The 57,671-nt window shown below is 33.9% G+C and carries 41 protein-coding genes and 1 pseudogene (1 of these 42 running past the window's edge); 26 read left to right on the top strand and 16 right to left on the bottom strand.

The genetic code is table 11. The features are described 5' to 3' along the window. The first annotated feature begins 113 nt into the window (after positions 1-113). Both AB671_RS13645 and AB671_RS13650 read left to right on the top strand, forming a co-directional pair. Positions 114-431 carry a T9SS type A sorting domain-containing protein gene (locus AB671_RS13645; RefSeq protein ID WP_066677928.1) on the top strand — a complete coding sequence of 106 codons (318 nt, stop codon included), beginning with the start codon at positions 114-116 and terminating at the stop codon, positions 429-431. A gap of 175 nt (positions 432-606) precedes the next feature. Beyond that, positions 607-2,466: a T9SS type A sorting domain-containing protein gene (locus AB671_RS13650; protein ID WP_066677926.1), complete on the top strand. Its 1,860-nt coding sequence runs from the start codon at positions 607-609 to the stop codon at positions 2,464-2,466. A 273-nt stretch (positions 2,467-2,739) separates the two neighbouring features. Here AB671_RS13650 and AB671_RS13655 read toward each other — a convergent pair whose 3' ends face one another. Continuing rightward, positions 2,740-3,294: a hypothetical protein gene (locus AB671_RS13655; protein ID WP_066677924.1), complete on the bottom strand. Its 555-nt coding sequence runs from the start codon at positions 3,292-3,294 to the stop codon at positions 2,740-2,742. A gap of 183 nt (positions 3,295-3,477) precedes the next feature. Here AB671_RS13655 and AB671_RS13660 point away from each other — a divergent pair, with 183 nt between their 5' ends. Both AB671_RS13660 and AB671_RS13665 read left to right on the top strand, forming a co-directional pair. Continuing rightward, positions 3,478-4,530 (top strand): resolvase, encoded by a 1,053-nt coding sequence (locus AB671_RS13660; protein ID WP_228390927.1) that lies wholly within the window; start codon positions 3,478-3,480, stop codon positions 4,528-4,530. Between the two features lie 119 nt (positions 4,531-4,649). Then, entirely contained in the window at positions 4,650-5,222 is a 573-nt protein-coding gene (locus AB671_RS13665) for a hypothetical protein (protein ID WP_066677920.1), read from the top strand. 84 nt (positions 5,223-5,306) lie between these two features. On the opposite strand, the gene AB671_RS13670 is transcribed toward AB671_RS13665, so the two are convergent. Then, positions 5,307-5,939 carry a response regulator gene (locus AB671_RS13670; RefSeq protein WP_066677919.1) on the bottom strand — a complete coding sequence of 211 codons (633 nt, stop codon included), beginning with the start codon at positions 5,937-5,939 and terminating at the stop codon, positions 5,307-5,309. A 2-nt stretch (positions 5,940-5,941) separates the two neighbouring features. After that, positions 5,942-8,152, bottom strand: a complete 2,211-nt coding sequence (locus AB671_RS13675) for a sensor histidine kinase (protein ID WP_082987315.1) — start codon at positions 8,150-8,152, stop codon at positions 5,942-5,944. A gap of 659 nt (positions 8,153-8,811) precedes the next feature. Here AB671_RS13675 and AB671_RS13680 point away from each other — a divergent pair. Next, positions 8,812-11,784 carry a response regulator gene (locus tag AB671_RS13680; protein ID WP_066677917.1) on the top strand — a complete coding sequence of 991 codons (2,973 nt, stop codon included), beginning with the start codon at positions 8,812-8,814 and terminating at the stop codon, positions 11,782-11,784. A gap of 390 nt (positions 11,785-12,174) precedes the next feature. Here AB671_RS13680 and AB671_RS13685 read toward each other — a convergent pair whose 3' ends face one another. The 7 genes from AB671_RS13685 to AB671_RS13715 form a co-directional block, all read right to left on the bottom strand. After that, on the bottom strand, positions 12,175-13,311 hold the full coding sequence (locus AB671_RS13685) for a DUF4236 domain-containing protein (RefSeq protein ID WP_066677914.1): 1,137 nt from the start codon (positions 13,309-13,311) through the stop codon (positions 12,175-12,177). 327 nt (positions 13,312-13,638) lie between these two features. Next, the gene (locus AB671_RS13690; protein ID WP_066677913.1) at positions 13,639-14,760 is read right to left on the bottom strand and encodes an NAD(P)/FAD-dependent oxidoreductase; all 1,122 of its coding nucleotides are present in this window, start codon (positions 14,758-14,760) and stop codon (positions 13,639-13,641) included. 2 nt (positions 14,761-14,762) lie between these two features. After that, on the bottom strand, positions 14,763-17,882 hold the full coding sequence (locus AB671_RS13695; RefSeq protein ID WP_066677911.1) for a LodA/GoxA family CTQ-dependent oxidase: 3,120 nt from the start codon (positions 17,880-17,882) through the stop codon (positions 14,763-14,765). Positions 17,883-18,043: 161 nt separating this feature from the next. Continuing rightward, the gene (locus AB671_RS13700) at positions 18,044-19,582 is read right to left on the bottom strand and encodes a hypothetical protein (protein WP_066677908.1); all 1,539 of its coding nucleotides are present in this window, start codon (positions 19,580-19,582) and stop codon (positions 18,044-18,046) included. Between the two features lie 156 nt (positions 19,583-19,738). Then, positions 19,739-20,590, bottom strand: coding sequence for a cupin domain-containing protein (locus AB671_RS13705; protein ID WP_066677907.1), 852 nt, complete (start codon positions 20,588-20,590; stop codon positions 19,739-19,741). Positions 20,591-20,592: 2 nt separating this feature from the next. Then, positions 20,593-22,563 (bottom strand): hypothetical protein, encoded by a 1,971-nt coding sequence (locus AB671_RS13710; RefSeq protein ID WP_066677906.1) that lies wholly within the window; start codon positions 22,561-22,563, stop codon positions 20,593-20,595. Positions 22,564-23,205: 642 nt separating this feature from the next. Beyond that, positions 23,206-23,898, bottom strand: a complete 693-nt coding sequence (locus tag AB671_RS13715) for an HAD family hydrolase (RefSeq protein ID WP_066677904.1) — start codon at positions 23,896-23,898, stop codon at positions 23,206-23,208. A gap of 382 nt (positions 23,899-24,280) precedes the next feature. On the opposite strand from AB671_RS13715, the gene AB671_RS13720 reads away from it, so the two are divergent. Further along, a complete protein-coding gene (locus AB671_RS13720; RefSeq protein ID WP_066677902.1) occupies positions 24,281-25,093 on the top strand; it encodes a helix-turn-helix domain-containing protein in 813 nt (270 codons plus the stop codon). A 135-nt stretch (positions 25,094-25,228) separates the two neighbouring features. Further along, on the top strand, positions 25,229-26,371 hold the full coding sequence (locus tag AB671_RS13725; protein WP_066677900.1) for a serine hydrolase domain-containing protein: 1,143 nt from the start codon (positions 25,229-25,231) through the stop codon (positions 26,369-26,371). 285 nt (positions 26,372-26,656) lie between these two features. Here AB671_RS13725 and AB671_RS13730 read toward each other — a convergent pair whose 3' ends face one another. After that, on the bottom strand, positions 26,657-27,226 hold the full coding sequence (locus AB671_RS13730) for a Crp/Fnr family transcriptional regulator (RefSeq protein WP_066677898.1): 570 nt from the start codon (positions 27,224-27,226) through the stop codon (positions 26,657-26,659). 229 nt (positions 27,227-27,455) lie between these two features. Here AB671_RS13730 and AB671_RS22795 point away from each other — a divergent pair. Continuing rightward, positions 27,456-28,154 (top strand): annotated as a pseudogene (locus AB671_RS22795) (alpha/beta hydrolase). A gap of 112 nt (positions 28,155-28,266) precedes the next feature. Beyond that, positions 28,267-28,677, top strand: a complete 411-nt coding sequence (locus AB671_RS13740) for a RidA family protein (protein WP_066677943.1) — start codon at positions 28,267-28,269, stop codon at positions 28,675-28,677. Positions 28,678-29,505: 828 nt separating this feature from the next. On the opposite strand, the gene AB671_RS13755 is transcribed toward AB671_RS13740, so the two are convergent. Together AB671_RS13755 and AB671_RS13760 are read right to left on the bottom strand one after the other, a co-directional pair. Beyond that, positions 29,506-30,102 (bottom strand): hypothetical protein, encoded by a 597-nt coding sequence (locus AB671_RS13755; protein WP_066677892.1) that lies wholly within the window; start codon positions 30,100-30,102, stop codon positions 29,506-29,508. Positions 30,103-30,199: 97 nt separating this feature from the next. Further along, complete coding sequence (locus tag AB671_RS13760; RefSeq protein ID WP_066677890.1) at positions 30,200-30,769, bottom strand: helix-turn-helix domain-containing protein; 570 nt, start codon at positions 30,767-30,769, stop codon at positions 30,200-30,202. A 110-nt stretch (positions 30,770-30,879) separates the two neighbouring features. Here AB671_RS13760 and AB671_RS13765 point away from each other — a divergent pair, with 110 nt between their 5' ends. The 6 genes from AB671_RS13765 to AB671_RS13790 all read left to right on the top strand — a co-directional run bounded on the left by AB671_RS13765 (position 30,880) and on the right by AB671_RS13790 (position 38,713). Beyond that, positions 30,880-31,551, top strand: a complete 672-nt coding sequence (locus AB671_RS13765; protein WP_066677888.1) for an HAD hydrolase-like protein — start codon at positions 30,880-30,882, stop codon at positions 31,549-31,551. An 11-nt stretch (positions 31,552-31,562) separates the two neighbouring features. Further along, positions 31,563-34,364 (top strand): TonB-dependent receptor, encoded by a 2,802-nt coding sequence (locus AB671_RS13770; RefSeq protein ID WP_066677887.1) that lies wholly within the window; start codon positions 31,563-31,565, stop codon positions 34,362-34,364. Between the two features lie 62 nt (positions 34,365-34,426). Next, positions 34,427-35,935: an alkaline phosphatase D family protein gene (locus AB671_RS13775; RefSeq protein ID WP_066677885.1), complete on the top strand. Its 1,509-nt coding sequence runs from the start codon at positions 34,427-34,429 to the stop codon at positions 35,933-35,935. Further along, a complete protein-coding gene (locus AB671_RS13780) occupies positions 35,928-37,013 on the top strand; it encodes a zinc-binding dehydrogenase (protein WP_066677882.1) in 1,086 nt (361 codons plus the stop codon). Before AB671_RS13775 ends, AB671_RS13780 begins: the two co-directional genes overlap by 8 nt. Further along, complete coding sequence (locus AB671_RS13785) at positions 37,013-38,239, top strand: MFS transporter (RefSeq protein WP_228390926.1); 1,227 nt, start codon at positions 37,013-37,015, stop codon at positions 38,237-38,239. Before AB671_RS13780 ends, AB671_RS13785 begins: the two co-directional genes overlap by 1 nt. A gap of 114 nt (positions 38,240-38,353) precedes the next feature. Beyond that, positions 38,354-38,713 carry a PKD domain-containing protein gene (locus AB671_RS13790; RefSeq protein WP_066677880.1) on the top strand — a complete coding sequence of 120 codons (360 nt, stop codon included), beginning with the start codon at positions 38,354-38,356 and terminating at the stop codon, positions 38,711-38,713. Between the two features lie 195 nt (positions 38,714-38,908). On the opposite strand, the gene AB671_RS13795 is transcribed toward AB671_RS13790, so the two are convergent. After that, the gene (locus AB671_RS13795) at positions 38,909-40,285 is read right to left on the bottom strand and encodes a sensor histidine kinase (RefSeq protein WP_066677879.1); all 1,377 of its coding nucleotides are present in this window, start codon (positions 40,283-40,285) and stop codon (positions 38,909-38,911) included. Beyond that, positions 40,282-40,971: a response regulator transcription factor gene (locus AB671_RS13800; RefSeq protein WP_066677877.1), complete on the bottom strand. Its 690-nt coding sequence runs from the start codon at positions 40,969-40,971 to the stop codon at positions 40,282-40,284. Before AB671_RS13800 ends, AB671_RS13795 begins: the two co-directional genes overlap by 4 nt. A 244-nt stretch (positions 40,972-41,215) precedes the next feature. Here AB671_RS13800 and AB671_RS13805 point away from each other — a divergent pair, with 244 nt between their 5' ends. Genes AB671_RS13805 through AB671_RS13815 form a run of 3 tightly spaced genes read left to right on the top strand, consistent with a single transcriptional unit; the run spans position 41,216 to position 43,480 of the window. After that, the gene (locus AB671_RS13805; protein ID WP_066677875.1) at positions 41,216-42,544 is read left to right on the top strand and encodes a hypothetical protein; all 1,329 of its coding nucleotides are present in this window, start codon (positions 41,216-41,218) and stop codon (positions 42,542-42,544) included. Positions 42,545-42,555: 11 nt separating this feature from the next. Further along, a complete protein-coding gene (locus AB671_RS13810; RefSeq protein ID WP_066677872.1) occupies positions 42,556-42,975 on the top strand; it encodes a Dabb family protein in 420 nt (139 codons plus the stop codon). A 16-nt stretch (positions 42,976-42,991) separates the two neighbouring features. Continuing rightward, positions 42,992-43,480: a hypothetical protein gene (locus tag AB671_RS13815; protein ID WP_066677871.1), complete on the top strand. Its 489-nt coding sequence runs from the start codon at positions 42,992-42,994 to the stop codon at positions 43,478-43,480. Between the two features lie 170 nt (positions 43,481-43,650). Here the strand turns inward: AB671_RS13815 and AB671_RS13820 are convergent, their stop codons facing one another. Continuing rightward, positions 43,651-44,271, bottom strand: a complete 621-nt coding sequence (locus AB671_RS13820) for an RNA polymerase sigma factor (RefSeq protein WP_066677869.1) — start codon at positions 44,269-44,271, stop codon at positions 43,651-43,653. Positions 44,272-44,552: 281 nt separating this feature from the next. Between AB671_RS13820 and AB671_RS13825 the strand changes: the two genes are divergently transcribed. From AB671_RS13825 to AB671_RS13860, 8 genes are all read left to right on the top strand, one after another. Further along, on the top strand, positions 44,553-45,497 hold the full coding sequence (locus AB671_RS13825; RefSeq protein WP_066677867.1) for a FecR family protein: 945 nt from the start codon (positions 44,553-44,555) through the stop codon (positions 45,495-45,497). A gap of 45 nt (positions 45,498-45,542) precedes the next feature. Continuing rightward, a complete protein-coding gene (locus AB671_RS13830) occupies positions 45,543-48,836 on the top strand; it encodes a TonB-dependent receptor (protein ID WP_066677864.1) in 3,294 nt (1,097 codons plus the stop codon). Positions 48,837-49,141: 305 nt separating this feature from the next. Further along, complete coding sequence (locus AB671_RS13835; RefSeq protein WP_066677862.1) at positions 49,142-50,416, top strand: hypothetical protein; 1,275 nt, start codon at positions 49,142-49,144, stop codon at positions 50,414-50,416. Between the two features lie 76 nt (positions 50,417-50,492). Continuing rightward, entirely contained in the window at positions 50,493-51,509 is a 1,017-nt protein-coding gene (locus AB671_RS13840; RefSeq protein WP_066677861.1) for a T9SS type A sorting domain-containing protein, read from the top strand. A gap of 263 nt (positions 51,510-51,772) precedes the next feature. After that, positions 51,773-52,522: a hypothetical protein gene (locus AB671_RS13845; RefSeq protein ID WP_066677859.1), complete on the top strand. Its 750-nt coding sequence runs from the start codon at positions 51,773-51,775 to the stop codon at positions 52,520-52,522. Between the two features lie 58 nt (positions 52,523-52,580). Next, positions 52,581-53,921, top strand: a complete 1,341-nt coding sequence (locus tag AB671_RS13850) for a S41 family peptidase (protein ID WP_082987318.1) — start codon at positions 52,581-52,583, stop codon at positions 53,919-53,921. Positions 53,922-54,232: 311 nt separating this feature from the next. Continuing rightward, positions 54,233-56,734, top strand: a complete 2,502-nt coding sequence (locus AB671_RS13855; protein ID WP_066677857.1) for a PIG-L family deacetylase — start codon at positions 54,233-54,235, stop codon at positions 56,732-56,734. A gap of 100 nt (positions 56,735-56,834) precedes the next feature. After that, a protein-coding gene (locus tag AB671_RS13860) for a sodium:solute symporter (RefSeq protein WP_066677856.1) crosses the window boundary here: on the top strand, positions 56,835-57,671 show its 5' end (the start). 855 nt of this gene lie beyond the right edge of the window; the window shows 837 of its 1,692 coding nt (coding positions 1-837); its start codon is at positions 56,835-56,837; its stop codon lies beyond the right edge, outside the window.

The following is a 57,671-nucleotide window of genomic DNA, read 5'->3' on the forward strand; positions in this document are numbered from 1 at the left end:
TTACCAAACAATAGAAGAATTTAACAATCAAAACAAAATTTATCAAAATGTAGCTTAACTTATACTGGAATTTTTGTTTGCATATCCATACCGCAAATGTTAACGGATGTAAGATGATAGTTAAAATTGTTTTTGATGACGGTGTTTACAGCAAGTCAACACCAGCTTATGTACAAACAGAAAGCGAACTTAAAATGATTCCCAACCCTGAAAAAGATGAAGTAAGAATTTCTTACGATACAGGAAATGCAAAAGTTGAAGCAACAAATCTTTACATTGATGATCAGGGAGGACGCCTTCGCCATCAGGAAAAATTGAAGGGCTCAAAAGTTGAGACTAAGTTGAATGTCAGTCAATGGTTACAAGGTATGTATCTTGTTTCTATAAGTGCTACAGCAGATTCTTTACAGGGTAAATTGCTGAAAAAATAATCTTATTTTTAATTTTCAGACAACCCCAGACTGGGGTTGTCTGTCTTTTATAATAGATGAAAGTTTAAAGAATATCAGAATTATACGAACGAATTACAAATATTTAAAAGAATAATTATTGAATAAAAATCTACTATTAAATATCTATATTTAGTGAACCAAATTAATTTTTTTTATGAAAAAGAACTTTTATTTATTGGCAATGATAGGACTTTCTATGTGTTGTCAAGCTCAAAATTATCAATGGCAATGGGCTAAGACAGGGGGTGCTATTAATGGAAGCAGTAATATTGGCTTTAACCAAATCGATGATGAGCATATCTTGGATATTGTTGTTGACAATCAAAACAACAGTTATTATCTGACATCAATCTATGATGATACCCCCTTATTAAATGGACAATCAGTTACTAATTATGGTGGAAAAGATCTTTTAATTTTTTCTACTGACTGCCTGGGAAATGTTCGATGGACCAGAACTATCGGTTCGAGTACAAACACCGGACTCAGTCAAAAATTAACATTGGATAATTCCGGGGGAATCTATATGTCAATAAATATTCCTAACAATGCAACTCCGGGAAGTGGGAGCTTACCGCCTCGATTTGGAGATAATAATATAGCACCAACGATTACCAACGATCCCTTTCAGCCGCAGGCAGGATTAAGAACAGGTTATCTTTTAAAGTACAATACCTCTGATGGGAATTTAGTTTGGAGACGTGATTTTCAGGGGGATGTAACTGCCTTTAATGCGGATATGGATATGAGCCCCCCTGTTATTGACTCTCAGGGAAATTTACATCTGATTCTAGGATTTTGGAGCGGAACCCATTTAGGAGGACTCATTACAGTGCCGGGTTCTTTTAACAGCTATACTAATTATCAATATTATCTTGTGAAATATGATACTGCAGGAAATGTCGTTGGTACGCCTGCATTATTGCCTATCACCGGGTCTACCACATTTTTAGCAGGATACTTGAACTTTATGTATGATGAATCCAGCAGCCTTTATTATCTTGCCGGATCAAGAAATTTACCGGGAGGAGGTAATAGAACATTGTCTTACAACAACGTTCCAATCAGTCAAAATGCATTTGTTTTTTCTTTTAATTCTACAAACTTTACAGAAATATGGAGAAAGGAAATTAATAATGGAACTCCAAATTCGGCAGGTGATTATATTTTTGGATTAAAAAAAGATATTGTTACTAACGATATTTATATTTCAGGAAGATTTTTTAAAGGTAATAATACACCTAATCTTTCAAGTTTTGGCAATTACTCTTTTACTACGCCTTTAACAGGGCAAATTAGCTTTGCTATGAAATTGAACAATTTAGGAAATGTTATTTGGTGTACAAATCCTGTTTCTCTTTCAGATGGCAGTTCAGATGCATTTATAGTCAATGCGAGAATGCCTATTGCATTGAAGGGAAGTGAGGTATTATTCGCTAAAGGAAGTATTCAAGAAGTTTGGGGAACATTTCCAATGGTAAGACCGGCCAATGACAGGACTGATCCGCTTGTTGTAAGATTTAATAAAGATACAGGAGTCGTTAACGGTACTTATGAAGTACAGGGAAGCTATGGACAGGAAGATCACTTTACTGCTATCGCTGTAGATAGTGATAATAATATTATGCTTGGTGGTTTTATCAACCAACAGCTCTTTATTTCTTCTAGTGATAATGTTGCAACCATAAGCAATGCAGCAGGAAGCAATAAAACAGATTTCTTTTTTACTAAACTAGCCACTTCAGCAACCTGTACAGGCCTATCGGTAGAAGAGACCGCAGCAGAAGCTGAACTAAAATTCTATCCAAATCCTGTAAGTGATGTTCTTAACATTAAAAGTAAAAGTGCACTGCAGAGTTTTGAAGTATACTCTTCAACAGGACAGACCGTTCAAAGAGGAAGCCTAAGAGGTAACACCGCTCAGGTGAATATGAGCTCTCTTGTATCAGGAGTTTATTATGTGAAAGTAAAAACAGAGAAGGCTGCAATTACAGAGAAGGTAATAAAGAAATAAATTCTTTAGATAAAAATCCGCAAAGAATTATTTTTTTTTGCGGATTTTTATCATTTTGCAATAAAATAGAGCTTAAAGTATTAGGATATCGGTAGTTTTTCACTTTAACTTTTCCAGCTTTGACTATTATGATCAGTGGTTTTTAAATTTCGCTGAAGGAAAAGAAATGCAGGGAAGTGCCACAAAATACAACGAACCTGAATTCAGTATTCAAGACGAATTTCACTTCCTTCTAAAAAAAGAATAATTTAGATACAGTTACTATTTCTTTTCTTAGCCATCAAAATCGCCACAATCATGCTCTTTAAAAAGAGGAAGGGCTTGTTTTGTGGTAAAGTATTTTGATATCCTTTTGTTTTTTAAATTAAGTTTATTCCCTTCTATAACCAGTTCATAGACAGGTGATTTGTCTATTTTTGTCAAGGTGAATGTACGTTCTTCGGTTTTTATGACAGATTTGTTTAATTCAATAGATAATGTAAAATTATGTATCTCAAATGTGTCTTTTTCATCGCAAACATTGGTCCATATTATTTTATCTTTTGTGATAGATAAATTAGCCAAATCGCACGAGTAGCAATTACCTGAAAATTCTATACCATATTTATCATAGCCGCTCGGACTTTTAACATCAAGCAAATCAATTGGAACCAAGGCTTTTATATCTTCCCTGATCTCTATATTTTTTTCCTCGTTTATTTTTGCATCTGCTTTTTTTAAGTCTGTTTTTACTATTTGATTTTCTTGCACTGTTATTTTTTTGTCTGCTTTGGAACAAGAAGCAAATAAGCTTAATATAAGGGCAAGACTGATGATTTGAATCTTCATATACTAAAAATTTATCTTTTGTAAAATTATTTAAAATAATACTTTCAGAATATCCCTGTTTTCAGCCAATTTTCTCATATATCTAATTGTTTTTTTTGTCATTAATTTCAATACAAATACCTTCGTTCTAAGATAATGTTTAACCACAATAGTAGACGAATGATAAATTGCAACCGAATTTTGATGACTGTTTCACTGGCTGTTTTTATAAGTTGTCATCCAGATGGTAAAAAAGCAGAAATCGCCCAAACCGAAAAGCAGATTAAAAAAAAACTGGCAACATTCGCCGATTTCAAAAAAATAAAAGGAGTTGATAATGTACAGGATGTGCCGTTTCAACTATTTACAAAATTGGATTCTGTACGGTTTTTTGTAGCTCCCAACAAAGATGCTGCTTTTATGAAAATACCTTATGGCAAGCTCGATAATTATTATGGTTTTGAGGAGTTTGATGACTTTTACTCGATACATTACAGCATAGAAAATAATATTTCGAACAGCATTGAAGCTTTTGTTTTGAAATCTGAGTTTACAGCTTCCTTTGATTTGACTTTAAAGGGTGTAGATCTCTATGAGATCAGAAGCAGTACGTATATGGACAAGCCTGATTTTAAGGATAAATCTTTTGCTAAATATGGAACTGTGGAAGAAGTAGGGTCAGATGAATATCAAGCTGCTTTCCCATCAAAAATAGACGAGGTTTTCACGAAAAATCCGGATGTGAAACTGAAAGGTAACAATTGGATATCTAGCGAAAACGGACAAGAGCAAAAAATCCAGCAGTATGAAAATCTGGAAACTGAAGATGGGCTGCTGTCTTACCGATATATCGGACATTCCAACTTTTTGGGTTTAGAAATCTTCAGGGAAGAAAGTATAGATGCCAACAATTCTTATTATGTTTTTTATAATCCTAAAGAAGGGTTTTCGATGGATCTATTAACTTCCGGTTATCCTCACATTGTTCCCTCGATTAACAGGGTTTCTTCTGTCAGCAATAATAATGATGTGGGCTCAGATCTTTTGGTAGCTCAATATCTGCCTGAATCTAAAAAGCAGATAAATCAATTGTATGTCAACTTCACAGGTTTCAAGTTTGGAGATGAGCGAAAAGCCTTTTGGATAAATCATGATACGCTGTATGCAGAAGTGTATCCCACAAACTCAGCACCGGCAAATGGTAAAAAACAAAAACCTTCTTACATCAAGATTCAGCTGAGATCCAACATTTTTTAATTATTTGTTCCAAATGCTATGATGTTGCCATAAAAAATGAGAAAAAACCACTGGAATCAGCCAGTGTTTACAGGGCAAAAGTGTGGTAGCTTTGACGAAATTATTTAAAGATTCAAAAAATGAAAAAAATCAGTTTATCGGTCTTTTTTTCCTTGCTGAGCATCATCACATTTGCACAATCATTAAAAGTGGTTATCAGGCAAGATGGAAAAATAGTCGAGCGAAAAGAAAATATTTATCAACTGAAAAAAGCGCCTTTTCAGTTTGAATTTGAAGCAACAAATTTGGAAGGCTTTTCATTAGGCGTAACGACCGATGGAGGACTGTATGAAGAAGCTGTAGATTTCTCAAACAAAGAACTGTCTTGGTTTGAAAACACAGGAATGGCAGAAGAACTATACAACAAAGAAAAAGAGTTGTTGGTTATGGATCATTCGCCATCCTACTGGTATTACATAGATAAAAACGACCACAGGTTTGACAGAGACCCCAAAGGAGCACTCAATAAATGGATTGCTACTCGTACTATCAAACAACTATATGATGTGATGGCAGCAGAAGCTGTTGATTTTAAAAATATCGAGGGCAATGCATCTATTTTTATACTGATGTATATGCCAGTTTACAATGATGATTACAAAGTAATATCCAAGAAAAATCTTTTTGATGCCGAACTGATGTTCAAAGATTAATCGAAACACAAATACTTAATTATATTCAAAAAAAATCCTGCTTTATTATAAAGTAGGATTTTTGATTTGATGATGTAACTCCTTTCAATGCCCCATGATCAATCCATACTCAATGGCCAATTTGATGGCGGAGCTTAGATTGGAGGTTTGAAATTTTTCGATGAGATTTTTTCGATGACTTTCTACCGTGTGCGGACTGATAAATAACTTTTCTGCAATCAGGTTGGTCGTTAAACCATTTCCTGCCTCTACTAAAACTTCTTTTTCTCTTCGAGTCAATTTCGGTACCTGATGTAAACCTTCGGATGATTTTTTCTCAAAAGCAGCTTTGGTCTGCCTGCATGAAAATGTTTTTCCAGAATAGACTGCCACAATACCTTCGATAATTTCTGAGACCGACGCATTTTTCTGAATATAGCCAGAAGCACCTTCTGCCAATGTGCTGTTGATAACAGGTAATTCATTATGAACACTCAGCATAATGATTTGAAGATGATTATACTTTTTCTTTAAAGGCTTTATAAGTTCGATGGTATTGGTCTCTGCCAAATTGATGTCAAGCAACAATATATCAACCAATTGTTTTCTAAGACCAATATTCGTCTCAGAAACATTCTTGAAACAACCTACTATTTCTATTCTTTCATTATTTTCCAAAATATTCCTGAGCCCTTCCAATAGTAATGGATGGTCGTCTGTAATAGCTACTTTTATCATGTTTAATAGACGGGTATTTGAAGTTCTACGCTGGTGCCGATATTCAGCTCGGATCTGATGCTCATCGTTCCTTTTAAAAATTGAATTCTCGATTCGATATTATAAAAACCAGCCGTTTTTTTTGTATTTAAATTATGATGGTCAAAACCTTTGCCATTGTCTTCTACAGTAAGATTTAAAAGATTTTCTTCCTCACTTAGCTGGATAATGATTTCGGAAGCATCGGCATGTTTTATAGCATTGTTTACCAGTTCCTGAATAATTCTGTAGATTAATAATTGCTTTTCCTGAGATAAAGAATTGTTATAATTGATAAACTCTGTATGGATATTCAATGTAGCGTTGGACATTCGGTTCGCAAACTCTTTAACGGTTACAGCTAAACTATATTTGGTTAATAAATCGGGCATCAAGTTATGAGCAATACGTCTGAGCTCTTCTACGGCACTATCGATCTGATTGATGGATTTTAAAATTCCTTCCTCAATCATTTCGCCCTGATATAGATTGATATGAGAGAGCTGAAGTTTTGTTCCGCTAAGCAAACCACCCAAACCGTCATGCAAATCACGAGCTAAGCGAGTCCGCTCTTGCTCTTGCCCTTCCAGCAATGCTGTAAGTGTATTTATTTTAGAATTTTGTTTTTCTTTTTCTATCGCCAGTGTATGTAGTTTATCCCGCTGCTTCATTGATCTTGCACGATGCTTGTACACATAAAGCAATAAAACAATCAGGATAATTGAAATGAAAATAAAAGTAATATAGTAGGAGTTCAGCTTTTCTTTATAGGTCAAAAGCTTTTTGAAGCTATCGATATTCTTATTTTTTTGCTGCGTTTCTAATTTTGACAATCGAAGTTGTTGCTCTTTCTTTTCTGATTGCAGTTCGGAAAACTTCAATCGCTCACGCTGGTTTTCTTCGACCAATTTCAAGTTGCTATAAATCTGCTCACGTTGTTTTCGCAAAATATCCATCAATCTGATTTGCTGTGCTTTTTTATCGCTTTCCAGTTGCAGTTTGATGTATTTTTGTTGCTGCCTTTCATTTTCAAATTGTGATTCAAGTCTTTTTGTAATATTCAGTTTTTCCTGGTCATACACACTTTTATACTTATCCAGATAGCTTTTGTAATAGACCAGAGATTCCTCATAGTTACCCTGATCTTCGCTGATTTGAGATAGAGATTCCAGAATCGACAGCTCTATATTCTGGTCTTTGACAGTGCTTTTTCCGATTTCCATAGATGCCTTTAATAAATAGGATTTGGCAACATCATATTGCTTCTTTTGCAAAGCAAGCTCTGCCAGAATTCCGAATGAAGATGCTATATGGATGGCATTACCCATTTCCAGACTTACAGCATTGGCGAGCTCGGCATATTTTTTTGCCTTATCGGGGTTAAAACCTGTGTAGAGATTGGCTAAATTGATTGCGGCATAAGAAAGATTACTTTTGTTTATGATTGCCTCTTTATTCTTATTAAAGGTTAAAATCGCCTGTAAATAATATTGCTCTACTTTATTTCTCAGCGGAATATCTGAATTATTTTGCACATATTTTTGCTCGTACATGTAGCCCATCCTCATGTATGCGTCGAAGGTCACATTAGGGTCATTTTGTTTGGATGCCAACAAAAGAAACTGCTTACTATATTTTTCTTCCAATTGATACTCGCTCATATTAGCATAAATAGCAGCCAGCTCTTTTACTACATTAGCAAATCTTAAGTAAAGTGTAGAGGTGGTGGGCGAATTTTCGTAATAATCGATTGCTTTCAAAAAAGCGGCTACGGCTTGAGTCGTTTTGTTGTTGCGAATCGATATCCAACCTTCTGCATAGTTTAGATAGCCTTTGGATTCGTTATCATTCGTTTTCAAACTATATTTTTTTGCCAATGAAAGACTTTTTGACGCCTCGATATTTTTGTTATCAAGACGGTAGTTTATGGCTTGTACGGCATACAATATGGCAGCAAATTTTCCATCGTTTTGCTTTGTTGCAATAGGAATATTGATTTCTAAAATTTGATAAGATCTCGCTTTTTCGTTGTTTAAAAATAAAGCGTTGGCATATCTTGGCGCTAACCTGAGCTGCTCAGTTGTTTTGTTTGATGCATTGTTGTATTCTTTTTGTAATCTGTCCAAAGCAGTCTGAGCTTGCGCAAAAAGCGAACAGATAATGAGAAAAAAAGTATATAAAAATCGGTATGTCAAATTTTTAATTTTTTATAGTAAGATATAATGATTTGACTAAAATAAGCATTAATTAATTTTTAAAATCAACTTTTAGTGCAAAATATTCATGCAGCTAAAATTAGAGATTTCACTACATTGATTCATCTGTCATTCCATTGAACTTTATAATAAAATTTTGTAGGAAGGTTTATTGAATATTCATTTATTTGCCATAAAAATTATTAAGAATAGCTTATTATAAGGCAAAGTTATTCTTCTTAATACCGCTGAAAAATTGAAAAAATATTTGATAAATTGTATTGTAATATTAAACTGGATATGCAAATAAAAATTCCAGTATTAGTTAAGCAGCATTTTGGTAAATTTTGTTTTGATTGTTAAATTCTTCTATTGTTTGGTAATTTAATACAACAATACTCATTCTCTGCCAGTTTATATACTTTTTTATCCCGCAACCAATTAAAGCAAGATACAAATTTACTGCTTCAAGGTTTGAATGAAAATAATGTTGATTCATCAGATAAAAGATTTTTTATCATAGACGATTATTTTTGATGATATCCTATGATATATTTAAGAACCAGGAGTGATAATTTTAAAAAACAGTTATATTTGCTGAAAATACTCAATACGATAAAATTCGTTTTTTTTAGTTTACAGTTTATAATAATCCACTCATGCCCACAAAAATCATTAGAAATTTTCAAATAGGAATTATACTTTCACTGATGTTGCTTATCACAAGTTCAATAGCATCTTATGTCAGCATTCAGAAACAGATGAAAAACCGGGAGAGCTTTATGAGAAGCAAGGAATCTATAATTTTTGTAAAAGATATCTTAAATTCTCTTCTGGATGCGGAGACTGGCCACCGGGGATACCAGCTTACCACTCAGGAAAGTTTTCTTGAACCTTTTAATACAAGTAAACTTAAATATAAATTGCTTGTCTCTAAAGCCGATAAACTTAATATTACAGAAAAAAATCAGACAAACATACTTCAAAATTTGTTGCATACATCAGATGCTATGATGGAAGAACTTGTTTTGCTCATAGAGAAACATAGGAAAGGAAATTTAATTACTCCACAGGAACTTTTACAGAATAAGGCAGGGATGGATACCTGTCGCAGCTTGGTTCAGGATTTTGTAAAGAATGAGGAAGTTAAGCTAGCCATTACCAATACAGATTTGAATAGGTCTTCTATGTGGTCTGTATTATTCATTGTTTTTTCCGCTACAGCAGCCATTAGTGTGACCGCTTTCATTTACGTACAAATGAGATCTGACATTAAACGTCGGGATGAGTTGGAAAAGGATTTGTCTTATGCAAAGCAGTTGCTTGAGGATACTAGTGAGGTCGCACAGGTAGGTGGATGGGAAGTTAATATGAAATCTGGTGAGCTGTTTTGGTCTCAGACTACAAGAGAAATTCACAAAGTAAATAGCAATTTCCGACCAAATTTTGAAAATGCCATCGGATTTTTCGAGGGAAAAAATGAGGAAAGAGTTAGATACTTGTTCGACAGGGCGGTAAAAGAAGGAACGGGCTTTGATGAGGAGCTTCAGCTTTTACGCAGTGATGGTATTACTGTATGGGTTAGGTTGAAGGGGATTCCCGAATTTGAAGAAGATGTCTGCCAGAGAATTTTTGGAATCATTCAGGATATTGATTCTTACAAAAAGATGTTACTGGAAATTACAAAGAAGGAAGCGATGATGCAGTCGTTTGTTAAAGATGTTCCTGTTCCTTTGGCCATGCTTGATAAAGACCTTAATTATATTGCTGTAAGCAGTAGCTGGAAGCAGGAATTTGGAATACATGATATAGATTTGATCGGGCATACCCTCTTTTCTACTGCCTATCCTAAGATTCAAGAAAACGGAATGGATATTTATCAGAATGCATTATCAGGAATTACCTATGTGAATAAAGATTTTATATTGGAAATGAAAGGCAGGAAAGATATTCAACATTATAATCTCAAAGTTGGACCATGGTATTTAGATGAAAATCAGGTAGGAGGGGTCATTATATCAATACAGAATATCAGTGATGAGGTGAGGGTAAATGAAGAGCTTAAAAATGCGAAAGAGGCAGCTGACATGGCCAGCAGGGCAAAATCTGAATTTCTCGCTAATATGAGCCATGAAATCAGGACGCCATTGAATGGAGTCATTGGATTCTCAGACCTTCTCCTGGGAACTCCTCTCAATGAAACGCAGGAACAATACCTAAAATATATCAATGATTCGGGAGAAAATTTGCTTCATATCATCAATGATATTCTCGATTTTTCTAAGATTGAATCAGGCAAAATGGAACTTTTGATCGAAGAAAGCAACCTGAATGAGATGTTGGATCAGGTTATTAATGTTATTCTTTACCAGTCTCAGAAGAAAAATATTGAGCTTCTTCTTAACGTGGAGCAGGGTCTTCCAGCTATGCTTTTTATTGATGAAGCACGTTTAAAACAGATTTTGACCAATCTGCTGGGGAATGCTGTAAAATTTACAGTAATAGGCGAAATAGAGCTGAAAGTGGAAAAGTTGCAAATGGATCAGAAAAATATCGTCTTACGCTTCTCCGTCAGAGATACTGGAATAGGAATTCCAGCGGATAAACAAAAATACATTTTCGATGCATTTACTCAGGAAAACAGTTCCATTAGTAAACGATATGGAGGTACTGGTCTGGGGCTTACGATATCGAACAATATCCTTGGTTACATGGGCACGAATCTCTCTTTAATCAGTGAACCTGAAAAAGGGTCTACTTTTTTCTTCGATATAGAAATTCCTTATTTGATGTCTGAACCAGACGATGAGATGGAGGTTGCTATTGAGAGGGCGTTGGTGGTCGATGATAATGAAACGAACAGGATCATCCTTGAGCATATGCTTGCTCACAAAAATATCAGATCCACACTGGCTGCTAACGGAATGGAAGCCCTGGATATTTTGATGAAAGGCGAACGGTTTGATGTGATACTGATGGATTACCATATGCCCCTGATGTCTGGTGTAGAAACAATTGAGAAAATAAGAGAACTTTTCAAAGAGAGGAAAGAAATAACTCCATTTATTATACTTTCTTCTTCTTCGGAAGAAAAAGAGATTATTACGACCATTCGCGATAAAGACAATTCATATCTGCTTTTAAAACCGGTAAAATCAAACGATTTATTTAAAACCTTACGTAAAGCAGTTCACCGTAGCGTAGTTGACTTAACGCCAGTGCAGTCTGAAAAGGATTCGTATTCAATCTCTCAGGGATTGGAAATTCTACTGGTTGATGATAATCCCATCAATATGGTTCTCAATAAAAGAGTGATGGAGTCAATTGCTCCCAATGCGGTTTTAACGGAAGCAGTCAATGGAATGCAGGCATTAGAAGCATGTCAGAAAAAATATTTTTCCATTATACTGATGGATGTGCAGATGCCGGTAATGAATGGTATCGAAGCAACACAACAAATTAGGATGCTTTCAGGTTATGATAAAGTTCCTATCATTGGTGTGACGGCAGGTAATGTAAAAGGTGAAAGAGAAAAATGTCTAGAATCGGGAATGGCTGATTTCCTTCCAAAACCTTTCAAAAAAGTAGATCTTCAGGAAATATTACAAAAATACATTAGTACTGATAATTAGTAATAAAAATATAACTCATGTTCTTGATCGGAGGATACTCTTATCAGAAATAGACATCAAACTGTATATTAATATGGATAGGCTGAAAGAACAAACAGGAGATGATCCTGATTTCGAGAACGTTTTTCTTGGAATTGTCATTCAGAAACTTTTTAGTGCAGAAAAAAATGTAAAAAAAATGTCAGATTACATTTTTTAGGAAATAAGAAGAGAAGCGCTTAATCCAATACCAGAAACAAAAAAATCCCAACTCTAGTTGGGATTTTATAATGCTTATCATTTAATATAGGCTAAGACCATTTTTTCAAATTTGGGATTTTATGTCAAAATATTTAAAACTACAAAGTGAATGTACCTAATAATTAGAGTTATAAAATCCCAAAAGTTTTTTTAATTCATCCTATCAATTACCCGACATAAATTTTTATATTCCTGAAATGCATCACCGAACTCTTTGGTAAATTCAAAATTGCTTATTTGATATTCTTCATTCACGCCTGTGGATGTCGATAAATGTATTCTGCCGTATTGAACTACAGGTATCTGATAATTATTTTTAAACCTCTTATCGGGTGTGCCATTTTTATTAACCTTTGCCCATGTTTTTCTGATAACTTTAGAGTCTCTTGGAACCGAAGATGTTTCGGTGAAGCTGACAGAAGTAGTCATCAGGTTGAGTTCATCGAGTCCAATGATTGCAAATTTTTGATTATTGGTATACATTATTACAAAAGTCGGGTAGAAGTAAAGATCTGCTCCATTTATGTTTTGGAAATATAGTGCTTCATAGTTAGATTTTATAATGGAAAGAGATTTTAAACCTATCTTAGTTTCTCTTCTGTTTACCAATGTGCTGGCATTAGATCTTGCTGCTACACGATTTTGAAAATGCGCACCTGTAATGTCCCAAATGCGATGTGATGTACTTAAGTTTTTAAATGCATTATAAAAACGTTCGTACTTTCTTTTTGTTGGATCATCAAATTGTACATCAATATTAATTGCAGAATTGTCAATAACAATTTTTGTTTCAATGATGGCCTCTTTTTGAGCATTAATATCTTGATTGATTGTTTGAACAACCTTTTTATTTATAAAGCCGTAAATCAATATATAGCTAGCGATTTTTTTTGTTTTAGAAAACGATAGAGCTTTTTTTATTTTCTTTAAATCTCTCTCTAACTCAATTTTTTGCCGTTGTGCTACCAAAATAGATTCTTTAATTCCTGACATACCCTGCGAGGTAATTTCGTGTACATCTGCACTGAAAATATTATCAGAAAGATTTCGATGATAATCAGGAACAAAAAGCGGTTGACTTTGAGGTTGTGGAGATCGCGATGATGAAGATCCTGAAATTTGATATGAATTTGAAAAACCCAGAACGTTCGTGTTTAATCTAGTGCCTGAAGAACTGAAATTTACACTAGCTCCCTTTACTCCAATGCTTGTTGAGATACCTCTTTTGCTGAAATTTAGATGTACACCTGGGACAATTTTAATTCTTTTTCTATATGACCAAGCCATGGTGATAATTTTTTAATTATTATTAGTACAAATCTAAATCAACATTGATAGAAATTTTTATGGGAAACCGTAATTAAAGTTTAATTATTAGCTTCTTATATTCCCTGTTTACGTGCGAGCTCCGAGATATTAGTTTGCTCATTGCTTAGTTGAATGGCTTTGGTTTTAAAAGCAGGGTCGTAAATTTTTTGGTCTCGTTTCATAAGTTAAAATTAAGGTTTTATGCTTAACTTCTACTGGACGCTAAATTAGTACATCCAAACTCTGTAAACACCAATTTTTGCAGAGTTTTTAGTATTAAATAAAATCAAATTTCATCAATAATGCTTATTTAAGACAGTGACGCCTATTCCAAAATAATTGGTTGGGCCATCTTTTTTCCATCTTGTAATAGATGTAATGATGATATTCATAATGAGACCAAATATTTTCTGCAATACGATTGTATTCTGCTATAAATGCATTTTTAATGCTTCCTGACAAGGTATGAACGACATTCGATTTAATGATCAATTTTGAGTATTGAGCAGCCATTGCTAAAGCATTAAACATTCCTTGAGAGGATAACGGATCAAAGGTCAAGCATGCATCTCCAATTGCTATCCAATTCGATTGTATTGGAAATTTTAGATAGGACGAATGTGATGCTTTTGTACCTAAAAATTCATAATCTAATATTTCTTCTTTTATGTCTAAAATTTTAATTAAATCTTTTTCGGCTAAAAAATAATTTTTAAAAAATTCTCCATCTTTTGTCAACTTTTTATCACATAAATCGGAATCTGTAAAGAAGCTGATCAAATGTTTATTATTAGGTAGTTTGGCAATATACCACCATCCATTTTCAACAGTATAGATCGTAGAAAGTTCTTTTAGAGTTGGAATGTGTATATTTCCGTGAATCCCAATAAGTTGATCTTTTTTGAGAGACTTAATGTTCATTTTTTGAGCCATCAAACTTCTACGTCCTGAAGCATCTATGATAAATTTAGCGTGATAATTATTTTCAAAACCCTCCTTTGTCTTTGTGATCAAAGCCCATTGTTGAGACTCTTCTACAACACTAATGATATTTTCTCTAATGATCTTAATACCTCGCTCGCTTGTTATTTTTTGTAATTCATTTACAAAATTATTCTTATCGATAGACCAGCCGTGACCTTCAGGATTCTGTATGCTATCTTGCATGATAGGATGAGGGGTTCCCCAATATGACTGCATACCAATGGTAGGTTTGCCAACCAATGGGTCTTGCATTATTACATCAATATCAATTCCTAATTCACTAAAAATACGTCTACTGGATGCAATTAAAGTTTCCCCATGTAAAACATTGGTGTTCTCTGGTTTTTCAATGACTAAAATTTTGTAAAACAAATGGAGGTGCATAGCAGCGATACAGCCTGCTATGCCTCCTCCAATAATTATAATTTCGAAATCGTTATTCATTATTAAGAATTAAAACGTCTTCTAAATCTTTCATGAATAGTTACTATTTTTTGATTTGGTTTAACATATTCTATTTGTAAATCTTTATTTGTTTCTTGAACTTTTGACAGTAGGTTTTCTAATTCTTCTGAGTTATTTAATATATGCTCCGCTTCTTTTTTTACATCTTCGTCAATTTGTAATTGAGAAGAATTTAATACATTATCTGATATTATTTCCATTACCTTATCTTTTGCGACATTATCTATCAGCTTTTGTCTGGTCTCTTTTAAAATGATATTTATAATTTTAGTGTATGAGCTAGTTAAAGCAACTTGTACCGTATCTGGAACTTTAGGGTTATCGTTATTCGTAATTGTTTCGTCTAATTTCATAGGTAGCACTGTGCCTACAGCATCAAAATGAGTAACCATTTTATTGATAATTTCTTGGTATGGAGAATAAATGGTAGGGTTACCCGGTAAATCTTCTAGCCACTCAAAACGTTGATTAAATATTTCTAATTGCTCTTCTGGATTTCCTTGTTTTTCTTGTAAAGCTTTAAATTGTTTGTAAGTAATAATTTCATTAGGCACTCGTGCTGGCCAAAATGTTGGAATATAAGAGTCGTATGAACTGTCGTATCCATCTTTACACGAGGCCGTATCTGTTTGCCAAGGAATAGCCATCCAACGTGTAATATTACCTGCAACTTGAAATTCGAAAGGATTAACTATTTTATTAAGTAACGTTTGATCTATAAAAGGACCGTAATCAAGGTTGTCTTTAATAAGATGATCTTTATCAAAATTAAATCTGAAAGGAGAATCATACATAGTAGATATTCTTACCGGCCATGTCATTTCGCAACCCGGATGAAAGGCATCTGCTAAACAAAAATCTAAAGCAGCTCTGGTAAGTAGGTCAGCTTGCTCCTCTACAGGATATTCATCTAAAGGTTTAGGACTAATATAATTGGTTTTATATTTATCCCAATCATCAATAAAATTACCGTCTACCCATTGCTGCAACATTTTGATTTGCAAATCTGTCAATGTACTATGTTGTCTAGGGCTTCCGTTTCCTTTTATTTCCATAGCATCTCCATATAACCAAGGCCATAAAGCTGGAGATTGAGAACCAGGGAGATCAAACCGCCTAAACTGATTAAACATTTGTCTTCTGAATTCTAAGTTATTCATAGTTCCATCCCTTAATTTTTCAATCCATATATTTTCATTGAAATTATAAGCTCCATTGAACCCAAAAGTGGTTAAAAAACCTTTGTTTACCCACTGTAGCTCTGTCATTCTCTTAAATATAGGAAATATATCATAAGAGAATGAAGGGCTAAGTGGAGAAGGCAAATTAAGTTCTCTTACAGATAGATCTCTCATTAGATCCCACATTGTTCTTACCGATTGTTGTACAGGAGCATAATCTGGAGGTGCACAAATTACCCAAGCAGGTTTTACATTGATTTCCTTATTATTGAATTTTACAATTGCTGTTACTGGTCCATCAGAAGTGTCATCATACCAGCCATCATTATTTGCAAAATCTAAAGCAATTTCATTTTTAACACTTTTGGATATACCTTTACCTCCAAGTACATGTAATCTTTTAGAATTTGATGAATTTTTATCAAAAAACATTTCTCCAAGATAAACTTCTGTGTTTCTTAAAAATTTCCCTTTAAATTTTGCTGATTTGTTAATCGATTTGCTATTTATATTTTTTACCCCTCCATCAATAACGAGGCTCATACGATCTAGGATCTCTGAATTTCTTTTAAATGAATATTTATATTCATCTTCATTGGCTTCCGGAATATCTAATGCAAGATTAAATTGATACCAAGCTGCTTTTTGATTGGCCAAATGGCACGACCAATCAATTTCAACTTTGTCTTTAATATCAGGGTGGGTAAGTTCTTTTACAACTTCACCTTTAATATTCAGACCATATATTCTAAATTCTGCTGCTTGTCTTTTAATTTTGCCTTCTCTATCCCTATAAAAAGAAAGATCATTTGACATGATGGGCTCTGGAACTTGTGGCCCTATATAGTACTCATCACTATTTCCTACACGCATAATGCCTATTGAAGGATATATTGCAGCACTCACAATTTCGTGGTCAACTATTTTTTCATCTTTATTTTGTGCATGAAAAGGGCAAATTTCTCCTTTTGGTTCTCTGAACTCTAAAGCATTAGCACTGTATCTCGTTTCTGCACCATATTTGTAAACATCTCTTCTTGCTTCAGCAATGCTACCCAGAGGTTGATTCAATGAATTTATACGCCAGCAATTAAAATTAATATGATCACCAAGTTCTTTCACTCCGATCAGATTCAAATCTTGTTTGGGAAGGTTTAATCTCCCAATTTCAATAAAACTTTCATCCCATTTTAATTGTAGATCATCTGCTATTTTTTCATCAATCTCTTTGATCTGTCCTTCAAGAATAAATTGATAAGAATCATTAGATAATTTTTGCTGTAAATCTTTAGCGAGATAATCTTTCTGCTTCATAATAACAGGGAAACTTTCTTCAACTGCTGGTTTAAGCCGTAGTTTTATCATATGTTTTTCACCTAATCGGAATGGGATGATAGGGTAGTATGCAGTAGTTAAACAACTGTCTTCGTATTTTTCCATTTGGTCTAAAATACGTTTCAATTCTTTGTTTTCTCTATAATATTCATTTAATTGATTGATATCACCAGAAGAGGATATTTGAGTGAATTCTACCATTTGTTGTGCATTTTGAGCAAAAAACACATCAATATTTTGAAATATAAAATCTGTATTTGGTCCATCAAATCCTTCAGCATTATTCGGTAAATCAAAGATCTTTAAACCCAAACCAATGGTAGACTTTACATCTGTTTTTTTAGGAGCTGTATCACTTGAAAAACGCAGTACACACTTGAAATTATCTTTAATTCCAAAGAAACCAAGATCACCTACTAATTTTTCAATCGGTAAGTTATTGGTTAAACTTAATTCACCATGTACAACACCATGTTGTTTTCTGAATACGGCTCTTGGTGCTGGTTTTGCACCATTTTCTATCATAACTTTTTGGTACGTATCTATGAACTGAGCTTTAAGATCGGATATGTATTTTTTTTCCATTTTTTTAGTTTTAATTAATTTGTTATTTAACTCACAATGGTTTTTGTAGAGCTACTTTTGTCTTAAATACTGGATCGAATTTGTGTCTTCCTTTTTTTGGACTTGTTTAAGTAAATATTTTTAAAATTAAATATCGATCCAGTATTTTAAGGGTATTATAACTACTTTTTAAGTAATTCTCTAGCTTCTTCACGAGATGATTCCCTTATGCTGTTTTTTAACAGATTAATTTCATCTATATTATTAGAAGGTTTTCTTTTATCAATATTCAATTCTTTATGAATGTCGATTTTGGCTGCTCCTTGACTTGCTAATAATGCTGCTTTTAATTCTGCATATTTTTCAAATAAATGTGAGCTAATTAAAGGGGACTTAACATTTATTTTTTTTGATGTACTTGTCCTGTATAAATTATTATTCATTGAGTGACAAGTAAAGCAATTCATTCCTCCTGTTTGGAATGTGGTTTCCATAGTGATATTTGCTAAATTTAAACTACCAAAACTTTGCCCATTACCGGTACCATATGGTTTTGATAAATCTCCATCTAGCAACTCATTAATTGGAGCATTTGTTTTTGACCATATAGAGCCGACAAATTTATAGTTCGCCCATATTTTAACTTTATCATTTGTAAGGGCTTTTTTAGCTAATTCGTTACTAGATTTAATCATTGTAGCAAACTCTTCATCTTCTTTAATAACCACCATTCCTTGAGATGCCTGATTGTATCTAACTCCTTCAGGATTGGATTGAAATACTTTATTTTTAACTTTTGGAGTAAGAGTGGTTTTATCTTGAATAATTCCATCTTCTGTATTTCCAACAGCGTTTCCATCGAATAATGTGTATTTATCTGATTTAGAATTTACAGGGTCTCCGTGAAAACTTGTTCTATCTGGTGCTAAATCTCGTTGATCAAAAGTTGACCACACGCCTTCAGGGTGCTCTGCTGTAACTGTAAATATGTGAAAGCCAATCATAGACATTCTTTTTAGTTCAGCGTTATTATAATTTTCGTAAAAATTTTCATTAGGTTGATTAACAATTGCAGTTATATTAAAAGTTTTAGTAGAATCTACTACTTGAGATGTTTCTATCCAAGCTATTTTAATTTCGGTAGCACCAACTGGATATTGATTTTTACTCTCACGGATAGAGCGCTTTAAGCTGTCATTTTTTAGTATTTCAGCTGCTTGGCTAATAATTGATGATGCATCGGCTGAATTAAACATCTCTAATATTCCGTCATTAGCATGTATCGAATATCTTACGAGAGAATTGCTCTTGCTACTCAATTTTGTTCCGTCTGCTTGTTGATACAAATCTAAGATTAATGGTAATTTACCATCTTTTATGTATGAAGATGGTAATCCTTTCTTTTTTAAAGGATCTAATTTTATTTCTTCACCAAAATCATTAACCTGTTTTAATTCTTTCATAAATACAGGAACATTATCTTCGGTATTTGACGTTAACCATAAAAATTTTTGCCAAGACCAGTCAACAAACATTTGATCATTGTTAAGAACTATGGTATCAACTGTATTTTTAATTTCGTTATTCTTATTGTAATCTTCAAAAATACTTGCTAAGCTTGTTTTAGTTGTAGAGTAAGGCTCTTTTTTACAAGATGTAAGCCCCAGTAAAGTAGCTGTTGTAATGCTCAAAAGCATCAGTTTTTTAAATTTTAATTCCATGGTTATTTAGGTTATTAGTTTTTTGAGTTTTTAGTTGATTATCGTTAAATCATGACCAACAGGTAAAAGTGATTCATGTAATTTTGAGAGATATAGCACATTATTAAATAATACCTCATTCAGCAAGACGCCAAATGAGGTCATTAATTATAAAACTTAAGAAAGTTCATCAATTACATCATCATATTCTGGAAAAGTATGTTTCAAATCATCCAAAAATGCTTTTCTTTCGCTGCTATCTGCTGGTAAAGAAGTGCTACAACCTTCATAAAAAGCTGGAGCTAGGCTGCAGCTGCTTAAATTAAAATCTTTACTTACGACTTCAGCGCCAAACCATGTGTTTTTGGGCACCACAACTTGTAGTTTTTCGCCTTTAGCAATATTTTTACCTAAAGTCTTAATGGTTGCCGTTTTTTTCACCAAATCGAAAATATAAATTTGCAAAGCAGAACCTTCATGAAAAAACCATTGTTCATCCATTGCGAGTTTGTGTAATTTTAACTTCGGAAGATTATCTATTAAAATAAAATTCAAAGAATAGGTACTGTCTTTATCGGCTTCGTGAGTATTGTCAATGCCAAAGTACCCTACATGATCTACCATTTTTAGTTCTAAATCTTGAATCCAGGCTTCTTTGGTTTTTTGTAAAGAGAAATTAACGGTTGTGCCTAGAATTTCAGATTTGTCGGTTGTACATCGCCATAATCCTTTTTGAGTAAGAATGGGCTGTTGAGAGCCGTCTGGTAATTCTATTAACTCACGATGATTCAATAATGGGATTTCTGATTTTCGGACCGCTTCATCATCTTGTACATGATCTGCTCTGTCATCAATTGTTCCTACGATTTCCGAGACAGAACTTCCTACTAATTTTGCGAAATTTTCGTTGCAAAATACAAATCGTGAATCAACATCTTTGATGCAAGTATAGACTCCATCCATATTTTCTACAGATTGTAAATCTAGACTTACTTCTAACAGGTTAACAGTTTCGTTAGTATTCATCATGATTAAAATTTAGATTGATCAATTAATTCAAGAATAGCTGTAGATTCTGTGTTTTCAGATGTGGGTTGTTGCTTTTCCTTAGCTGCAATTCGTTTATCCGCTAATTGTAATGCCATTGCCGTCATGGTTAACGTAGGATTCCAGGCACCGCTTTGCGCCCATAATGAAGCTCCTGTTATAAATAAATTCGATACAGGCTTGCCTTGATTTATCAGTTGATAATCTAAATTTACTACTGCCTCAATTTTTTTATTATCACTATCTACATTATTATTTTCAATGGGTAGAGTAGAACCTTCGTGTACCATTGCCGGTACATGGGGATATCTTGTGCGCTCTTCTTTTTTTACCCATGAGTTTTGGATTCCATAACGTTCAGGTAAAAAATCTGTACCACTTACATGACATTCTTGATAATAATTCAAATCACTATACCAATATTCAGGATCATCAAATAAATAGTCAAGAATATTATAGGTCGTTTTACCCATATCATCCCAGGTTTTTTTATCTTTCAAGCTAGGATTACATCTTAGTAAACTCCCTGTAGTCGAATCTGAATCTTTATTAGCGTTAAAAGACGCCTCTTCATTATGAATATCTAATTCACCTAAAATTGCACATACTAATATTACATAGTTTTCTGAATCTTTCAATTGTTCTGGAGAAGCAGTAGATACAACATCAGGCATATAGCGCATTGCCAGCTCCTGATTTTTATTTGGATTTGGATCATGAATAATCGACAATTGGATATGAAACTGCTGACCATTTTCTGCAAAGAAAGGCAAGTAAATCGCTCCCATCTGTAAATTGCCATTTTCTGTTAACTCTGATAATTTATCTTTCTTTACTCTTGCTGTAATAGCAGAAATTGTGTGAGCTGTAAAATGCTTACCTGCCGATTCATGGTTGAATGATTTCTGGATCAACGTCGCAGGTGGCATAGCTCCGGTTGCTAATATCAATTCTGCATTATTCAATGCAATGGTACCTCTTGATGTTAATAATCCATAAGCTTGATTATTTTCATTTAAAATTTCTTCTACTACACATTCAGTAAGAATGTGTAATCTGTTGGGATACATATTATTGCCTTCTTTTCTTCTTTTTTCTGTATCAGAATCCACATTTTTGGTTGGAAATGCCGTGCTGTCTACCAAATTGAGAATAGCTGTTGGGGTTGAGAATTTGTTAAAATCAATTCCTTTATTTTCACCATCACCACACGCCAACGACGCATATTCTACCTTCATGAGTTTTGCACGCGTCACACTTTGAGAGTTAAAATCGTCTTTCTTTTTAGCAAATAAATCATGAATAATATCTTGCAATGCCCCATATTCTGGTAATCGTAATTGATCTAAATTATTTTCCAGCCCCAACTTTTTTAAATTCTTAGAAAAAGGCAATACATTGGATTTATGAACATGCAATAGTTTGATTGCATCATCAAAGTAAGAAGTCTCACCATTTTTTTGCGTTAAAGAATTAAATAGTACCGGAGACCATTTCTCGACTTGTACTTTTTCCGGCTGAGGGCACCAGGCACTCCATAAGAAGCTTCTGCCCCCAAAATAAGGTAACATTCCATGTTGCGTTACACGATAAGGCGCTTTTTCCAGCATGGTAGACTGAGATAAACTCCAAGGAAAAGTTTCAGAAATTGGCCCGACCAATTTTTTATAACTCGCCCCTAAATTCTGAAAATGGGTTGGTAATAAAAAGCCTCCACGCTCCACCATAAGAATTTTGGCTTCTTTGTCTTTTTCTAAAATTCTTTTAGCAAAGGCATATCCGCAGAAGCCTGAGCCAATAATTACATAGTCATAAGAATTATTTTCTTTTGCTTCTTTCCACTGACCGTCTGTTAAGAAATAAGCATGATTCATGATGTCCTGAATGTCAGGTCGCTGAGGTCCTGGAGTTGGATATCCATTCCCAAGATTTTTTGATGATGCAAAATTTGCCATAGTTTTTAGTTTTTTGATGATTTTTATTGAAGTATAAAAGATTTTGTAGAGGGTATTAGTTTGTCATACTGTAATTTTTTACATTGTATGATAAAGGCATGCGTAAAGCATGATCCCCGTTGAGAGGAAATATTTAATGTGATATTCATGGTGTATTATTATCTGATAAAAATAATAAAACTCAAGTCATTTTAAAATAGGTATTTATACTTAATTTGTGGTATGCGCATTTTATCCATCATCATTGGTTAGTAAGAAGTTTTTATATCTTATAAATGCATCATAAAACATGTATTTAGATAACTATATATTAGAGCCTGTGATAACTTTCCAAAATTATCACAGGCTCTAGAGGTTCTGTAAAAGATTTATCATAAAGAAACATTCAGGAAAAATAGGAGTTGAAAGTAAAATGGGTGAGGGAAACAATTTCTGGTTTACTCTGCCCAAAAAAATATGATCCTTATTTTACGAAATATTAGACCTAGTGATTTACCTATCGAAAATGAACAAGGTAGTATCTTTGATCTTATACCTGAACTTCTCGATCTCATTGACTGTATTTAAAATTACGTAAAGATATTCAAGAAATAAAGAATGGTTCTTTTTTTCATTGTTAGATATCTACTATAGTTTTCACTATTATTCCAGATAATTTAAAATATTGTCAATGCTTTTGAGTTCCACAAAATTCTGATGTGGTAGAAAACGGTCGTGTTTTTCGTGTTGCCAGGTTATATGATACGGAATATAAGCTCCAAACCCGCCCAGCTCCAAAACAGGTAGTATATCAGATCTGAATGAATTTCCCAACATCAGGAAATTTTCAGGATCACAATCCAGATGCTTCAATAATTTAGTGTAATTGTAAGGCTTTTTGTCACTCATAATCTCTATGTGGTGAAAATAGTTTTCCAGACCCGAATTGTTCAGCTTTCGCTCCTGATCCAATAGATCACCTTTAGTAGCTACGATCAGTTTGTATTTTCCTTTTAAATGTTTCAAAGTTTGTTCCACGCCAGGCAGTAATTCGATAGGTTTTTGTAAGAGTTCATGTCCTATTTCTATAATGTTATCGATAAGATGAGGAGAGAGGTCTTGATTAATAATTCTGTTTGCAGTCTCAATCATACAAAGAACAAATCCTTTTACTCCATAGCCATATAAATAAAGGTTTTTCATTTCAGTTTTAAACAGTTCCTGCGATACCACGTCTTGAGGCGTAAAATTCTGAAGTAGGTTGGTAAACTTCTTTTCCGCTTCCTGAAAATAAGGCTCATTGACCCATAATGTATCATCCGCATCGAACGCAATTGTTTTTATGTTATTTTTCATATAATTATTTTTACTTTACAAATTATTAAAGTGGTAAAATTCTTAAAAACAAAGAATTTAAAAAAGGACATTTGTCCCTAGAAGATCATGAAGAGAGCCTTTATCAGCTACGTAAAATGGAATGCCGCTACTGATTGAGAGACAGCATCAGGAACACAGATCTTTTCTGAGTGTCCGGTTTATCAAGAAACGAAAAATATTCTCAGATCATATACGTATGATCATTCTTGCTAGAACTTCAAAAGTACTATCCTGCTTCATGAACTATGAGATCTTCTTGATGAATGGTCCGATCGACTTAAGAATAGGTTACTCTTGTTTTTTTATCTTTGCTGAATTAGAATTATTTTGTGAATATTTGTTTATAATTTTAATTAGAAAAATGCAGTTGAAATTTTACAAACCTACAAATGAACTCCTGAAAAAATACATTGAAGGCTACTATTTCATACAGAAAGGTAAGATATCTGATCCGTTGCATTACCGAACCTTTCCCAACAACTATACTATTGTCACGGTGATGCAAAATGCTTCCTTTAGCCAAGATAATAGCAAGATAATGATCAGGCCATCAGGAAAAAAAGGAATTTACTCTAATATGGTTTACCGTTACAATTCTCCCATTGAAATATTTTACGAAGAACCTATAAATGAACTCACGATATACTTCAAACCTTTAGGAATCAATTTTTTTATAGAAAATACTGAAATGTTTTTTGCCCAGGATCACACCAAAGAGATCGTGTTCAATCCGTTTGCCGATCTTAAAGCTGAGATGCATAAGATCCTCAATCTTCATGACAGGAAAAAACAGCTTGAAATGCTGGAGAGTTATTGGCTTTCAAAGTATATTGAAAAAGACATTTCAGTAATGAAGGACATCATAAAAGACATAGAAGCGGATGGGAAAATTGATGAGATCGCAAAAAAATATAATATCTCCAGGCAATATCTAAATAAATTATTTCAAAAAAACGTGGGTAAATCCGCTTCTGAATATCGCAAAATTCATCGTTTCAGAAAATCCATCACTGAGAAAAATGAAGTTAAAAACCTAACCGAACTATCGCATGAAAACCTTTTCTATGACCAGTCCCATTTTATAAGGGATTTTCGGGAATTAACCCATAAAACACCGAAATCGTTTTTCAGAAACGTGGATGTAGATAAAGAAGTTGTCTGGCTATTTATCTAAGTGTTTCCATTTTTACAATTTTACAATTGTAAAATCTAATTTCTTTGTAACACTAAATTTGAAATTATTTTACGATTAAGGGTCTGTTGATCTCAGAAAAAAACAAATTTTATGAATACCAGATTTTTGATAGTGATGCTGTCATCTTTTATAATTACGACCTATGGGCAAAGGATAGATGTAGCTAAATTACAGATATTATTAAAAAAAGCTGAAGACACGCATTCGGAGGCAGTTATAATCTACAAAGACAATCAACTGGTTGCAGAGAAATATTTCGGTATAGGTAACGAAGATAGAAAGGTTGAAGCTATGTCTTGTACCAAGAGTATCGTGGGACTTGCTGTAGCCTGTCTCTTAACAGATGGTTTGATCGAAAGTTTAGATACCCTGATCACGGATTTTTACCCAGAATGGAAACAAGGTCAGAAACAGTTGATCACCATTCGGCATCTGGTTAATATGACTTCCGGTATGCAGAACAACTCCAATGCAGCGGTGGAGATCTATTCAAGCGACGATTTTGTTCAGCTGGCGCTTACGGCGGAACTATCCAAAAGACCAGGAGAAGCTTTTGAATACAATAATAAATCCCTGAACCTGATGGCAGGTGTCATAAGAAGAATCACAGGCAAAAGAATGGATGACTATATTGGAGAAAGGCTTTTTAAACCGTTGGAGATCATAGATTATTCTTGGACCCTGGACAACGCCGGAAATCCTCACGTGATGTCGGGATGCCAAATCAAACCTAAAGATTTGATCAAGCTCGGTATGTTACTGTTAAACAACGGTTATTACAATGACCACCAAATCATCGCAAAGGAACATATTTCAGAAGTAGTTGTTTCATCAAGCCAATACAAAGGTTATGGAATGCTCTGGTGGCTCGATTATGAAAATACCATATCAGTTGTTGATAATGAGATCATCAACGATCTCAGAAAAGCAAATGTATCTAAAGAATTTATCCGAAAAGCCATTAAAATGAAGGGTATCTACAGATCTAATGAAGATTATGCATCCAGATTACAACTCATTTTTGGCAACAATCCTTATGAATATATCGGTCAGTATCTAAAGCCTGGTCTGCGCCTTCGGAAAAGGAACTTCAGTGGAAATGTGACCTACCGTGCAGATGGATATTTGGGAAACTATATTATTGTCAATCCCAAAGATAAGATTGTTGCAGTGAGGATGATCAGCCATCAGAGCTTTAAAGATCATAAGGATGGTTTTGCAGATTTTGGAAAGGAAATATTGAAATTAACACAATAGTACCTTTCAAATTGATTTGATACTGTAGAATTTCTTATTTGATCTATTATCAGAGTTTAATATTTAGCATTGTATTCTCTGATAAGGATTTATATAGCATTTGTTGTGTTTGGCGGAAGTAAATGCATAACCATTTTTTTTCATATACCAAAAGGTAGATTCAAGATTTGAAATTCCTCCTGTAGATAGTATAGAGAGGAAAGTGGTCATTATATCAAGCGCATGAACAGATGACAAATTAACCGTAAAAAATGAGGAAAATCTTTATATATATTGATAAAGGCATTAAAATTCAGCTCTTATTCTGCTGAGTTGAGTAGGAGTAATTGCCAGATAAGAGGCTATCTGATGAAGCTTTAGGCGCAAAATAAGCTCAGGGTAATTTTTCTCAAATTCTAAATAACGTTGTTTTGCTGTAGCTGATTTAAGTGTGATTTCGGCAAACTCTTTTTCAATTACCCAATGGCGTTCCAGATAACTGATGTAGAAATTGGCAATATCATTATATTGTTTTGTTAGGTTTCTGAAATCATTGAAAGAATAGCTGATGAGTTCCGTGTCCTCTAAAGCCTCAATGGAGAAAGATCCGGGTTTCTGTTGTAATAGTGCGCTGGTAGAAGCAACAAGAGAGTTTTCTGGAAAAAATCTTTTGATTATTTTTTCCCCTTTTTCATCAAGGTAATAATATGAAAGCAGCCCTTTACTGATAAAAGTAATATCCTTCGGAATGGTTCCTTGTTCTAAAAAATGATTTCCCTTGGTTATTTCGGATGTTGTCAACAATGCGGACCACGCTTTTTTCGATTCCTCAGAGATCAAGGAATAGCGGTCTATAAATTTCCAAAATGCTACCATAGCATAAAGATAAAGGAAAATAAAAAAACAGGGATATGAATTTTAAGAAATTGAAATATTTTCTGATCCCTCAACATATGTATAGAATTCTGAAAATCTTTGTATCTAATTTTGTTGTCAGAAAAAATAAATTATCATGATAAAATCGTTATGTGCATTGGTCGTTATGTGTATCGGAACAGAAGTGTTTTCCCAAAAGATCGACTCATTGAATATCTATAGCAGCTCTATGAAGAAGGAAATCAAAACCCTTGTGGTACATCCTTCAAACAATAAATATCAGAAACTACCTACGGTTTATATACTTCATGGATACAGTGGCTACCCCAAAAGAACATTGACAAAAGATACTCCTTCCTTAGTGAAGCTTAGTGAAGAAATGCAGATGATCTTTGTGTTACCAGACGGAAATTATGACAGTTGGTACATAGACAGTCCCAATTTAAAGTATGAGACATTTATTGCCAAAGAATTGACAGGCTTTATTCAAAAAAATTACAGTTCTGATTAATCGAAAACCGCTCTGATGGGATGGAGTATGGGTGGACATGGCGCACTGTATATTGGCGCAAGGCATCAGAAAACTTTCACTGCTATTGGTAGTTTATGCGGTGTCATCGATTTTGTTCCTTTTGGAAAAGAATATGGTGTTCCCAAATTATTAGGAGAAAATCCTGAAAAATGGATTTCTTATACTGCTATTTCGCAAATAGACAAGCTAAAAAAAAGTCGACAGAAAATATTTATTAGTTGTGGAATCGACGACCCATTGCTTGTACAAAACAGGAAATTTCACGAGCAATTGATCTCAATGAATATTCCCCATATCTATGAGGAAAGCCCAGGTGCACATGATGCGGAATATTGGTCCAAAGCTGCTGTTAATCAAATTTTTCAACTTCATCAATTCTTTACAAATCATGATTAATTTTAAATTCTTTACAGATCAAAAAAAGCATATTCTGATTTTTCCACTCTTTATTTTATTGTTAACAGGTTGTTCTAAAACCGAAAATAATCCACTTCCTAATCAAAAAAATATGTCAGACATTCAATATAAAAATCCAAAAGGACTTTTTGATCCGACACCATTTGCATTTTCCCATTCTACGACTGCTTCGGGTAACGGAAATTATGTATTTATCTCTGGACAAAGCGGTGGAGAAGGTTTAGAACATAAACTTTCCAAAGATTTCAGAACTCAGGCCAAAGCTGCTTTGCAAAATCTTGAGACTGTTCTTAAAACATCAGGTTTGACAACTAAAGATGTTCTTAAAATTACAATACTTATTGTGGATCACGATAAGGAAAAGCTCAGAATATGGACAGAAGAGATGCATAAGGTGTGGAAGAATAATCAATTTCCGGCAAGTACTTTAATACCGGTACCGAAACTTGCTTTGGACGGAATGCTCATCGAGGTTGACGCCATTGCATTTAAGACATTATAACTACTATTTTATTTCTTTTATTTTTGAAGTATCCGAAGGTATTTGGATGCTTTTTTATTCTTAATCACAATAAATTAGTTTCCTAGAAAATGGATTTAGACACGCGGAATGTTTAAATTAAAATGTCTTCAGTAATCAAAAAATGAATTCCTATCTCAAAGAAATTATAAAAGTCTTTGGAAATAATAAAAAGTTGATATTCCATATCGCAAGACACATGAAGCTAGCAGAAATATAATCAGAAAAAAATAATAAATAGATTTCATAGGTGGATAAAATGCAGATGAAAAAAATCATTAATTTAAAACTAATAAGTAGGTTAAAACAATTAATAATATATTTTTGGGCAGCTATTCCGCTCTCCATTCCCAATCTTTTTTGCCCTCGTTTTTCCAGCAACAAAAAAGGATTTCCACTCAGGTCGGGCTGCAATCATATTACTTTTCAAAATGGATGGTATAATTATTATTAGTACTTAAAAAGCAAGTTTAAAATAAACCTTAAGACTGTCTTGCTTCTAAATAATGAAATAGATTATCCTATTTTTTTTGTTCCTTTTACTAATGGCTACACCATTTAGAACTACAGTAAATCCGTCTGTAATTTTTTTGCGTACACAAAGATGTGGCAGATAATACAAGTAAATGCTTGTCCGCAGTTTCTCATGTTTTTGTATTTCTTTGCTAAGTTTACGCCTTTGTATAGCTTTAAAACGGTCAAATTTTATATTCTTTGTTTGCCTTTGCGTTAAATTCATCAATTATTAGTAAAAACGGATATACATTACAAGTATAAAACTTTGTGAAACCAGTTTTTTCATGGTAATGATTAGAATTGATAAGTATTTAGGTTATTTTCAAAAATTAAAATTGTTCCCTTTTCATTTTCGGGATTTTGTTTACTAACAGGTAAAATAGAAGGATTAGAGGGATATTTTTTATTTTTATAAACAAGCTGTTTGAAGCCATCCCTATCTTTCACATACACTATCTTCCATCCATTTTCGGTATTTGTACTTAGGTAAAGAGGAGTTCGCATGACCGTAAATTTTGTAATTGCTTTAAAATCATTATCTAACAAAAACATTGAGCAACCACCGGTTCCGCAAAAATATGGCGTCAAGAAATTGACAAAAGTTTCTTTAAGACCATCATTATTCAAATCAATTTGAAAAAATTGAAATTTCCTGTCATTCTCCGAAATTGTTTTCAAATCATTTTGACTTAGATATTCTGATGTAATAAAAGCTTTTACTTTTTCAGAAATACTGTCGGTTTCAGAATGTACAATTTTGAGAGTTTCTTTTTTTGAAAAACTATCAGTATTTTCTGCTTTCTCTAGAGATGCTTTCTCCTGTTTTTTTTCACATTGATAAAAGCACGAGAACGCTAAAAATAAATAGATTACATTAAAATTCTGTTTCATGGTGTTTGATGTTAATATTCCAAATTTAATTAAAAGAAGTTTAGTTAACTTCAATAAGCTGTGAATTTGTATTAATAAATATTTAGAATTTATAGATTTACTTATTCTCAAAGAAATACACGATAAGCATTTTGCATGGCTTCTCACTTTTATTAATAGGAACATGCTTTAAACGACCATCAAAAAATAGCGAATCACCTTCTGATAAATGATAGGTTTCGTTTCCGATTATATAGTTTACCTCACCTGAGATGATATATTTGTATTCAAATGCTTCAGTAATCACCTGATCTCTGAAGTTATTGGGTTCAATAGACAAAAATACAATGTCAATGGTGCATCCATTCATCGTTTTGGTGAAAAATCTTTCATAGAAAAAACCTTCAGAACCTTCTTTCTGGAATGGTTCGTAATCTGATTTTCTTGTTATTAAAACCAAATCTTCTCTTTGATGAATATCTTTAAAAAACTCACTAAGGTTGATATCAAGTGCATTGACGATGTTTAGTAAAACAGGCAACGACGGAATACTTCTTCCGTTCTCTATTTGAGAAATCATTCCCTTTGTTACCCCGCTCAAATCTGCAAGTTCCTGTAACGTAAAGCTTTTGTCTGTTCTGTATTGCTTAATTCTTTTATTTATTTCTAAAATTATCGCTCCTTCCATGTTTAGTAATAGTATACAAAGTTTACAAATGTTAAATATTACTTGATGTTTTGTTTACAAATAGTTAACAATAGTATAGTAATATTGCACTGTAAAAATAATTAAAAAAAATGAAACTAATTGTATTTGATATGGCTGGAACGACAGTCTTTGATGAAAATAAAGTGGGAATTACTTTACAGACTGCTTTGCAAAAGTATGGTTACGATTTTAGTGTAGAAGAAATCAATGTAGTAATGGGATATGAAAAGCCTGTCGCTATTTCTTTACTTCTTAAAGACAGTGGCGTAACAGCTGAAAAAGATTTAGTTAATAAAATTCATCAGGATTTTGTTGAAATGATGATTGAATATTATACCAAAAGTAATGAAGTGAAATCTACTCCGAATGCACATCACGTGATGCAGTATTTACGTGAAAACGGTATTTATGTAGCATTTGATACAGGTTTTTCACGCCCGATTGCCGATACAATTTTTAAAAGACTGGATTGGAAGCAAGGACAAGATTTCGATTTTAGTATTACTTCAGATGAAGTTGAAAACGGTCGCCCCTATCCTGATATGATCTTTAAAGCAATGGAACATTTCAATATCACAGATTCTAAAGAGGTTGGGAAAATTGGAGATACAATGTCTGATCTGCAGCAAGGAGAAAATGCAAAATGTGGATTAACCATCGGAGTGACTACCGGAGCTTACAGCAGGAATGAATTAAAAGGCTATCATCACGATTTTATTATTGATGATCTTCTCGAACTGAAAAATATACTTAAAAACTAAAAAAACTCAGCATGAGAACACTTTTTACTCTTGTTTTGACTTTACTTTTCGTTTACACGAGTGCGCAAACAGTAAAAGGGACACTAAAAGATTCTGAAAATCCAGTGTATCCTGCAACAATTACCGTTAAAGAGACTTCAGAAACGGCAACGACAGAAATTGACGGAGATTTTACTCTTACTTTAAAACCAGGGAAATATAATCTGGAAATCAAAGCTGAACATTTTGCGAGAAAAAATATTATTGTTAATGTATCTTCTGAAAATGTCAATCTAGGAACCATAAAACTTTTAGATGAAAAAGAAATTGATGAAGTAACATTAGAATATTACTCTACCGGTGAAAGTAAAGCGATAGAGATGCGAAGAAATTCAAATGCGATTATGGATGTTTTGAGTGCCGATGCAATGGGTAAACTTCCTGATGAAAGTGCCGCAGATGCAGTACAGCGTGTTTCGGGAGTGAGTATTGAGCGCGACCAAGGAGAGGGAAGGTATGCAACGGTGAGAGGAACTCCTACTCAGTGGAGTTCATCTACAATCAATGGTGATCGTATGCCTTCAGCTAAAACATCAGGAGATTTGCTAGGTAACCGTACGGTTCCGTTAGATTTACTTCCGACCCAATTTTTAGAGTACGTAGAAGTTATAAAGGCTATCACGCCTGAATATGAGGGAGATGCAATTGGTGGTACCATCAACTTTGTTCCTAAAACAGCCGCCGAAAAAGAAACTTTTCGTGTCACTCTTGCTTCGCGGTATAATTTAAGAGCTTCAGAAACTTTTAAACCTAATGGAAGTATTATTTATGGAAACAGATACTTTAAAAAGAAATTGGGTTTTCTTGCATTAGCTTATTATAATCAGAGAAGTTATGCTACAGACGACTATGAAGTGATTTATGGTAACGAGTTGCACAATGTTAATACTTTAGATGTAAGAAATTATCAGGGAACAAGAACGAATACAGGATTTAATCTTGCGACAGATTTCCGTTTTAATAAAAATAATAAGGTATTTGTAAGAGGATATTACACGCAGTTTTTGGATGAGGAGGAAAACAGAAAAACAATGTTTCAATTTGATAAAACTTCAAAGAATGCGATTCTGCGTTGGAGCCTTGTTGATTATTTATTTAAAAATTATGGGGGAGAAATGGGATATGAAGGAAAATTATCTGAAAACCTTAAAGTAAGAGCTAAATTATCAACATACACTTCTTGGGCAGGATACAACGGACCTTCTTCAGCAGAAAAAAATAACCGTGGTTATTATTATGGAAACTGGGTGCAAACCGTAAAATTTGATAACCTTGTAAAGGTTAACGGACAAAATTATAAATTTTTGGCTGGTGATGGTCCGGCTGGATACAATGGTGATCCAGCAGATAATGTACAGCCTAATTTTAGTGCTTCGACTCCTTATAATCCTGATAATTACTATCTTGACCGATTTGTGACCTCAATCAGAAATGTAGAAGAAAAAGATAAAGTAGCGTCATTAGATTTTGATTGGCAGGGAATTAAAGACCTTAATATTAAATTTGGTGGAAAGTTCCGAAATAAAAGAAGTACTTATGACTACAGGTATATCACCTGGATTTATGACACTAAAGCACCAAAAGCATATTTAAATAGTTGGGAAAGAGAGCCTTTTCCTACAACCAACTGGTTTCCTGAGCTGAATAACAATTATAATAAATTATTGTTTCAGTATCCGACGAGAGCTTCTTTTGAAGATCCTATGTCAAACCCGGCAATTGCGTCAAATTTAGCTTATAAAATGCAGGATGCAACTAATTCCAGCTATGCTACAGGTAATTATGATACCACCGAAAATGTATTTGCGGCTTACACCTCTGGTGAATACAAATTATCAGACGATATAGAATTAGTAGGAGGTTTTCGTTATGAATATACAGATGTGGATGCTAATAGTTTTGAATTTAATGATCAGTCTAAAGAAGTTACTCCAATTAATGGTAGGAAAAATTATGACGCGTTTCTACCAATGCTTCATTTTATCTATCGACCATCAAATGGATTAGATTTGAGAGCAGCAGTTACCCGTACTTTTGCAAGACCGGCTTTTAACGAAATCAGTCCAAGTACCAGAGTCAATCCGACGAACTTGACTGTTTCTGAAGGAAATATTAATCTGAACCCAACTTTTGCCTGGAATTTTGATGTTATAGGATCTTATTATTTAAACAAAAAAGATTACATCACAGGAGGTGTATTTTACAAAGATATTAAGGATCTTATCTATACCGCTTCAAGCCAAGAAAAAAGACTATTCGACGGACAAGCAGATGTATATAAAGTTTCCAGACCATTAAATTCGGAATCTGCAAAATTATATGGATTCGAAATCGGGTTCAGAAAGAAACTTGATATGTTACCGAATTTCTTAAAAGGGATAAGCCTTCAGGGAAATTATACCTATACAAAATCTGAAACTACAATTGCAGAAAGAGGTGGCGATAAAGTAGGATTGATGAATCAATCTCCTAACATTTATAATCTGACATTCATTTACGAAAGAGAAGGGTTTGCTGCGAGACTGGCAGGGAACTACAGGGATACTTTTCTTACGGAAATCAGAGAAAATAAAGACGCAGACCGCTACCAAAATAAGAATTTCCAATTAGATCTTAATCTGTCTTATTCTACAAAGAAAAAAATAACTTTCTTTTTAGACATCAGTAATCTTACCAATCAGGAGCTGATGTATTTCCATGGTCAGGTAAGCAGACCAGAACAGATTGAATATTACGGAATAAGAGGAAAAATAGGAGCGAGTTATAAATTTTAATAATTAGGAAACATTCTGGTAACATTTAATTGTTACCATTGTGCTCCGTTTAATCTATCAAAATGAATAGAAAAAGTTTTCTCATACGATCTTTATTGTTAACGTTACCGGTTCTTATTCCGGGGAAGAGATTATCTCTACTGCTTCCAAAGGGTAAAAAATATTTTAATCATGGAATTGCTTCAGGGGATCCCACCAATCAAGCGGTTGTGATTTGGACGAGAATTGACGATGTTTCTCCTGCCGAAAAGAATGTAGAATGGGAGATGGCAATTGATAAAAACTTTAAAAAGATTGAAAAAAAAGGTTCTTTTTTAACATCAGAAAAAAGAGATCATACCATAAAAATTGATGTTGATGGTTTAAAAGAAGATACCGAATATTATTATCGGTTTAAATATCTTGGTGATACCTCTGAAACGGGAAAATGCAAAACACTTCCCAATGCGATTTCCAATAATTTGCAAATCGCTGTTGTAAGCTGTAATAATTATGAAGACGGCTATCTCACATCTTTCAAACACATTGCTAATAACAAAAATATAGATTATGTTTTCCACTTAGGTGATTACATTTATGAATACGCTACAGGAAAATACTGTAATAAAGAATTTTTAGCAAAAACAGGGAGAATTAATGATCCGCAACACGAAATAATCACCTTATCCGATTACCGAAAAAGATATGCGCTGTACTGCAAAGATTCAGATATACAAAAAGTTCATCAGAAAAAATCATTCTTTTGTATTTGGGATGATCACGAATTAGCCAACAATGCCTATAAAGAAGGCGCTAAAAATCATCAGAAAAATGAAGGCGATTGGAATCACAGAAAACAGGCAGCAATGCAAGCTTATTTTGAATGGATGCCTGTGCGGGCTAATTCTTTGAAGGAAATGATTCGCACCGTAAAAATTGGGAAAGATGCCAACTTTTATTTCTTGGAAGAGCGTTTGGATGGTAGAGATAAGCAGCTTCTGACAAATGACCCGGCAAAAGAAAGTTCAGAAAGAAAGATGATATCCGAAAATCAGTTTAATGCTTTAAATATTGCATTGAAAAACAGTGACGCAAGATGGAATTTTCTGGTGAATCAGGTGATGTTTACCGGTTACAATTCAGGAAAAGAAAAGGAAGATAAAGAAGAAGATTGGTGGACGGGATATCCGTATCAAAGAAATCAATTAATGAAAACATTTCAGGACTTGAAAAATCCACCCATTATTCTTACGGGAGATCATCACCAAAGTCATGTTTTAGAATTAAAAAGTTCAGAAGATCCTGAAAAACTCATTGCATGGGAATTTCTTACGCCTTCAATTACTTCCAAAAATGATGACCGATTAAGCAAAAAGAAAATCCTTGAAAAAAGAGAAAGACTTTATGAGTTGAATCCGCATCTCATTTATAATGATACGTCATCTCACGGATATTTTATTTTAAAAATACAAAAAGATTATTTGAGTTTCAGCTATAAATTCAACGAAGATATTTTGATCCCGTATGGCGGAGAGATTGACGGACCTGAATTTATCATCAACTCACAAAACCAATTGACCAAAAATGTGTAAACCATTTCAGATGCTGTTCAACGACGAACAGAAAATCATCTATAAAAATACAGCAGATCTGCCCCAGTTACAATCGGGCGAGATCTTAGTTAAAAATAAATATACGACACTTTGTGGCAGTGATATTCACACCTATACCGGAAAAAGAAAAGAACCGTCACCGATTATTTTAGGACATGAAATTGTGGGAGAAATTGTAGAGTTGGGATCAGCGGTTCCGTTTTACGATCTAAAAGGAAATGTTTTGAATATTGGAGATCTGGTAACATGGACGATTTTTGCAGTTCAGAATGAAGATGAGTTTGCAATAGAAAATATTCCTCAAAAATCTGCTCAGCTTTTTAAATATGGTCATGTGAAATGTACTGAAACCAACACCTATAACGGTGGAATGGCTACTCATTGTCTTTTAAGAGAAGGAACAGGAATTTTAAAGATACCTTCAACAATTCCCTTAAAATTGGCTCCGATTATTAATTGTGCAGTAGCAACTGTAATGGCGGGTTTTAGAATTGCAGATCCAGTGTCTCAAAAAAATGTACTCATCATTGGTGCAGGTGTTTTAGGGCTTGTAGCTTCAGCATTTGCAAAAATATCCGGAGCAGCGACAATTACATTAACGGATATTGACGATCAGCGCTTAGACTATTCTAAAAGATTTGGTGCTGATTTTATATATAATAGTTTAAATGAAAATCATAATATTAAAGAAATTACAGACAGATTTTATAAAAAAGGATTTGACGTAATTATTGATATGAGCGGATCTTGGGATGCGATGAAAATGGGAATTGAACTCAGTGCAGTTGGCGCTCAAAATATCTGGATTGGCGGTGTTACTCCAATGCCGGATTTACCTCTGAATCCTGAGCAAATCATTCGAAAACTTCTCACCATAAAAGGAATGCATAATTATAATTATGATGATTTCATCAATGCTGTAGATTTTATGGAAAAGCATCATGCAGATTTTCCTTTTATAGAATTAATTGAAGCCGAATTTCCGCTTGAGCAAACCAACGAAGCATTTGACTATGCTATTGAAAATAAACCTTACCGTGTCGTAATAAGCAATTAATGATGAAAAAGATAGATGAAAAGTACAAAATGTTGTTCATTACGATGTTTTGTTACCTCTTTTTTTACACCGGAAGACACAATTTTGGCTGGGCAACTAAGGCGATGAGTGAAGATTTGGGAATCAGTTATTCATACATTGGCTGGATTAGTTTTTCGATGCTGATCGGTTATTCGATAGGTCAGTTTATCAACGGTAATTTGGCGGATCATTTTAGTCCACGATTAATGGTTCCAATCGGTGCTTATCTCTCGATTGCTTGTAATATTGGGATTAGTTTTGCTTATTCGGCTCCGGTTATTTTGGTTTTATGGTTTTTTAATGGACTATTTCAATCGATGGCATGGGCTCCCGGAGGAAAAATTATTACCAATTGGTTTGAATCTAAAGAACAGAATAAGGCTTTCGGCCTTTATACAATGGCAGCAGGTCTTTCCTCTGTCGTTACTTTTCTTATTTCGATAGTTCTCACTTCATTTGATATGGAATGGAGAATGTTATTCAGAGTACCTGTTTTATTTTTACTGGTTTCTTCCACAATATTTTTAATTTTCATAAAACCAAGTCCATCAGAATCAACTTCAAAAAAAACAGATTCACCAAAACGTACTTTTGCTGAGCTAAAATCATCGTATGCAGAGGTTTTGGGAAATTTTACTTTTGTAAGGCTGTGTATTTCTTTTGGCTTGGAAAGTATGGCGAGATATGGTCTTATTTTCTGGGTTCCTGTTCATTTTTTGGGTAAAAACTGGAAAGAAGACCCTTCTTTTTTATGGGTTACGTTTCTTTTGCCTTTAGGGATGGCAATTGGGGCAGTCAGTTTTGGTCAGCTTGCGGTTTCAGTATTTAAAAATAATTTCAGATCTATTACATTCGGTATGTTGGTTTGCTCTATCATATCATTTTCTCTTTATACTTTCACTTCATCAAATATTATTGTAATAGCTTTTCTTCTCATCGCATGCGGTTTTTTTGTGTATGGTCCGCAAGCTAACTTTTGGGCTTTGTGTCCGCAGATATTAGGAAAACAAAAAACCGGCACCGCTATGGGAATTATGAATATGTTTGGATATCTTTGTGCAGCACTTATTGAGCCTATATTAGGATCTGTGATTAGTTTTTCAAAAAACACATCTATATTATTTATTGTAATAGGGGTACTGTGTTTGGCAGCATCTATTAATACCTGGTTTTTAAGAGAAGCAAAAAATGTAGAAAACTATTAATCCGTTAGATTTTATTAAATAGAGACTTCACTGTTAATAACTCTTTACATATAAATCACCTCATTTGCTGAACATCGTTTTAATGTGCTTATGAAATTGTAAAAAATAATAATTATGAAAACGAAACTTTTGGGAATTCTATTTTTAGCAATCACCGCATTTTCCATATTCTCTTCTTGTCGAAAGGTAGAAGAGGATATTGTAGACTGTCTTAGTGAATCTATATTGACATCGCTACACGCTCATGTTTCCGGAACCAATCCAAAGCAAGTTGAATTTAATGTAAGCCATTCAGGTGAAAATCAAATAACATCCATCGTTTGGAATTTTGGTGATGGTACCACAACAACGACAACAGGCACAACAGCTACCCATCTCTATAATGCTGCAGGTACCTACGAAGTTAAAGCAGAAGGAAAGATCAACAATGGAAAATGTACTATTTCACCTAAAAAATCTGTGGATATTCAGTAATTTTTTAATAAATATTTTTGTAGAATTCTAAAATTTTAGGATTCTACAATTTTTAAATACCCGAAAAAAATAAAAGCCTCTGAAAATAAGTTCAGAGGCTTATGTAAGATTCGATCTATCAGACATAAATTCATATGGTTATGTAAAAGGAAATGACTTTGGTGGTGTTCATTCAGAAAAACTAATTTTAGATTATCAGTATCTAACTGTAGGCAATTTCACTTTAAAAATGCTTCCCGCTAAAAGTTTAGATTCAACTTCCAAAATGCCTTGATGAATTTCAATAATCCTTTTAACGATAGACAGACCAATACCATTCCCTGAATTAAAGCTCTTGTTTTTTCCACGGTAAAAGAGGTCAAAAATTTTCAGCTGGTCTTCTTCAGAGATCCCTATACCTTTATCGATAAATCTTATCTCAATATTTTTATTCAGGATTTCAATTTCTACCTTACATTTTTTGTCTTCAGAATATTTGCATGCATTTTCCATTAAATTCAGAAAAGCGATCTGCAACAGATAAGGATTTCCATGAAAATCGTAGTTAACCTCGTCAACATTTGCTGCATTATCCATATAATGAATTCCAACTTTGTATTCTGGATTTTTTTGAAGTAAAGCTACTTTTGCTTCCACCAAAACCTCATCCAGCCTAAGGTCTGTAAAACTGATCTGTGATACATCATAACTTGCCCTTGCAAAATCTAAAAGCGCAGATGAAAGCTGTGAAGCGTGATTTGCATCCTGCAATGCATTATCAACAGAAATCTTGTAATCATCCAAAGTTGTGTTTAATTCTTTCGCCAATTCAAGCTCTGCAATCAAAGTAGAAAGAGGGGTTCTGAATTCATGGGAGATTGTTGTGACAAACTGTTTATGATTGTTAAATGATTTTTCTAAACGGTTAAAAGTTGAATTAAAAGTTTCTGTCAGTTCATAAATTTCGTCTTTTGCTTTAGGAATAACGAGTCTTTTATGAAGATTATGTTCAGAAATATCGCGAATCTGGATGATGATATCCTTTAAGGGCTTCAAAGTATAATATGAAAACATAAAGCCGATGATAAAGATGATAATAATCGAAATAAAGTAAATAACGATGATATCTTTTTTAAATTCAGCTACATGAGATCTACCTGTAATGTCTACAGCACTGCCTATAATGTAATAATTAACACCATCAAATTCGTATTTTATCGCCATATATTGGCGGTCTCTTCTTAACCAGGTAATTCTGTCTTTTCCACTCTTGATTAATTGATCTAAATATTTTTGATTCTGTGATGATGGTGGAATATCTGTAAAAAGTAGTTCTTTTTTATCGTTATAAACGCTGATATCAGCTTCGTTCAGTATTTTTTTATTTCTTAAATGAAGTTCTTTTATTTTGGCATTGTCAATTTTTGCATCAAAAATAAATTCAGATCTCCATATAATTTTATATCCTAAACGGTCATTAAATTCATCCTCTCTGTTTTTCTCAGAAACATAATACAACACATACGCAAAAACAAATAAGATTCCTGCAGTTAGGATAGCGTAGCTGAGCGCAGTTCTGGTAACTATTTTCATGAGAGTTTTGTAAAGATAAAACCGACTCCGGGTTTGGTGTGAATCAGCTTTTCGTCAAAATTTTTATCGATTTTCTTTCTAAGATAGGCGATGTACACATCGATATAATTGGTACCTGTATCAAAGTGATTGCCCCAGACATTTTCTGCAATTTCTTCCCGGGTTAAAATCCTTTCTGTATTGCTCATCAGGAAAGAAAGCAATTTAAATTCTTTCGGGGTAAGATCTATTTCGATACCATTTCTAAAGACACGATTTGTATTTTTATTAATCGTGAGATCCTGATATTCCAAAATATTTGATTCTTCTTTTTTCGAATGGGCAATAGGTTTCCTTAGCAAAATAGCTTTTATTCTTGCATACAATTCTCTTATTTCAAATGGTTTTACCATATAATCATCGGCTCCCGCATCAAAACCTTCAATCTTTTCATCGATTCTACCTAATGCAGTCAGCATAATAATCGGCAGATTAGGATGTTTCTGCTTAATCAGTTTGCTCAGTTCAATACCATTCATCTGTGGTAACATAATATCTGTGATGATCAAATCAAAATCAATTTTTCCGATGATGACAAGAGCATCTTCTGCATCTTCAGAGATGTAAATTTCATAACCCTGACTTTCCAATCCTCTTTTCATAAGGCTCGAAACACGCAGATTATCTTCTATAATTAAAATTTTCATGCAAAAAATGATTTAGAATAAAAAGCAAAATATAATGTTCAGGGAACAGGCAAATAAATTGAAGATCAATTGTTCTTTTAAACCTATACAAAGGTATTGTATATTTTTATTTTAAGGTAAATGATTCATTTTTTTAATGAATTTCTAAAGATTTTCTAATAGTTTTCTAACGATGTTCCTTGTTTTTCGAACCTAATTTTGTCCCGTTGAAATCAACAAATAGAATAGGAAAAGAATAAATAGTATGAACAAAAAATATTTGAAAGTCGCAGTCATTTTAGTTTCAGTAGTGAATGTATTCTCAAAAGTTGAAGCGCAGAAAAAAAATGATTTTAATAATCCGGTGCTTACTCATTACCTTAATGAAGATCATTCACGATACATTTCTTTCAGCGGATATGCAGAGCTTTGGGCAAGATATACACAGCTGAATCCGGGAAGTTTAATCAATAACGAAGCGAAGTCAGAAGTTTCAGACTTGTCTTTGCGAAGAGTTCGTGTAAAAATGACCTATAAACCTACAGAAAAACTGATGTTTGTTTTACAGGGTGGTACCACCAATGTCAATATGAATGCTAAAGCCAGTAATTATTTTGATCTTTTGGATGCTTACGCAGAATACTCATTTAATGATAAAATTGCCTTTGGAGCAGGACGTTCTACCTGGAGAGGTTTATCAAGGTTTTCAACGGGACCTTTGAATACTTTGTTGTATGACCTTCCCGCTTATGCAACCTCCAATGCGGGTGCTACAGACTACACCGTAAGAGAATTGGGAGCATACATCAAAGGTCAGTTAGGAAAATTTGATTACCGTTTGGTTGTAGCAGATCCTTATACGATGTCTACCTCTGATTCGAAGGTCAACGTCGCTTCTTTCAGTAAAAATTCTCCCAATAAAGACTTCTCAGGATATTTCAGGTATGCCTTTTTGGATAAAGAAAATATTTCAACGCCATTTAATTCAGGAACGTATGTCGGAAAGAAAAATGTATTGAGTCTGGGAGCTGGGTTCGACTATATTCATGATGCGATGTGGCACCAGGATATTAATAAAAACACCATCAATGACGATATGAAAAGCTTTGCGGTAGACTTATTTTACGACGCACCTTTAAATAAAGAAAAAGGGACTTCGGTAAGTGCTTACGGAATGGCAATGCACAATGATTATGGTCCCAATTATGTTCGTTATGTAGGAACCAATAATCCTGCAACTTCAGTAGATGTTACTCAGGCAAGTTTAAATGGTGCCGGAAACGCAATGCCTGTCATCGGAACCGGAAATACTTATTATATTCAATTGGGAGGAACACTCCCTTATCTTAATAAAGAAAAGAAAAATCTTCAGCTTCAGCCCGCAGTTGGAATGCAGCTATCAGATTTAAAAGGACTTCATGATAACGCCGTGATTTATGATGCCGGAATTTCTCTACTGATGAACGGAATGTCTTCCCGATTGACTTTCGATGCCCAAAACAGACCGGTTTTCACGGGAGACCCAAGCCATAATGCAGTGGTTTCTGACCGACAATGGCAGTTTGTCTTAAAATATCGAATTGATTTTAATTAAATAGCAATACAATGGAAAGAAGAAAATTTTTATTCCGATCGGTGCAGGCTTCGGCATTGTTGCTAATCTCTGGAAATATGTTCGCATCAGTTTTACCTATGTTTAATTCAAAAAAAAATAAAAAAGTGTACGCTCACAATCTATTCTTTTGGTTCAGAAAAGATCTTTCTGTCGCCGAAATCAAAGATTTTGAAAACTTCTTTGAAGGTCTTAAAAAGCTTCCTTACCAAAAAAATCTCCGCTACGGAAAACCAGCTGGTTCAAGTCCGAGAACTGTTTTAGACAGCAGTTATTCTTATAATGCCTCTATGGAATTTGAAAGCCTTGAAGATCTGGAAGCCTACGGACAACTTCCTGAGCACTTAGCTTTGGTTAAAAAATACAAACCCTCTTTCGAAAAAATGTTGGTTTATGATACTGTTTACAATTAATAAAGTTATATTTAAAATGAAAAATTTCATCAAAGGAATTAGCCTTGTATTAGCATTAAGCTCATTAGGAATGAATGCACAAAACAAAGAAAACAAGAATCTAAGCATCAAAGTCAATAAGGAAGAATCGAAAGATTATATTCCCGCAGTGAGACTGCTTAATAATCCTGATGGATCGTGTACTTTTGAAAAAGGAAGAATCCCCACGTTGAAACATCTGAATACCACCACATTTTGGATGAGCAATAAAACAGAAGATTGGGAAAAGAATGCGCATCCTGCTCCCAGAAGACAATATGTGATTACTTTGAAAGGAAACATCAGATTCAAAGTGACAGATGGCTCTACTTTTATCATCAAACCCGGAACTGTACTTTTGGCTGAAGATCTGAAAGGAAAAGGCCACAGTTGGGATATGGTTAGAAGTAAATCTTGGGAAAGACTATATATTCCAATCGCAGAAAATGCAGACGATTTTTTTGTGTCTGATAAAGATTCTGAATAATAAATTGAGCAAATTCTTCAGAAACTTTAAGTTATTCTATACTTAAGGTTTTAAATAATCAAAAAAAAGGAAGCAAATTAATTGATATTGCTTCCTTTTTTTTAACCACTAATCAATAGAAGATTATATACTATTTCAATCTACTTTTCCTATTAATATAAAAAATAAACTTAGTTTAGATTAGAAAAAATCTCAATATAAATCAACATATCAACGACATTTTTGGAGGATTTATATCTCGGTTCCACCTGATTACGAATTTTTGTAAGAACACTATTTAATTTATTGTGAACGGTTTTATCGGTAACTCCAAGCAGTTGTGCGGTTTCTTTTACCGATTTATTCTGCCGAATTCTTAAATCATATACTTTTTGTTCTGTATCAGATACTTCATACAAAACCTCTTTAATTAATCTAAACAATTCCTGGATATCATTCTCTTCGAAAATTTGAAAGTACTCTGTAGCACTGATTTCTTCCAATGATTCTTCCGCAATTTCTGATGTTTTTAGAGATTTATTATCTGCTTTAAAAGCATCTATAACTCTGAAATGCATATAACGAAAAAAGTATTTTCTGGCATAACCTGTTTCATCGACCTGAACAAATTCTGGGTTTTCAAAAACCTTTAGCCATAAATTTTGAAGAAGTTCTTCTGTACAGTATTTATCTCTGGTTCTTATAAAAACCATTTTATAAAGACTATCGTAATAGCGTTGGTATAAAGCCGAGAAAGCATTCTGATCCCCATTTCTAATTTTTTTTAGAAGCATCAAATCTGTTTTATTCATGGCTCATTGTTTTACCATGCAAAAATAGAATGTTAATGTTAACCTTTAGTGAATTAATCCATAGTTAATTATTAAGTATTTGTTAATGATTTTAAGATTTTAAAATTTTTAAATATTGTAAATGTCTGTTTGTTAGTATTTTGCATGTGTTTCTAGAATGTTATCTGCTTCTTTTTTTTCTATTTATCATTAAAACTGTCGAGGGAGAATTTTTATTTATGTCTGTGATATAAGTAGAGAAAGGTTTTTAATTCCTTGATCATAAATAAATAATTATAAGAATGAAAAATAGTAAAGACAATAAGCTTAAAGCATTTATTTTCTTTTTTTGGGGTAGAGAAATATCAGGACAAGATCTTACAAGTAAGGAGGCTGAATTGTTGAAAATTTGGGAAGCCGAAATATTAAATGAACTTGATACAGAGCATTTGCAGTATTCGAAGAAATCAATATTATCAGATATAAAACGAAAATCAGATTCTACTTTAGTTATTTCACGCTATTCTGTAAAGAAAATATTAAAATATGCACCAGCTGCTGTTCTTCTATTGTTTTTATCGCTTTTTGGTGTTTACAATGTATTTTTTAAGCCCGACGTATATATTGCTGATTCTTCTTTCAAAAAAGTAACTCTTGAAGATGGTACAGTAGTTACTTTAATGCAAGGCGCTAAGCTTACCGTGGCAAAATCTTTTCCTGCTGATACAAGAATTGTAGATTTAGAAGGAGATGCTGTTTTCTCTGTAGCAAAAGACAAACGACATCCTTTTGTCGTTCAGGCAGAAAACTTCACAACCCGTGTTTTGGGTACAGTATTCAAAATCTCCCAAATGGGTAAAGATAAGTCTGTAGAGCTTTACGAAGGCAAAGTAGCGGTTTCTTATGGAGATACTAAAGATTTTTATCTGATGCCTAATCAAATCTGGACTAATTTCGGAATTGATGGAGCTGCAGCTGTCATTGTCAAGAAAAGTGATAAACATTTCAATCAACCTATTTTAAAAATTAAATCATTAAGCTTTAAGGATGTTCCATTTATCAAAGTTATAGAAGTGATTAAAAAACATTATGCTATTGATATTCTTTATCCTCAGGAGATAAATGCTGAGAAAATTTCCGCAGAATTTAATGGAGAAAATGTTGATGACAATATTGAAATGCTGGCTTTTGCAGTAGGGATGCAGGTTCAGAAAGAAAATGACAAAACTTATACTCTCAAAAAATAGTCAACACTTAAAACATAAATCTAGTAAAAAAGGAAAGTAATAAAAATGAAAAATTTTAAATGTGGGCTTGGTACTGCAGCGGTTTTTTTTGCAGTCTCATTACATTCTCAGGAATTGGTACAAAAAGTATCCTTCAGAACTACCGAAGGAAGGTCTTTAATTCAGACTCTAGAGGAATTTTCAACAAATACAGGTGTTAAATTTATCTATTCAAGCGATAATTTAAAAAATCTCAAAGTAAGAAATGCAAGCTGTATGAGTATTCCTGTGAATGAATGTATTCAAGAAATTACAAATGGTCTTCCGGTAATTTTCAGAATGCGTAATAATATGGTTTCATTAAAATACGGTGATAATAATACATTCTCAATTGGTAACGGTAGACTAACTGGGAAGATTGTTAACGAAGTAGGAGAACCTATTACGGGAGCAGTAATAAGTATTGCCGGAAAAAATGCAGTTACTGATAATAATGGAGACTTTAGTATTGAAATTAAATCAGGAATACACACGCTAATTGTTAAAGCAGAAAAATACAGCACTCTGAGAGTAGAAAAACTTACGGTTAAAAACAATGATATCAATTCAGTTTCTTTTGCTCTAAATCCTTTATCGAATAAAGAGTTCAATATTAAAGAAGTGGTTATCACTGGAACACGTAGAGGAGATACACAGGCAGGATTATTGGCTCAACAGAAAAAGGCGGCACAAATGAGTGACGGTATATCTGCGGAACAAATTTCTAAAACACCAGACAGCGATGTAGGAGCTACTCTAAAAAGAGTAACCGGAGTTACTACCGTTGATAATAAATATGTGGTCGTTCGGTCGATGGGAGAAAGATGGAATACAGCAGCTATGGATGGTATTAATTTACCAAGTACCGAAGCGTACAATAATAATTTTTCTTTTGACATTATTCCTACCGCAATGGTAGAAAGTGTAGTGGTAAGTAAAACTTCTACACCAGATATGAATGCTAGTTTTGCGGGAGGATTTGTTGAGGTGAAGACCAAAGATATACCGACCGAAGATTTTTTGAGTATGACGATGGGAACTTCATACAATGATATCACTACATTCAAAGATTTTCTTACCCGTCAAAGAGGTAAAAATGATTACTGGGGGTATGATGACGGAACAAGAAATTTCCCAAGAGGATTAGAGTCAACCGACTGGAATAATCCACTTTTCTTTGAGCAGTCTAAACAGTTTAACGATAACTTTTCGACTTTTAAAACAACAGCAGATTTAAACTCAAATTTTCAGTTTGCTTTCGGGAAAAGTTTAAAACTAAAAAACAATAATAAATGGGGATTTGCAGGTGCACTCACTGTTAGAAACGAACAAAACAAACTAGATATCGACCATACGGGAAGAGGAAACTGGCTAGATACAACAGGCCCCATAGGAAAAGATCAGCAGCAAGGATTGGCTCCCGTTAAGTTTTATGATTTCAAAAACAAAGGCGCATCTTATAATTACAATTCTACAGTGGCCGGAATGTTGAATTTTGGTCTTCAACTAGGCAAAAACAGAATATCTTTTAGAAACTCATATACCCATATTTTTGATAATACTCTTACAATGATAACGGGCTGGAATGAATATACGGGCGGAAGCGGAATGCCGGAAAACGCAGAAGCATCCTATCATTATTTTTACAACGGTGTAATTCCCAATAATGATCCTTCCCAGCTTCAGTCAATGGATAAGCCATATATAGATAATACGATGTACCCAGTCTATCAGACTTTATTACAGAATAAGCTGGAGGGAAATCATAAAATCGGAAATGCAGAGATAGGTTGGTATGCTGCAAGAACAGGAGTAGAGGCAGATACAAAAGACTATACTCAACATCAGACCTATTATAATTTTATTGGAAAAGAAATTTTGGCTTATCATCAGGTGTACAACTCGGGTAACAATTTTTCTAGAGGATTAATATCAAATAAAGAAACAGACTGGAATTTTGGAGCGTCTGTTAAATGGAATATCAATATTGAGAACTCTAAAAATGATCTTAAAGTAGGATATGCCGGAATATTAAAAAATAATACCAACCTACAAGAGAAATTCTTTCTGAGAGTTGACGAAAATAGAGATGTGCCTAATACTGAGAAAAATTCTCTGATGATGTACGGGGCTTTGTCAGAATGGTTTGACGGTTCTCGTTATACACCTGGAGGCATTGGTTGGCAGACTAGACCTTTGTATAAAAATAATAAATATGAAGGTGAGGTTATTCAGCACGCCCCATACATTATGCTAGATAATCGTTTAGGAAATAAACTTCGTTTGGTTTGGGGAGTTCGCGCAGAATATTTTAAATATAACCTTATTTCACAGCAACTAGATCCGGATGACTCTAGAAACATTACGAGAGAACCGATAGAAGATAAACCTTGGCAGTGGATGCCTTCTGCAAATTTCACCTACAGCCCGACCAACAAAATGAACCTTAGATTGGCTTATAATCGTGCTGTACTGCGTCCACAGTTTAATGAAAGGACTGGGTTGCCATATTTTGATCCAGTAGCTAATGCGCTAATATACAATACAGAACTTAGTTCATCTGTTGTGAAAAACTACGATTTTAAGTTCGAATGGTTCCCCGGATTGGGAGAGATTATTTCTGCAGGATTATATTATAAAGATATTGACAGACCCATTGAAAGAGAAGGGCATATATCTAGTGAAGGAAATTTATATCTCTATAATGGAAATTCAAAAAATGCAAAGCTGAAAGGTTTTGAAGTAGAAGTAAGGAAAAATTTAGGATTTGTTTTGAAAAATTCTTTTTTGGAAAAACTTTTCATCAGCGGTAATTTCACATATAATGATACTAAAGTAGTTGCATTTAAAAATGTTTACAGAACCGAAGATGCAGACGAAACTTTTGAAGTGGAAAGACCTTTATACGGGCAGACTCCATGGGCTTATAATCTTGGGCTTACCTACGAAGGAGAGCGTCTAGGAATGAGTTTTTTATACAATGCCAAAGGCGAACAGTACATTACAGTTGGTTATTATTATGTAGGAGAAGAGCTTCAGAGACCATATGCAGTAGCAGATGCGCAATTATCATATAAAATGCTGAAAAATAAAAACCTGGAATTTAAATTCAATGCAAGAAATATTTTTAACAGGGTTATAGAATATTATAACAATTATAATTCGTATTCAGTTCCAAAAGAAGGTTTTCATCCTAATGTAAGGGAAGGGCTTGAGCTTATGCCCGGAGCAACGGACAAATATGATAAAAATGTTGACAAAATTTTATTTCGTGCTTACCGAGGAAGAACTTTCGGATTCAGTGTAAGCTATACATTTTAATTAAAATAAATATTTAAAAAGAGCAGCGTTCATATTACTGTAAAACGATTTTTCTGATTAAAACCCGCCTTTCGGAGTTCTATTTTAATAAGGTAAAATATAGCCTAAATGCGCTTGTCAAGTGCCGGTTTTATAAAGTTGAGTTACAATTACAGTAAGCTACTTTCATGATGCTTTGCCAATTGGTATCTGAAAGAGAAATCAAAAAAAAAAGGAGACAAAAGGCATTGTCTCCCGGCTAATTAACCTGTTTTGGGCAATAAAAACGCAACGCCCGAAGCAAAAATAACTAAATTACTAATATTATGAGAAATTTCTTTCTTGTAGCGGTGGCAGCTTTGTCAATGACAGCTTGTCGTCAAAATGATTCTGTAATCGAATCAGACTCTAGTTTTGACATGAAATCAGCTTCTGCTGAATACACCAGTCAATGTTCAAAACCAGTACAGACTGTATCTGGAAATATTACTTCTTCTAATAACCACTGGACTGCAGACAAAATCTGGGAAATTGATGGTATTGTAAATGTACAGAGTGGTGTTACTCTTACTATTGAACCAGGAACTTTTATCAAAGCTAAACCAAAAACTAACAATACAGCTAGCGGTGTTTTGGTAGTACAAAAAGGAGGTAAATTAATTGCTAACGGTACTTCTACAGCTCCTATCGTATTTACAAGCTACAATTTATTAGATTGTGACGGAGATACTGGAGGTGCTCCTGGTGATTTTGGTGGAATCGTTATTTTAGGAGATGCTCCTATTAATACTGGTACGGCTACAATTGAAGGTTTGTCTGGTTCACAATACGAATACGGAGGAACTAATTCTGCTCATAATGGAGGATCTTTAACTTATGTACGTATCGAGTATGGTGGGTTTGACCTACTGGCTCCAAATTCTGGTAATGAAATCAATGGTTTAACATTAGGTGGTGTTGGAAATGCAACTACTTTAGACCATATCCAAGTATCTTATGGTAAAGATGATGCATTCGAATGGTTCGGAGGTACAGTAAATGCTTCTAACCTAATTGCTTTTGCACAAGATGATGACGGTTTCGATTTTGATAACGGGTACGTAGGAACTATTACAAATGCATTAGCTTTGGCTGATTTCAATTCTACTCATAGTCTTAGTGGTGGTAATCCAGATTCTAACGGTATTGAATTAGATAACAATGCAGGAGGAACTTCTACACCTTTATTAACGCATCCTATCATCAATGGACTTACTATTATTGGTGCTAGAAACAATACACAAGGAGCTTTATATGAGAACGGAATCCATATCAGAAGACACGGACAGCTTACTCTAAATGATGCATTGGTTACAGGATATCCTACAGGGATAAGAGTAGAAGGAACAGGTTCTGCATTGGCAGCACTTAACCTTTCTACTATTTATGCACACGGATTTACTACTGCTACCATCGGAACACCAGCTATATCTAATACAGCAACAGGTACTCCTGCAGCAACGTTCTTCTTAACAGGTACTCCATTCTTCAATAGCGGATCTTGGAGCATTGCACCAAGAACTTGGAACTATAACGGAGCTTGGACAAATTATTCATTTTAATTAATCGAGTAGTTTAATCTAAACAAAAACAGGCGGCGGCTAGCTGTCGTCTGTTTTATTTTAAATTTAATATTATATGAAAAATTTTAGACAGATTTTAGTTGCATTAAGCCTTACAGCTGCAGGTGTAATGAGCGCCCAAGATGTATTGGTTTGGGAAAATACCTTTAATACTCCGGAAGAAAGAGCTGGGTGGAGGTTTTCTGACGGAAATAACAACAATAACAACTGGAACATAGGGAAGCATATTGTTCGTCAGGCAGCATCTCCAAATATGTATGAGGAAGTTTCTCCGGATTATGTTTTAAGATATAGTGCCTATAAACCAAATGTAGTGGGTGGGCCTGCCAATTTTAAAGATGATTATATCAATGATTTTGAAGATTGGGTTATTTCACCTGCAATAGATTTAACAGGAGCTTCAGGGGATATTGTTTTAGCAGCTATGATTGGGAAGGTTAGTACCTATAGTTCTACTTCCGCAAGTAATAATACATACAGAGATATTTTTGTATATGTAAGTACTCCGGCAAAACCAGTACCAGATTTCACAGATTTTCAAGCTCTGCGTGCTAACATAACATCTGCTTATGCTAATAATCCAAATGTTGTTCCTAAAAGATTAAATGTAACAAATGCTGATTACACTGCTGCAGGTACAGCTTTATTTGTACAGGCAACGGCAGATCTTTCACAGTATTCAGGACAAAAAATTTATATTGGATTTTGGCATAATGTCAACTTTGTAAATAATTCTGCAGCAATCAGTACAATACCATTTAAAGATACAAATTCATCGAATACCTTTCAGATAGATGAAATGCAGGTTTTTGCTAATTCTAATACATTAGCTACTTCTGAGGCGAAAAATAAGCCCGTTTTCTCAGTATATCCAAATCCGGCAAGTGACGTTCTTTATTTAAAAGGAGTAAGTAAAGCAGCCGTAAAAGTATTTAGTCTTACAGGTCAACAATTGCTTTCAACAGTGGTAAATAATGGCCAGATAAATATCAGTGCATTACCAAAAGGGGTTTATAACCTAAGTTTGGAAGTTAATGGAAACTCAAGTACAGTAAAATTTATCAAGAAGTAGTAGTCTATTATAATTGTATTGATTTCAGATTTTCTCAAATAGGGAGATGCAAATGGCCACTCTTGTCTCATAACTTAAAAATATAGCCCTTTGTTTTAGAAGGCAAAGGGCTTTTATAAAAAAAAATGAAAATTTATAAAATTCAAGACCAACCGAAATAATGATGATAAGATATTATGCAAACAATGATTTAACAAGAGTTTTGGAGAAATAAAAAACTATAAAATAATAAGTATAAATAAGTGATATTTAACTACATAGATATGAGAAAAATAATAGCAATATTAATAATAGCAAATTTTTTATCCTGCACAGATGATACATTACAGCCTTATGATATATCGCAGAAACCTGCTGAAATTAATATTAAAGGATATTCCAAACCTGATGTATTACAGATTCGTCTGAACGGTGAGCCCATTTCTATAGGAGGTAATATTTCATACACAAACAACATTGCGACTCAGCTGAAGTTTGTTGTAGATAAAGGAACTACAGATGTGCTGGGAATTTATAATATCGATACGGGAAAAGAAATCAAAAAATTTAATATTAATTACGAAAATTTTGATCAATATAAAAATCTGAATTTTCTGAATCTGCCAGAAATCTTTCTTCAGGCTTCTGCTGTGAAACCAACTGTCAATCTTGGGAAAATTGGTTATGAATTTATTTTTCCTAATATAGGTGAGTTTTCAGGAAGTTCTTTGAATCAAGTTAAAGGAGTTTTGAGGCGAGATAACGGAACTGTGCTTGCAACCTTTGACGAAATTGGTAAAAATGAGTTTACTGCTGTGAAAATTTATAATAATTTTAATAACAGTGTACCCATTTATCTTGATCTCTATAAACCCAATACTAATGAGTCTTATACGGGTTCAACGCCAATAATTGTATCGTTGAAACAAGTATATATCAATAGTGACAGGGTAAATATGATTGTTCTTCAGGAAAAAATAGAAAATGGAACTGTTGTTATTAAAGGAGATATTGATGTAGCAGATTATTTATAGAAAACCAGGTATATCATTAAAAACACATAAAACATATAAAAGAGATAAAATAGAATTGATGAAAATTTTTTTAATCATAATGTTTGCTTTTTTTTCTATTGCCTCTTGCAATAGAGTGGAGGATGAGGGCGCTCCAAATTTCCCTGACGGAAGCACAGAAGCTACAAACCTTTGGGTACAGGATAGCATGAAAAGATATTATTATTGGGCAGCACATATGCCTCTAAAACCCAATTACAGTCTTCCAACAAAAGATTTCTTTAAAAGCCTCTTGTATTCTGGTGATAGGTTCTCATCAATTTTAGATAAGAATAATGCATCTACTTATCCCAAAACTGTTCGAAGTTTGTATGGTTTTGATTATGCGGTTATTCAACTTGCAGACGGTAAAGTGACAGCGGTTATAAAGTTGGTTCTAAAAAACTCTCCTGCCCAGAATATGGGATTACAACGTGGAATGATTATGACTAAAATTAACGGAACGGCAATTACTCCGAGCAATTTTAATCAATTAATATCAACCATTATCAATTCTACCGCTTTGAATCTTGCAGTCGGAAATTGGGATAACGGAAATATTATTAACGAACAGAATATTACGATACATTCTGGTTTTACATTTGATCAGCCTTTAGTTTCAAAAATCATAGAAACAAACGGAAAGAAAACAGGATATCTCTATGTCTATGATTTTCCGGATAATATGGGGCAAATATTATTACAAAAATTTTCAGAATTTAAAATAGCTGGAGTTCAAAATTTGATACTTGATTTAAGATATAATTATGGCGGTTCAGTAGCATCTGCAGCAGCATTATGTGCGATGATTCCTTCAGGGATTTCAGGATCTACCCCCTTCATTATTTATAAAGGTAACAAGAACGGTGGCGAAGTAAAAATGACCTTTGCACAACAGATTGCTTATAATAAGGGAGCTCCGGGTTTTAATGTTTTGTATAGTAATAATCTTGGGCTCAGCAAAATATATATATTGACTTCAGACAGTTCAGCGTCTGCTTCAGAGATTGTAATAAATAATTTAAAACCATTTATGGAGGTGATTCAAATAGGAGGGACGACCTTAGGAAAAGATATGGCTGGTTTTATTATTGAGGATAAACGCAATCCTCCAAAGATTTCCTGGCAGATTCACCCTATCATCTATAAAGTTTACAATGCTAATGCTGAAGGTGAATACAGCATGGGAATAGCACCTAGTGTATTTGTAAATGAATTTTCTAATTTACCTGTTTTACCGCTAGGAGACCCAAATGAAACATTGTTTTCTACAGCATTGAATAAAATATTCTCTAAGTACTCACCTTCATCAAATTCAAACAACTCTCCAAAAGTAATATGGCAGAGCGACTGGCAGCAACAATTTTCTTTAAAGAAATAAAATAAACACTCGTAAAAGTTAAATTACTATATACAAGAGAATAATTAAGTTTTCCTTTTTCATTTTACTTTCTATGAGAGCCAGCATTTGTTGGCTTTCTTTTTATTTAAATTTTGCCTAAAGAATAGTGTTTATTTACATCTAATCAATTGGTAATTAGGTGGTAATGATTGTTCTGGTGGTGTGGTATATGTCATTATGATGTTCCATAACAAAGAAACTAGAGATGCCAGATTTAGTTTCAAATTGTAATGATTACCAAGTTACAAGAAAAACGATTTACTTATATTTGCCCCGCAAAGCAAATTCAAATGTTCAAAAAAGTAATCACTGCATGTATTCTTAGTTTCTATACGGTTTTTTCGGCTCAACAGGTTCGACCTTCTAAATCATCTGAAATTTACCGTGAACTCAAAACACTTAAACACCTTCCTAAAGTTTTATACCTTGCTGCTCATCCCGATGATGAAAATACGGGTTTGCTTTCATGGTTAATCAACGACAAAAATGTAGAAACGGGCTATTTGTCTTTAACGAGAGGTGATGGTGGTCAGAATTTATTGGGAACAGAGCAAGGTGCTGCACTGGGTTTAATCAGAACACATGAGCTTTTAGAAGCAAGAAAGTTAGACGGTGCCCAACAGTTTTTTACCCGTGCGATTGATTTTGGGTTTTCTAAAAATACGACTGATACCTTTAAGCAATGGGATGAAAATAGCATTATAGCAGATGTAGTTTGGGTAATCCGTAAATTCCGTCCTGATGTGATTATTTGTCGTTTTCCTCCTACTGCTGCGGCAGGTCACGGACAACATGCGGCTTCGGCGGTGGTTGCAGAAAAAGCCTTTAAGCTGGCAGGCGACAAGACGGCTTTTCCAAATCAACTAAAATATGTGAATGTATGGCAACCAAAACGTGTATTGTGGAATACTTTCCGATTTGGAGCGGTCAATACGACAGCTGAAAATCAACTGAAAGTTACGGTTGGGCAATATGATGCGCAACTGGGAATGGGCTATGGCGAATTGGCGGGATTAAGCAGAAGTTTACATAAAAGCCAAGGTGCAGGAACACAGTCTGTAGCAGGAATTAAAACAGAGTATTTTTCCCATGTTGCCGGTGAGTCTGCTAAAACAACACTTTTTGATGGACTAACTAAAACCTGGACTTCACAAGGAAACGCTGATATTGATCAATCATTAGATAAAATTATTTCAACTTTCAATTTCAATGAGCCAGACCAGAGCTTACCTGCTTTACTTGCCTTACGAAAAAAGGTCGTGATGCTAAAAGATTCAGACCTGAAGAAGGATAAAATTAAATCTCTTGATAATATCATTTTAAGCTGTGCCGGATTTATGGGCGAAGTAGTTACCAATCAGGCTGAAGCTGTTGCCGGAGAAAATCACAATTTTAGATTAAATTTAATTTCAAGAACTGCAAATTCTGTTGTTTTAGAAAATGTAAAATGGTTGAGTCAATCAGAAAATTTCAACAGAAAACTATCAAAAGATTCTTTAATTACCATTCAGCATGATATTCAAATTCCTACAGATACAGCCCTTACAGAACCTTATTGGTTAGCAAAACCAGCTGTGAACGCGGCAACTTTCTCTGTTCCCAATGATACTTTAGTCGGTTTACCTGAGGCAGGATCACCACTAAATGTTTTGCTTGATTTAAAAATAGGCTTGGAAAAGTTTCAGGTTAAACTTCCTTTATCTTTCAAAAAATTAGACCCGGTTCGTGGTGATGTGGTCGAAGCCTTGCGCATTGTTCCTGCATTGGAACTGAAATTTACGCAACCGCTTTATTTGGTTAAAGAAAATGAAGATTTACATTTGAGTTTAAATTTTAAGGTTAATTCTAATAAACAGTTTAATAATGGAAAAGTAAACTTGTTGTATAACGGAGAACGATTAGGGGGCGGTGATTTAAAATCTATCAATGGGAAAGATTTTACTCTTGAGTATGTCATTCCTAAAACTCAGCTTGCCTCAATAAAATCAAATCAGTTGCAATTGGATGCTAATTTTATAGCAGATGGAATCACGTATAATAAAAAACAAGTATTAATTCAGTATCCGCATTTACCTTCCTTACAATATTTTACACCCGCCACTGTAGCTGTGATGAAAGGTGATATTCAGTCTAAGGCTAAAAAGGTGGGTTATTTACAAGGTGCGGGCGATTTCATTCCTGAGTTTTTACGTATTGCGGGTATTCAGGTAGATGTCCTGAAAGACGAAGATTTTTATGGCAACTTAAATGAATCTGCTGGAAATGGCAGTCAAAATAAGTTATCACAATATGACGCGATTGTATTGGGTGTTCGTGCTAATAATACAGAGAAAAAGTTGGGTCGCTGGATGCCTTTTTTATGGTCTTATGTAAAAGCTGGAGGAAATTTATTGATGCAGTATAACACCAATCAGGATACAACGGTTAACCAATTAGGAATGTACAATTTCAACATTGCCAATAAGCGGGTTACCGAAGAAAATGCTGAGGTTAAATTTTTAAATCCTAATCATAAATTACTGAATTTTCCAAACAAAATCACTGAGGATGATTTTAAAAGTTGGGTACAGGAGCGTGGCGCTTATTTCCCAGCTCAATGGGATGTAGCTTATGAACCGCTTTTTGAAATGCACGATACAAACGAAGAACCTTTGCAGGGCTCAACTTTATATGCAAAATACGGAAAAGGTAATTTCATTTATTCACCGTTGGCATTTTTCAGACAGTTACCTGCAGGAAATGTTGGTGCGGCACGTCTATTTTTAAACTTTTTATCTGCACAGAAAAACTAATGAATAATCAGCTTAAAAATTGGAATATTTGGTACATACTATTAGCAGTTGCATTAGTAGGTCAGATCGTATTTTATTATTTGTTTACTAAATTCTGGGCATGAGTACGATAGATTGGACAGTTCTTATTGTTACACTAGTTGCAGTGGTGGTTTATGGCGTATTTATCGGTCGTGGACAAAAAAGCAACGAATCATACCTGAAAGCAGATAATAAAATGCCTTGGTACATTGTGTTGATTGGAATTATGGCGACGCAGGCAAGTGCGATTACATTTCTTTCGGCACCGGGACAGGCTTACACAGACGGTATGCGTTTCGTGCAATATTACTTTGGTTTGCCTTTGGCGATGATTGTAATTTGTATCACTTTCATCCCTATTTTTCAACGTTTAAATGTTTACACTGCCTATGAATATTTAGAAAACCGTTTTGATAAAAAGACAAGGGTACTCACTTCACTGCTTTTTCTTTTTTCGAGAGGTTTATCAACGGGGATTAGTATTTACGCTCCGAGTATTATCTTATCAAGCGTTTTAAACTGGGATATTTATTTAACGAATGTTTTAACGGGTGGTATTTTGTTGATTTATACCTATGTTGGAGGTGCAAAAGCAATTGCTCACACCCAAAAAATACAGTTTCTTATTATTCTCGGAACAATGGCTTTTGCAGGATATCTTCTTATTGAAAATATGCCCAATGGAATTGGTTTTAAGGATGCACTTTATCTAGCGGGGAAATCGGAAAAGCTCAATGTAATCACCACAGAATTCGACTGGAAAGATAAATACAATATCTGGAGCGGATTAATTGGAGGCTTTTTTCTGGCACTTTCTTATTTCGGTACCGACCAAAGTCAGGTTGGACGATATATTACTGCGAAAGACAATACCAATGCAAAAATGGGTTTGCTGTTGAACGGATTGGTTAAAATT

The organism is Chryseobacterium sp. BGARF1, assembly GCF_001677955.1.
GTDB lineage: Bacteria > Bacteroidota > Bacteroidia > Flavobacteriales > Weeksellaceae > Chryseobacterium.

What these genes read in the sequence shown, in the direction of transcription:
- AB671_RS13810 (WP_066677872.1), top strand. Translation starts at nt 42,556, where the DNA reads ATGGAAAGAAGAAAATTTTTATTCCGATCGGTGCAGGCTTCGGCATTG.
- AB671_RS13850 (WP_082987318.1), top strand. Translation starts at nt 52,581, where the DNA reads ATGAAAATTTTTTTAATCATAATGTTTGCTTTTTTTTCTATTGCCTCT.
- AB671_RS13685 (WP_066677914.1), bottom strand. Translation starts at nt 13,311, where the DNA reads ATGGCTTGGTCATATAGAAAAAGAATTAAAATTGTCCCAGGTGTACAT.
- AB671_RS13835 (WP_066677862.1), top strand. Translation starts at nt 49,142, where the DNA reads ATGAGAAATTTCTTTCTTGTAGCGGTGGCAGCTTTGTCAATGACAGCT.
- AB671_RS13795 (WP_066677879.1), bottom strand. Translation starts at nt 40,285, where the DNA reads ATGAAAATAGTTACCAGAACTGCGCTCAGCTACGCTATCCTAACTGCA.
- AB671_RS13645 (WP_066677928.1), top strand. Translation starts at nt 114, where the DNA reads ATGATAGTTAAAATTGTTTTTGATGACGGTGTTTACAGCAAGTCAACA.
- AB671_RS13725 (WP_066677900.1), top strand. Translation starts at nt 25,229, where the DNA reads ATGCTGTCATCTTTTATAATTACGACCTATGGGCAAAGGATAGATGTA.
- AB671_RS13665 (WP_066677920.1), top strand. Translation starts at nt 4,650, where the DNA reads ATGAAAAAAATCAGTTTATCGGTCTTTTTTTCCTTGCTGAGCATCATC.
- AB671_RS13680 (WP_066677917.1), top strand. Translation starts at nt 8,812, where the DNA reads ATGCCCACAAAAATCATTAGAAATTTTCAAATAGGAATTATACTTTCA.
- AB671_RS13770 (WP_066677887.1), top strand. Translation starts at nt 31,563, where the DNA reads ATGAGAACACTTTTTACTCTTGTTTTGACTTTACTTTTCGTTTACACG.
- AB671_RS13720 (WP_066677902.1), top strand. Translation starts at nt 24,281, where the DNA reads ATGCAGTTGAAATTTTACAAACCTACAAATGAACTCCTGAAAAAATAC.
- AB671_RS13690 (WP_066677913.1), bottom strand. Translation starts at nt 14,760, where the DNA reads ATGAATAACGATTTCGAAATTATAATTATTGGAGGAGGCATAGCAGGC.
- AB671_RS13820 (WP_066677869.1), bottom strand. Translation starts at nt 44,271, where the DNA reads ATGAATAAAACAGATTTGATGCTTCTAAAAAAAATTAGAAATGGGGAT.
- AB671_RS13695 (WP_066677911.1), bottom strand. Translation starts at nt 17,882, where the DNA reads ATGGAAAAAAAATACATATCCGATCTTAAAGCTCAGTTCATAGATACG.
- AB671_RS13755 (WP_066677892.1), bottom strand. Translation starts at nt 30,102, where the DNA reads ATGAAACAGAATTTTAATGTAATCTATTTATTTTTAGCGTTCTCGTGC.
- AB671_RS13800 (WP_066677877.1), bottom strand. Translation starts at nt 40,971, where the DNA reads ATGAAAATTTTAATTATAGAAGATAATCTGCGTGTTTCGAGCCTTATG.
- AB671_RS13650 (WP_066677926.1), top strand. Translation starts at nt 607, where the DNA reads ATGAAAAAGAACTTTTATTTATTGGCAATGATAGGACTTTCTATGTGT.
- AB671_RS13790 (WP_066677880.1), top strand. Translation starts at nt 38,354, where the DNA reads ATGAAAACGAAACTTTTGGGAATTCTATTTTTAGCAATCACCGCATTT.
- AB671_RS13730 (WP_066677898.1), bottom strand. Translation starts at nt 27,226, where the DNA reads ATGGTAGCATTTTGGAAATTTATAGACCGCTATTCCTTGATCTCTGAG.
- AB671_RS13815 (WP_066677871.1), top strand. Translation starts at nt 42,992, where the DNA reads ATGAAAAATTTCATCAAAGGAATTAGCCTTGTATTAGCATTAAGCTCA.
- AB671_RS13740 (WP_066677943.1), top strand. Translation starts at nt 28,267, where the DNA reads ATGTCAGACATTCAATATAAAAATCCAAAAGGACTTTTTGATCCGACA.
- AB671_RS13830 (WP_066677864.1), top strand. Translation starts at nt 45,543, where the DNA reads ATGAAAAATTTTAAATGTGGGCTTGGTACTGCAGCGGTTTTTTTTGCA.
- AB671_RS13700 (WP_066677908.1), bottom strand. Translation starts at nt 19,582, where the DNA reads ATGGAATTAAAATTTAAAAAACTGATGCTTTTGAGCATTACAACAGCT.
- AB671_RS13825 (WP_066677867.1), top strand. Translation starts at nt 44,553, where the DNA reads ATGAAAAATAGTAAAGACAATAAGCTTAAAGCATTTATTTTCTTTTTT.
- AB671_RS13705 (WP_066677907.1), bottom strand. Translation starts at nt 20,590, where the DNA reads ATGATGAATACTAACGAAACTGTTAACCTGTTAGAAGTAAGTCTAGAT.
- AB671_RS13775 (WP_066677885.1), top strand. Translation starts at nt 34,427, where the DNA reads ATGAATAGAAAAAGTTTTCTCATACGATCTTTATTGTTAACGTTACCG.
- AB671_RS13760 (WP_066677890.1), bottom strand. Translation starts at nt 30,769, where the DNA reads ATGGAAGGAGCGATAATTTTAGAAATAAATAAAAGAATTAAGCAATAC.
- AB671_RS13840 (WP_066677861.1), top strand. Translation starts at nt 50,493, where the DNA reads ATGAAAAATTTTAGACAGATTTTAGTTGCATTAAGCCTTACAGCTGCA.
- AB671_RS13785 (WP_228390926.1), top strand. Translation starts at nt 37,013, where the DNA reads ATGATGAAAAAGATAGATGAAAAGTACAAAATGTTGTTCATTACGATG.
- AB671_RS13660 (WP_228390927.1), top strand. Translation starts at nt 3,478, where the DNA reads ATGACTGTTTCACTGGCTGTTTTTATAAGTTGTCATCCAGATGGTAAA.
- AB671_RS13710 (WP_066677906.1), bottom strand. Translation starts at nt 22,563, where the DNA reads ATGGCAAATTTTGCATCATCAAAAAATCTTGGGAATGGATATCCAACT.
- AB671_RS13765 (WP_066677888.1), top strand. Translation starts at nt 30,880, where the DNA reads ATGAAACTAATTGTATTTGATATGGCTGGAACGACAGTCTTTGATGAA.
- AB671_RS13715 (WP_066677904.1), bottom strand. Translation starts at nt 23,898, where the DNA reads ATGAAAAATAACATAAAAACAATTGCGTTCGATGCGGATGATACATTA.
- AB671_RS13845 (WP_066677859.1), top strand. Translation starts at nt 51,773, where the DNA reads ATGAGAAAAATAATAGCAATATTAATAATAGCAAATTTTTTATCCTGC.
- AB671_RS13670 (WP_066677919.1), bottom strand. Translation starts at nt 5,939, where the DNA reads ATGATAAAAGTAGCTATTACAGACGACCATCCATTACTATTGGAAGGG.
- AB671_RS13655 (WP_066677924.1), bottom strand. Translation starts at nt 3,294, where the DNA reads ATGAAGATTCAAATCATCAGTCTTGCCCTTATATTAAGCTTATTTGCT.
- AB671_RS13805 (WP_066677875.1), top strand. Translation starts at nt 41,216, where the DNA reads ATGAACAAAAAATATTTGAAAGTCGCAGTCATTTTAGTTTCAGTAGTG.
- AB671_RS13780 (WP_066677882.1), top strand. Translation starts at nt 35,928, where the DNA reads ATGTGTAAACCATTTCAGATGCTGTTCAACGACGAACAGAAAATCATC.
- AB671_RS13855 (WP_066677857.1), top strand. Translation starts at nt 54,233, where the DNA reads ATGTTCAAAAAAGTAATCACTGCATGTATTCTTAGTTTCTATACGGTT.